Origin of the sequence: Fusicatenibacter sp., assembly GCF_050872605.1 — a bacterium.
Taxonomy (GTDB): domain Bacteria; phylum Bacillota; class Clostridia; order Lachnospirales; family Lachnospiraceae; genus Fusicatenibacter.
Genome location: NZ_JBNMHD010000019.1, coordinates 1 through 54,727 on the forward strand (window position 1 = coordinate 1; position 54,727 = coordinate 54,727).

Consider the following 54,727-nt stretch of genomic DNA (forward strand, 5'->3'; position numbering starts at 1 on the left):
AGCTGTACCGTAGGGCATACGGGAACAGGATAAACATAGCTTGTGGACACTGTGTAAGACATTGCAGTACCGTAAAGTATTCGTCAATGCAGTAGTGGTAGAAACAAGAATCCCCCTGCTTTAGCTGTGGGGAGTGTCAAGGTGTATCATAGGAAGTAAAAGAAAACAGGGGAAAATCACGGAATGGAAATTGCAGAAAATATTACATGGACCGAGGAACTGGAAAGGCTGGATGTGCTTCTTTCGCAGGGGCAGTTCGAGCTGCTGCTTCCGGGTGAGCGGTACGGGGGAGGAGAAAAGGAGATCTGGCTTGTCTATCTGATGAACGATGCGGCAGAGAGCTTTCTCGTTTTTCATGACGCGGAGCTGACGGGAACGTATCAGAAGGAATACGAGGGAGAAATAGATGCCGTACTGGAAAAAGACGGGGAGCAGTACGTTCTGATTGTGCGGCAGGGAGAGACGGTGTGCACGCTGTTTTTCAGCCGCCTTTCACTGGAAGTGCATCTGTTTGATTACGGAAAAACGGGTCATTTCTGGGTGGACGGATACGAGTATCTGCGGCAGATTGAGTTCCGCATCGCGATCCTGCGGGACAAGCGGGAATACCTCGGCGAGGCGTTCTGCACCGAGGAAGAAATGCATCTGGCATCGCTGGCCAATTTCCCGCCGCTCAATTTCTGCTGCTACCCGGCTGTGCCGGACCAGTATCTCGTGCCGTCGTGCCCGTGGTGGGAAGCAATGGAAGAGGCAATCGCAGAAATGAAAGCACTGGCGGCGGAAGCAGGCGACAAAACACTGCTGCGGTATCTTGCACTTTATGAAAAATGGCAGGGAAAACTCCTCGCAAAACAGATCGCAAAACTGCTGCACACAAGCCGTCACGCGAAAGTGGTGGATCTCCTGGAGAAAAAACTGGCCCGCGAAGCACAGAATTATCCGAAACGACGCTTCGCCGGCGAAGAAGGAACCCAGATCCGAAAAATCCAGGAGCAGGCAATGAAACGGAAAAAGACACTGGAAGCCGAAGGAAAACGCGCATCATTGCTGCGCGAGGAGCCATTCTTTTATGCGCGGGATTCAGTGGAATATAAGGCCCATCTGATGATCTGGGGAACGAAAGGGAAAGACCGGGTTGTGGAGGTTGAGACGTTTAAAAATTGAAAATGAATTAAAGAAGATTCATCTGGTGGAAATGGAGTTTTTAAAAACAGTTCATTGCGGCAGACACCGCGAAACATATTTCCGAGATGACCGGCATCCCGGCGCGGCCGGAGCCGCGGCTGGCGCAGAGAATCTATAATCTGCTGGATGAAATTCGGGAAGAATCCGATGAAAAAACGTATATTCCCGTCGCACACAACGGCATTGCGCGTGTCGTGCAGTCGTATTTTCACGATATGACGAATGAAGAATATGCGGCATTTGGTGTGAAAAACTGTGAGATTGCACGATACGATTTTCCAGAGAAATAAAAAAAGATTACAGAAAACGGCGGGGATATATTCAATCCCCGCTCGTTTTTTTATATGGCGTTTATGATATTTTATAATATTTCGATGTATGCTGGCGGTAAAGCAGCAGCAGTCCGCGGATGCAGAGTTCGATGGCCATGGCGATCCACATGCCGCGCAGGCCGAGCGGGGTGATGAGAAGCACCGCGAGACCGAGGCGGATGACCCAGATGCTGCCAAGGTTCAGAAGGCTCGGCACAAACGTATCGCCCGTTCCACGGAGGGCGCCGGAGGCAACGATGGAAGCGCCGAAAAACGGCTCGGCGAGCAGTTCGATGCGGAGCACCTCGGCGGCAAGCGAGCGGACCTGCGGGTCAGGAGTCAGAATGCCGAAGACGAACGGACAGAAGATCATCATCAGACCTCCAGTGATGGCCATCAGGACTGCGCCCATGGCAATGCAGATATTGCCGTAGCGTTTCGCCAGCTTATAATTTCCGGCGCCGTAGCTTCTGCCGACGAGCGTTGTCGCGGCGGAGCCGATGCCGTAGCCCGGCATGTAGCATAATCCTTCAGCGGTAACGGCAAACGAATTGGCCGCTATCGCGATGGAGCCAAGCGGGGCGATCAGCATGGTGGCAGCAACCATGGCACTGTTCATTGCGATTTCCTGCACAGCAACCGGCACACCGATTTTGAATGCAGTTTTCAGAATTTTCACATCGAAAACCGTTTTTTCATTCCGGCGGAGACGCAGCCGCGGATTGCGGACACAGCAGAACCATGCCCCCGTGAGGCTGATGACGGCACAGGCCAGCATCGTTCCCATACCGGCACCCATGACACCGAAAACCGGAATCAAAAGAGCATTGAAAATGATATCGAGTACGCACATGACGGCATTTAAAATGCTGGGCGTCACCATATCGCCGCTGCACTGCAGGAAGGACGACATCAGCGAGTTGAGCTGGGAAAACGGAAGCATGACGGCGAACATCATAAAATAGAGCGTGGCATTCCGCCGGATCTCCTGCGCACCGCCGAGCCACCCCGGCAGCGGGTGACTGATCAGAAGCCCGATCAGGCACAAAACAGCCGACACAACAAGCGCGGACGCGATGCCATGCCGCACAACATCTCTCGCCTTCTTATCATGATTTCCCCCGATCTGATGCGCCACCTGAACAGAAAAACCGGCTGAAACCGCATAAATCGTACCGCTGAGGAGCCATGTCGTCGAAGAAACCAGCCCGATCGCCGCCGAAGCATTCGCCCCAAGCGCGCCGACCATCGCGGAATCAATGTATTGCATCGCAATCGTAGTAATCTGTGTAAGAATCGCAGGCAGACTTAATCGCCCGACCTGCTGAATCTGCGGTTTCAGTTCAGTCCAGTTTATTCTATTCATCATTTTCTCCAGAACATGTATTTTATCGTATGGTTTTTCTTAAGAATGTAAAGATAAGTGCGTATTTTACGCTAACATGCTTTGAAGAAAGTGTCAATCAAAAACGAGGTTTAATTTGACTTTTTTCTATGCGTATCAGGCATAGGGGCGGAGAGGATTCGAATTTAATTTTCCGGCGGAAGGTTGTTCTTCACAGAGGGGTTCGCCTGGGTCGTGTTGGTTGCAGTCAGCAGGGAGTCTGTCGGGGCGACTGGGCTCATGAGGACGCGGCCGGTTCCGCGGTAGACGTTGACGAGGCCTTCGCCGCTGACGGCGGAGCCGACGAGGGTTTTGGTGGAGCGTTCTACGGTGAAATCGAGGTTGGAGGACCAGCAGACAGCGAGGTTTCCATCGATTTTCAGTTCGTCGTTTTCGAGTTCGACTTCGATCAGTTCGTCCTCAGGTACGTTGCTTTCGAGGGCAACGGCGCCTCTGCCGACGAGGCTCAGATTGAAGAAGCCTTCACCGCCGAGGACAGCGGAGGAAATACTCTTGCGGGCGGTCAGTTTGTTTTTGACTCTGCCGTCGCAGGCGAGGAACATGCCGTCCTCAATCGTCATTCCGGAGGAGCCCCATTTCTCGACATCCATAAGAATGATGTATTTGTAGGTCGGTTCAAGCACGAGATATCCGTCGCCGACGTACTCCGGTTTTACGGCAGATTCCTTTGTCATGGCGCCTTTGATGGCCTTTCCGAACAGGTCGCCGATCCCTTTGATTCCGGCGGTTGCCTGTACATGGCCGCCCATCCACTGCATCGCACCGGACTGGATAATCGCGGAGTGCTCCTTGTCCAGTTCAATGACAACCTGGCGGCGGCGCACATTCATTTTGCTCATGTAATACTCCTCCATGGCAGTCATCGGCGAGACGCTGGAATCCTGGAGATATTCCATGACGTGGAAATTTTCGATGGATTTGGTGAATTTCCGGTTTTCGTTTTCGAGATTTAAAATTTTCATAGGCATGTTCCTTTCTTTCAGTAAGAAGAAAAATAGTGATCCGTCTTGTTTCTTTTATTATACAGGAAAGACAGCAAAGAGCACAGAAAAATTTATAGCAATCCCCGAAAATAATGCAAAAAAGGAAATCTGGAAATCATGTTGTCCATTTTTCAGCGGAGTGATAAGATAAAGTTCAGAAGACGCAAGCAGTACGGTCAGAGAAGGAGTTTATTATGAGTACAATTACTGTCAGAGATGCAAAAATAGAGGATGCCGCACGCATTCTGGAGATTTATGCTTACTATGTAGAACACACCGTCATTTCTTTCGAGTGGGACGTGCCGTCTCTGGAAGAATTTGAGAACCGCATGCGTGATATCATGAAAAAATATCCATACCTCGTCATCGAGCGGGATGGAAAAATCGAAGGTTATGCATACGCACATGCCTTTGTCGGCCGCGCCGCATACGACTGGTCGAGCGAGCTGACTATTTATCTCGATCCCAATGCAAGAAAAGGAGGCCTTGGCCGGAGACTGTATGAAGAGCTGGCGGACCGCCTGAAAAAAATGGGCATTCTGAACCTCTACGCCTGCATCGGCTATCCGCAGGTCGAGGATGAATATCTGACGAAAAACAGCGCCGAGTTCCATGCGCATCTCGGATTCGAACTCGTGGGAACCTTCCATAACTGCGGCTATAAATTCGACCGCTGGTACGATATGGTCTGGATGGAAAAAATCATCGGCGAGCCGCACGCGGGACAGCCGGCAGTAAAGCCGTACAGCGAGGTGAAAGAATGAGTACGATAACGACGTATACAAGAAAACACTTCGATCCCGTACATCCTGATCCGGGGCTGCTCTGTGTGGAAGATTTTGCGCATGCGCTGCCGATGATCTGCCGCGGAAACGGCCATGTGACGACGTTTTGGTCAGTGGGAGAGCACTGCATCTGCTGTGCGAAAGAGGCTGCCGCGCGTGGCTATTCCCGGCGGCTGGTGCTGGCGTGCCTTCTGCATGACGCGAGCGAGTGCTACATGTCGGATGTGCCGCGGCCATTAAAACAGGAAATGCCGCGGTACCGCGAGATCGAGGACCATCTGCTTTCGGTGATTTACGAAAAATATCTTGGCAGTGATCTGACGGCGGAGGAGCAGCGGATGATGAAACAGATCGACAATGATCTGCTGTGGTACGATCTGACGAATCTGCTGGAGGAGCCGCAGGAGGGGGATGCGCCGAAACTTCACATCACGCTGGACTACGCGGTGCGGCCGTTTGCTACGGTGGAACAGGAGTATCTGGAGTTATTCAAACAGTATCGGGAGACGGATGATGAGAGAGGATAAAAACGAAAACCGCTGGGACAAGCTGCTGCAGATCCACACAATGGGGCGGGATGACAGCCGGTCGGATCTGTACCGGTATCCGTATGAGCCGACTCCGTACTGCGTGCTGGAGCGGATGGCAAATACAGGGATGATCCGAAAGGGAAATACGCTGCTTGATTACGGATGCGGAAAGGGCCGCGTAGATTTCTTCTTATCGGCGCAGACGCGGTGCCGGTCCATCGGTGTGGAGTATGATGACCGGATTTATGCGAAGGCGGTGGAAAATAAAAAAGCGGCGGCCTCCGGTGCGCGGACGGAATTTGTGCTGGAAAGCGCCGAAAATTTTCCCGTCCCTGCGGAAGTGGACCGGGTGTATTTTTTTAACCCGTTTTCACTCGAAATCCTAAGAAAAGCAATGGCAAGGCTGCTGGAATCGTACTATGAAAATCCGCGGGAGATCCAGTTGTTTTTCTATTACCCGTCGGATGCCTATATCTCGTATCTGATGACCGTGCCGGAACTGGAATTTCTCGATGAGATCGACTGCATGGATCTCTTCCCGGGCGGGGACAGCCGGGAGCGGGTTGTGATTTTTACGATAGCAGAGTAAGGGGGATTTTTAAATGAAATATCAGGTAGTGCGGATCGACGAAGACGTTGATTTCGGCTGCGAGGAACGCAGCGCCGATGAGCCTGTCATGGCAGTTGTTGTGTTACAGGATGAAAACGGTAACGAATCGCGCATCCGCCAGGAGGATCAGATGCTGTATGACCGGAACATCGAGGAGGGCGATACCGTCATTCTGAATGAAAACGGCGAATTGCGAAAAGCACTGTCCGGTGACTGGACGCAGAACTGTGATTCGAAAAAAGTAGATACGACAAAATTCGTCAACATGATGCAGGCCGTCAAAACCGGAAAACAGATTGACTGGATCTGTCCGTTCTGCGGCGGAAAAGTAGAACGACTGGAGCAGGAAGGCGGAAAAACCGTGATCGGATGCACATCGTGCGATATGCGGATTCAAATAGAAAATGAAACGATTTCGGCCTTTAAGGCCGAAAGAGAAAGGAAACACAAATGGTAAAACCAATTATGAGAGACGTTCTCTTCCTCGGACAGAAATCCATTCCGGCGACAGAGGAAGATCTGCAGGTGGGAAGAGATCTGCAGGACACACTGGCAGCAAACCGCGAGGCATGCGTCGGCATGGCGGCAAATATGATCGGCGTGAAAAAACGCATCATCATCGTAAACGCCGGATTCCGCGACATCATCATGTTCAACCCGGTGATCGTCCGCAAAAGCGACCCCTACGAAACAGAAGAAGGCTGCCTCTCCCTGTCAGGCGTGCGGAAAACAAAGCGGTACCAGAACATCGAAATCGAATACTACGACTGGAACTGGAAAAAACAACGCCAGAAATTCACCGGCTGGCCAGCCCAGATCTGCCAGCATGAGATGGATCATCTGGAAGGGATACTTATTTAGATCCTACAGCAGACAGGAGCGTCTGTGGGAATTCAACCAGCTGAAGCCGTCAGAGGGAGACAAGAAAGTCAAATAAATCGGGACAAATTTCGAAAATATAAAATTTTTGTAAAATAATGTCGCAAAAACGATTGACAAGTGGCGAAAAGAAACATATGATAATACCTGTCAATATACATATTCGGCAATAGAGGCGCGAAGGCTAAGAGTAGCTGTCCTGAGACAACGGGGTCTGGGACGGGCAGGGAAAGGAGCATTCGCCGAAACGGGGCAGTTCCCGAAAAACTGTCTGCGTTGGGGTACAGTCGAACAGGCTGTGCACTCTCACCGTACTGGTGGAGGAGCTATTGCTTCATGAACGTAGATTTAATGGAGCAGTGGTGAAGACCGCTGCTCTTTTTATTGTACTGCAGTTGGAACCGTGACAAAAGGTTCCGGGGGTGGAAATCTGTTTGGTTGGAGAACGAAAGACGAAACGGGTGTTACAGGATACGTCTGAAGAAAACTGTTGCCGGAAAAGAAAAAAGGGAGGATTTTGACATGATAGCATTTCTTAACTGGCTGGACGGTGTCCTTTGGGGCGTGCCGCTGATCGCGCTGATGATTCTGACCGGCCTGTACTTCACCGTTCGTTCTGGATTTTTCCAGTTCCGTCACTTTGGCTGGATCATGAAGAGAACCGGCGGAAAACTGTTCCAGAAAGAAGACAAGACAAGCGAAGGAGAGGGTATGCTTTCCTCGTTCGAAGCAATTTCAACTGCCATCGGCGGTACCGTAGGATTTGGAAACATCGCCGGTGTTGCAACCGCAGTCGCAGCAGGCGGCCCGGGAGCCATCATGTGGATGTGGCTTTCTTCCCTGCTCGGCATGATCCTGAAACAGGTTGAGGTTACCCTCGGCTGCTACTACCGTCACACCAACGAAAAAGGTGAGTACTACGGCGGTCCGACTTACTACATGGAGTGCGGACTTGGCGAGGAGCGCCACTGGGGCAAGCTGTGGCTGATCCCGGCGATCATCTTCGGCATTGGTATTTTCTCCACCTTCTTCGTAACCTCTTCCAACCTGACCGCATCTCAGGTCGTAGCCGGTGCGTTCGGTATTGAGAATATCAATCTTGGAAGCTTCAAAGTAGACGGCGTTATTGTGATGGGCGTTCTGCTCTGCATTCTGACCTATGTCGTTACAAGCGGCGGTACGAAAAAAATCGCAAGTCTGTTCAGCAAGCTCGTTCCATTTATGAGCGTTCTCTACATCCTGATGGGAATTGGCATGATCATCATCAACATCAACCGCGTTCCTGGCGTATTTGCAGCCATCGTAACAAACGCATTTACCGGAACAGCAGCGATCGGCGGTTTTGCCGGCTGCGCAGTCAGCGAGATTATCCGTGTGGGTATGGCGCGTTCCGTATACTCCAATGAGGCTGGATGGGGTACTTCTCCAATGATCCATGCTTCCGCAAAAACACCGCATCCGGTAGAGCAGGGTCTGTGGGGATCTTTCGAGGTATTCTTTGATACCATGGTTATCTGTACGATCACCGCACTTTCCGTTATCTTAAGCGGAAACTGGACCGACGGAACGAACGGCGGAACACTTGCTTTAAGTGCATTTGCAAGCGGATTCGGCAAATTTGGAAGCATCCTTCTGGCAGTCATCATGGTCATCTTCACTGTAACGACTTCCGGCGGATGGTTCACCTACTATCTGGCAATTCTGGAGCATCTGTATAAAAAAGAAGGCAAGATGAAAGATATCGTCATGAAAGTATTCTACGCAGTCCGCGCTCTGCCGGGCGTACTGTGGACGATCTATCTGGTAAAGACCAACAACCAGGGCTTTATCTGGACTGTCGTTGATATCACATCTGCGATCCCGACTTTCGTCAACGTAGCAGTGATCCTGATTCTCTCGAACCAGTATTTCAAACTGCTGAAAGACTATAAGGCAAGAAACTTCGGCAAGGGCAAGGTAGACAAGAACGCCTGCCTGTTCTACGAAGAGAAAACAAAATAAAAGATATTCAAAAGCGAATCCAGACACGCATGAGAATGGCGTGTCTGAATTTGTATATTGCGCAAATGGGCAGAAAAGAATAGAATCAAATTTAGATGACAGTAGGAGGATAATGATATGAAAACAATTTACAAAAACGGAGCTGTCTACACCGGAAAACTGCCGCTTGTCGAAGCGTTTGCAGTAGAAGACGGCAAATTTGCTTTCGCCGGAAGCAGCGCAGAGGCAGATGCCCTTGCAGCAGCCGGCGACAAAGTTGTAGACCTCGGCGGAAAATTCGTCTGCAGCGGTTTTAACGACAGCCATATGCACCTTTTAAATTACGGAGGCTCCCTGCTGAAAGCGCAGCTTGCCGCACATACCGAAAGCCTGGAAGATATGCTCGCCTGCCTCGACACCTTCCAGAAAGAGCATCCGCGAAAAGACGGCGCATGGCTGATGGGCCGCGGCTGGAATCAGGATTATTTCACAGACGTGGACCGTATGCCGAACCGCTACGATCTTGACCGCGTATCAACCGAGGTTCCGATCTGCGCGACGAGAGCGTGCGGCCACTGCCTCGTAGTCAACAGCAAAGCGCTGGAACTCCTCGGCGTCACCGCAGATACCCCGCAGCCGGAGGGCGGAGAGATCGGTATGGAAAACGGTGAGCCGGACGGAAGATTCTTCGACAATGCAATGGAACCGGTTTACGACAGCATTCCGGTGCCGAGCAAAGAGGAAATCAAAGATATGATCCGCAGCGCCTGCAAAGCCCTGAACAGCTACGGCGTCACCAGCAGCCAGAGTGATGATTACTGCGTTTACCGCGCCGTTCCGTGGCAGACCGTCAACGAAGCATACAAAGAACTCGAGGAGTCCGGCGAGCTGACCGTCCGCGTTTACGAGCAGAGCAACTTTACCGATCTGGAATCCTTAAAAGGTTTCGTAGAAGCTGGAAATGTGACCGGCGTCGGCACAGACCGCTTTAAAATCGGACCGCTGAAAATGCTCGGCGACGGCGCTCTCGGTGCGAGAACAGCATTCCTCAGCCGCCCATACGCAGACGACCCGTCCACCTGCGGAATCCCGGTATTCACCCAGGAAACCATGGATGAGATGATCGGCTACGCCAATGCACACGGCATGCAGGCTGCAGTTCACACGATCGGTGATGCGTGCCTCGACCGCGTGTTAAGTGCCTATGAAAAAGCCCTTGCTGAAAACCCGAGAGAAGATCACCGCCACGGCATCGTGCACTGCCAGATCACAAGAGCCGATCAGCTTGAAAAAATCGCGAAAATGCATCTTCACGTTTACGCACAGAGCATCTTCCTCGATTACGATAACCATATCGTAGAGGAGCGCGTCGGCAAAGAGCTTGCGAGCACAAGCTACAGCTGGAAGACGCTGATGAACAACGGCGTCTCCGTCAGCAACGGAACCGACTGCCCGGTAGAGCTGCCGGATGCCCTCGCCTGCATGCAGTGCGCTGTCACAAGAACAACGCTGCGTGACCACGTCGGCCCGTACCTGCCGGATCAGAAATTCACTGTACAGGAAGCACTCGACAGTTACACGATCCGCAGCGCCGAGGCAAGTTTCGAGGAGAACGTGAAAGGCCAGATCGCAGAAGGCATGATGGCAGACTTCGTCGTACTGGGTCAGAATCCGTTTGAGGTGGATGAGAGCACCATCAAAGATATTCCGGTGTGCCGGACGTATCTTGCTGGTGAATTGGTGTATGAAGCATAAGAGTATAGCTCAAATGAGTAATAGAGATCAAATGAAAATTCATACGATGAAGGGAAAAACGTGAAATAAGATAACCTGGAAATAGTATGGAATAAAGGCAGAAACAGAGGAGAACCTCCTGCGGTGATGAACGGTCGCAGGAGGTTCTTTTTTGATTCTGATAAGACCATACGGTCGTAAAAGAATCGAACAAATGGTTGCATAAAAAGGCGGGAATGTGCTATGATAAAGGAAATTTTACGAAAGGAAAAACAGACAAATGCTTGGAAGAACACATTTTTTTATTGGAACAGCAGCGGCACTTGCTGTTTTACAGCCGCAGACGGTTCCCGCGCTGGTGACGGGTGCCGGGGCGGCCGCGATCGGCGGTTTGATCAGTGACATTGATGTCGGCACTTCACAGGCGCACCGCGATGCCGATAAGATCATTACGGCAACAGTTGCAGCTGCGGTGCTCACAATTCTTGCGGAGTATAAACTGAATCTTGGAATTTACCGCCGCCTCACAAGCGACAGCAGCGTGCTGCGTCTCCTCGCCGGAACGGCAGCATTTTTGCTGATCTGCGCCTATGGGAAACAGCAGCCGCACCGCTCCTTCATGCATTCATTTGCGGCGCTGGCATTGCTGACGGCGTGCGTGGACATCATCTACCCGGATGCGTCCGCTTATTTTGCCGTTGGCTTTCTGTCCCATCTGGTGCTCGATTTTTTCAACCGGAAACCGGAAAAGCTGTTCTGGCCCTGGAAGAAGGGATTCTGCCTCGGACTCTGCTCAGCACGGGGACTTGTGAACCGCGCACTGCTCGGGTGCGGCATGGTATCTCTTGCTGTAATACTGGTGCTCTCGGCGCCTGCAGGGCGGCTGATGGCTAAAATCATGCGGGCAATTTACGGATGAGACCGGATTGACAAAAAGATAACAAGATAAAGAAAGAAAAAACAGGAATTTTTCGGTGTTAAAATTAATATTTTATACATTTTATAGTAGGATTTTTGATTAAAATGATGTAAAATAGAAAACAGAGATCCGGCGTCCGTAATTGTTTTTGAAATGAACGAACAGGGAACCGCCGGCCCGTTACCGCAGCCGATTGCGGAGCGCAGCGCAACCGACAACAGAGATTAGAGCACAACAGGCAATGCAGGAGTTAGTATGAACGAAGAAATGAAAAACCAAACAGAACAGTTACCGCTTTTAAAAGTACACATGATGGGAAGTTTTTTCCTGGAGTACGGCGACCAGCCGATTTCCTTCCGGAAAACAATGGCAACAAAATCGATGAGACTTCTGCAGATTTTCCTCTATAACAAGGACAATGGAATTTCCAGAGGAAGACTGCTGGAGAGCACATACGGAAGAGAAGATGTGGCGGATGCGGCAAACAGCCTGCGTGTCGGCGTACATCGCCTGAAAAGAAGCCTTGTTGAGGCAGGACTTCCACAGTTCGAGTACATTTACACCCAGAAAGGCGTTTACCACTGGATCAGCCCGATGCCGGTCGAGGTAGATGCGATTGATATCAAAAATAAGATCCTGGAAGCAGGAAAAGAGACAGACGAGAAAGCGCGCATGGATCAGATGATCGAAGCGCTGGAGCTGTACACCGGAGAGTTCCTTGCAGATTTCGGCGAGGAAGAGTGGGTACAGGCGGAGCGCGCGCAGCTGAAAAAAGTATATTCCGATGCACTGAAAGAAGTAAGTGAGTATCTTCTGAAAAACGAGGAGTTCGATGAGCTGCAGAAGCTGACTTCTGTTGCTTCCGAACTGTATCCGTTCGACGAGTGGCAGGCAGTCCAGATGCAGGCGCTGATCGGCCTGGAGAGATACAAAGAGGCCATGAAACTGTACGAGCAGACCTCGAAACATTACTTTGAAGAGCTTGGCGTTACACCGAGCGAGAAACTGGTGGAGCAGTACCGCTATCTGGGAAGCCGCATGGGCAGCAGACACCGCGTGATCGAAGAGGTACAGGCAGATCTTCAGGAGAGCCCGGGAGAAAAGGGCGGAGCATTCTTCTGTTCCCTCGCCGGATTCCGTGACTGCTACCGACTTGTTTACCGTATGTCCGAGCTGAACGGACAGATGCCGTGGCTGATGCTGTGCACCATTACAGACGGAAAAGGTTACCCGGCAAAAGGCGGTCCGCGCCTTGACCGTATGTCCGAAAAGCTGCTTGAGGTCATGAAACGCAGCCTGCGTCATTCCGATTTCTTTGCAAAATACAGCCCGTCCCAGTATGTGATTCTGCTGCAGGGCGGCAGCCAGAGAGGATGCGAACTCGTCTACAAGAGAATCAGCGAGCGATTCTCCGAGGAGAGAAAAGGCTGGGCAAAGAATCTGAAATACAGTGCACTGCCGGCAATTCAGACCGAAAAAGAGCTTGAGTTCTTAGAAGGAGACGATGTTTTATGATTCGCGTACAGCTGCTTGGAAGATTCCGCATGTACGATGAAACACGCTGCCTCAACGAGGAAGCGATTCATTCCCCGATGATCACAAAGCTGCTGGTTTATATGATCTGTAACAAAAACCATATCGTAACACTGGAACAGTTAACCGAAGCACTCTGGACGGATGAGGAGAGTGAAAATCCGTACGGAGCACTGAAAAATATGATGTACCGTCTGCGCGGAACGCTGCGGAAGGTATGGCCGGTCGAGGACTTTATTCTTACCGGACGCGGCTATTACCAGTGGAATCCGGAGATTGCGGTGGAAGTCGATGAAGAAGTTTTCTTCAGTCTGTGCCGCCGCGCGGAGCGCGCAGAGAAACAGGAGGATAAAGACTTTCTGCGGGAGCAGGCGATTCTTGGCTGCAACGGAAGATTCTTAAACGGGGTTGTCAGCCAGTACTGGATGGAAGTCCGGTTAAGAGAGGATCATGCCTGCTATATGAAGGCTGTCATGGAACTGACGAAAAGCCTGGAGCACCGCAGAGCGTATGAAAAACTCGAGGAAATCTGCAGACGCGCCGTCCGCATGGATCCGCAGGAGGAAACGGTTTACTGCCGTCTTGTCCGCGCACTGATGCATCAGGGCAAAACTGCCGAGGCCATGAAATACTGCCAGGAGGCAGAGAGCTATCTCTACAGCCGCATGGGCATCCGCCCGTCCAAAGAGCTGCGCGGCCTTTTTGCGGAGCTGATGAAACAGGGACACATCAGCGGAAGCGATATCGAGACGATCCAGGAAGAGATGGATGCGGATACCGAAGGGGAAGAGAAGAGCGGAGTACTGTTCTGTGAATATGGCGTATTCCAGCAGATTTACCGAATGGAATCCCAGCGGGTCGGAACACTTGGCTTTACCGAGTGGCTCTGTCTTGTGACACTCCATATTCCGGAGGAAACCGCAGAGGATACGGAGCGCATACTGCTGAACGATGGAATGGAAAAGATGGAGACGGTTCTCGGACGGGTGCTGCCGGCCGGAACGGCTGTCACAAAATACAGCCCGGACCAGTATCTGTTTCTGCTTCCGTGCCTCCCGTATGAAGAGGCGAAGATGATGACGAAACAGATTGCCTACCGCTTCTACACCGCAGACCGCAAAGGAAAAGTACAGGTTCTCAGTGATTTAAAAGAGCTTTATCAGGAACCAAGAGAATTAGAAAAAATAAATTAATTTTTAAGTTGACAGCAGACTAAATAAATGGTAACTTTAAGCTGTAATGAAACGAGCTTAAATCCAGAAAAAAGTCTGCTGTCTTAAGTTAAATAAAGTACAACAGACAGGGAGGATAACAAACATGAGTTACAGAGAAGTATATGAAAAATGGTGCAATGATCCATATTTTGATGAGGCATCCAGAGAAGAGCTGAAAGCACTCGAAGGAAATGAGGCAGAAATCGAAGACCGTTTTTACCGTCAGCTTGAGTTCGGTACCGGCGGACTCCGCGGTGTCATCGGAGCGGGTACCAACCGCATGAACATCTACACCGTACGCCAGGCAACCCAGGGCCTTGCCAACTACATCATTTCCCAGAACGGACAGGAAAAAGGCGTAGCCATCGCACACGATTCCAGAAGAATGTCTCCGGAATTCGCACGCGAAGCAGCACTCTGCCTGAATGCAAACGGAATCAAAACGTATCTGTTCGAGTCCCTGCGTCCGACACCGGAGCTTTCTTTTGCTGTCCGTGAATTCGGCTGTATTTCCGGTATCGTCATTACCGCAAGCCACAACCCGAGAGAGTACAACGGATACAAAGTATACTGGGAGGACGGCGCACAGATTACACCGCCGCACGACAAAAACATTCTCGCAGAGGTTGCAAAAGTAACTGAGCTTTCTGCTGTGAAAACGATGGAAGAGGACGATGCGAGAGCAGAGGGTCTGTTCCAGGTCATCGGAACCGATTTTGACGACCGTTACGTTGCAAAATTAAAAGAGCAGAGCATTCATCCGGAAATCATCAAAGATGCGGCAAAAGATATGAAGATCGTCTACACACCGCTTCACGGAACCGGAAATGTGCCGGTACGCCGCGTTCTGCGCGAGCTTGGCTTTAATCAGGTTTACGTTGTAAAAGAGCAGAAAGTGCCGGACGGAAACTTCCCGACGGTGGCTTACCCGAACCCGGAAGACGAGAAAGCATGGACACTGGCGCTGAAACTGGCAAAAGAAGTAGACGCTGACATCATCCTTGCAACTGACCCTGACGCAGATCGTCTCGGCGTTTATGCAAAAGACAGCAAGACCGGCGAGTACGTAAGCTTCACCGGAAATATGTCCGGTATGCTGATCGCAGAGTACATCCTGCGCGAGCGCACCAAGAACGGAACCATGCCGGAGAACCCGGCTCTCGTTGAGACGATCGTTACCACAGATATGGCAAAAGCAATCGCAAAAGCCTACAACGTGGCACTGATCGAAGTTCTGACCGGATTCAAATACATCGGCGAGCAGATCAAGTTCTTTGAGCAGAGCGGTGCACACAACTATGTCTTCGGCCTGGAGGAGAGCTACGGCTGCCTGGCTGGAACATATGCAAGAGACAAAGATGCCTGCGTGGCAGTTATGATGCTGTGCGAGGTTGCTGCATACTACAAACAGCAGGGCAAGACACTGTGGGATGCCATGGTGGATATGTACGAAGAGTACGGCTACTACAAAGAGGGTCTTGCAACGATGACCTTAAAAGGTATCGACGGTGCAAAAGAGATCCAGACCATGATGACCAACTTCCGCGAGAACCCGCCGAAAGAGCTGGGCGGCTTCAAAGTTCTTGCCGTACGCGATTACAAAGCAGACGTACGAGTGGATCTCGTAAGCGGCGGGAAGAGCGCAACCGGACTTCCGTCCTCCAACGTTCTTTACTATGAGCTGGAAAATAACGCATGGTGCTGCGTACGCCCATCCGGTACCGAGCCGAAGATCAAATTTTATTTCGGCGTAAAAGGCACATCCCTCGAAGATGCAGCCAGGAAACTGGAAAAATTAAAAAATGCAATGGTAACTGCTTAAACGCTGTGTGATATAGAAACAAAAAAGGCCTCAGCCCGGCGGGCGGGGGCTTTTTTGGCAGAAAATCGGCGCGGCGGATGGCGGCTGCCTTCAGATAAGGAGAAGAAAATGGCGATTTTATATTATGATGACAAAAAGCTTTTTCAGTTAAATACAGAGAAAACGACGTATGTGATCGGTCTGAGTCCGGAAGGCTACGTCGGACACGTTTACTACGGACCGCTTCTGCACGGAGAGCCGGATCTGTACCCGCTCCGCATGGACGAGCCGCCGTTCACCCCGTCCGTCAACAAGAGAGAAAAATCTTCTTTCCTCGACCGTTTCCCGATGGAGTATCCGACCGGCGGAATCGGTGATTACCGGGAGAGCTGCCTGAACGTGAGAAATGCACAGGGACGCATGGGATGCGAAATCCATTTTGATTCCTATGAGATCTTCAAAGGCAAACGCAAAATGGAAGGTCTTCCGGCTTCTTTCGGAACCGAAGAGGAAGTTGAGACACTGGAAATCACCTGCAAAGATCCGATCCTCGGACTCGTTGTTGTTCTTTCCTACTCTGTTTTTGCAAAAGAGAATGTCATCACCAGAAGCGTCCGCGTGAAGAATGAGGGCAGCGAAAAACTGAAAGTAGAGAAAATCTACAGTGCCTGCCTTGACATGGACAACGAAGACTTCGAGATGATCTCCCTTCACGGATCCTGGGCAAGAGAACGCCACATCCAGCAGGGGGCACTCCGCTACGGAAAACAGCTCGTTTCCTCCGGAAAAGGCGAGTCCAGCCATCAGGAGCACCCGTTCGTGGCTATGGTGACACCGGGAACCGATCAGGAGCGCGGCGAGGTTTATGCGATGCATTTCGTATACTCCGGCAACTTCATCGGCCAGGTCGAGAGATGCCAGTTCGACACCGTCCGCATGGTGATGGGTATCAACCCGGATGAGTTCTGCTGGAACTTAAAAGCCGGCGACGAGTTCCAGGCACCGGAGGTCGTTATGGTTTACTCCGCAGAGGGACTTGGCGAAATGACGCGTTCCTACCATGCATTTTACCGCAGACACCTGATCCGCAGCCCGTATAACCACAAAAAACGCCCGATTCTGATCAACAACTGGGAGGCAACGTACTTTGATTTCGATACCGACAAACTTCTCGATATCGCAAGAGAAGCGAAAAAAGACGGCATCGAGATGCTGGTTATGGATGACGGATGGTTCGGAAAACGAAATAAAGACGATTCTTCCCTCGGTGACTGGGTTATCAACGAAGAGAAGATTAAAGGCGGCCTGAAGAACCTGGTCGACAAAGTCAATGAAATCGGTCTGGAGTTCGGTATCTGGTTTGAGCCGGAGATGATCTCCCCGGATTCCAACCTCTACAAAGAGCACCCGGAATGGGCGATCCAGATTCCGGGAAGAGAAGCGACCGAGAGCCGCTGCCAGTACGTGCTGGATCTCTCCCGCCCGGAAGTACAGGATTACGCATATGAGAGCGTGGCAAAAATCCTGCGCAGTGCAAACATCAAATACGTAAAATGGGATATGAACCGTCAGTTAAGCGACCTCGGCAGCACCTATCTTGATGAGGATTCTCAGCAGGAGCTGTTCCACCGCTATGTGCTCGGCATGTACGCGATGCAGGAGCGTCTGGTGCAGGAGTTCCCGGATCTGCTTCTGGAGAACTGCTCCGGCGGCGGTGCGCGTTTTGACCCGGGAATGCTCTACTACAGCCCGCAGATCTGGTGCTCCGATGACACCGATGCGATCGAGCGTCTGGAAATCCAGGAGGGAACCGCCCTCATTTACCCGCTCTGCGCAATGGGTGCACACGTCAGCGTATGCCCGAACCACACCGTCGGCCGTGTGACTCCATTCACAACGAGAGGCCATGTGGCACTGGCTGGAACATTTGGCTATGAGCTCGATATCACAAAGCTGCCGGAGGAGGAGAGCAAACTGATTCCGGAGCAGACCGCGATGTATCACAAATATCATGAACTGATCCGCGAGGGAGAGTATTATCGTATTCTTTCCTACCGTGAAAACCACAGATCCGACTGCTGGGCAGTAGCTTCTGAGGATAAAAACGAAGTGCTTGTAACCTACGTACAGGTGCTGGCACAGGCAAATATGCCGTCACGCAAGGTACGCCTGCGCGGCTTCGATCCGGCGAAAAAATACCTTCTGGAAGGAACCGATGAGGTTTACAGCGGCGAGATGCTGATGAATGCCGGCTTTAGAATGAAAGATTTCTGGGGCGATTTTGTCAGCAGACTGTATCACTTTATTGCAGTGGACTAAGGAGTAACATATATGGCAAAAGTAAGATTGGCAGATATTGCAAAGGTGGCGGGCGTCAGCGCCGTCACCGTGCATAACGCGATTACAGGACAGAAAGGGGTCAGCGATGAGATGCGCGCCCGGATTCTGGAAATTGCAAAGGAAATGGGATACCGCCAGCCGGGAAGCGGAGCGAGAAATGCGCAGGGAAAAAGCATGCGCTGCATCGGTGTTGTGATTCCGGAGCGGTATCTGGCAGAGTATACGACGTTTTACTGGAAAATGTATCAGGAAATGGCACTGGCAGCGACGGAAAAGAGCTGTATGGTGACTGTGGAAATCCTGAAACAGGAGATGGAAGATGAGATGATCGTGCCGTGCATTGCCAGGGAGCAGACCGTCGATGCGCTGATCCTGATGGGAGACACGAGCCGCGATTACATCCACTATCTGAAGAAAAACGTGGATCTTCCGATCGTATTTCTGGATTTCTACGACAATGAGCTGGCAAAAGATGCCGTGATCGCAGATAACTTTCACGGAATGTATCTGATGACGGAATACCTGTATGAGCATGGTCTGACCAAGCTGGCTTTTGTCGGTTCGATTCACTTTTCGAGCAGTATCATGGACCGTTACTGCGGTTTTTCGAAAGCCGTTCTGGAGCACTGCGATGTGACGCCGAAGGAATGGATTCTGGAGGACCGCGACGAGAGAGGCCAGATCGAGATCCAGCTCCCGGAAGAAATGCCGGAAGCGTTCGTCTGCAACTGCGACCTGACCGCCGGCCTTCTGATGCTCGAACTGGAAAAACGCGGCATCTCCGTGCCGGAGGACGTTTCCGTTGTCGGCTTCGACAATTACCTGTATCCGGGATTCCCGGATCTCAAGATCACTTCGTATGAGATCAATACGAAGGCGATGGTAAAAGTAGCGCTCGAAAAAGCACTGAAGCAGATCCGCGGCGCGGCATCCGGCAAAAATATGGAAATTGTCTCCGGACAGCTGGTGCCGAAGGAGAGCGTAAAGCTTTGATTTTTATAACTGAATTTTAAATTAAGAAACGGGGCATTTTCAAAATGCCCCGTTTTTGTACATATTACATAACAAAGTCACTTAAAAATTGACAGTGTCTAACAGAACTTATTTTTTAAGTAATTTCCGGTTGAAAAATTAACTATATATGTTAAAATTAAGCTAAAGGACTGGGCGTGAGGGTGATAAAACGCAGCGGTTCGGAGAAAAAAGAATTAAAAAACAAGATTCTGTCCACTAACAGAAACTTAAAAAACAAAGTACAACTCATAAACAAACAATATTTTTCATGGAGGTTTCAAAAAATGAGCGAAGTTAAAATTATTGGAGATGCTGTCAAAAATATGCCATGGCAGGAAGGCCCGGCTGAGTTTTCCGGTGCACCGGTATGGAGATACAGCGAGAACCCGATCATCGGAAGAAATCCGGTGAAGGAAGTAGCTAGAATCTTCAACAGCGCCGTTATGCCGTACGGCGACGAGTTCATCGGAGTATTCCGCGGAGAGCAGACAAACGGAATCCCGTACATCTACCTTGGAAGAAGCAAAGATGCGATCCACTGGAATTTCGATGAGAACAAAATCCAGTTCGTTGACGAAGAAGGCAAACCGTTCATGCCGGTTTACGCATATGACCCGCGTCTTGTAAAAGTAGAAGATACCTACTACATCATCTGGTGCCAGGATTTCTACGGCGCAGCCATCGGAATGGCAAAAACGAAAGATTTTGAAACCTTCGTACGTGTGGAGAATCCATTCCTTCCGTTCAACAGAAATGCCGTTCTCTTCCCGAGAAAAATCAACGGCAACTTCGTGATGCTGTCCCGTCCAAGCGACAGCGGCCATACACCGTTCGGCGATATCTTCCTGTCCGAGAGCCCGGACATGCTGTACTGGGGCAAACACCGCCATGTGATGAGTAAGAGCCCGGAGTGGTGGGAGTCCTTAAAGATCGGCGGCGGCGCAGCTCCGATTGAGACCAATGAAGGATGGCTGCTGTTCTACCACGGCGTAAGCGGCACCTGCAACGGCTATGTATACAGCATCGGCGGCGCGATCCTCGACAAAGAGAATCCGTCCATCGTAAAATACCGCTGCCAGAACTTCCTTCTGACACCGGAAGAGTGGTATGAGGAGAGAGGCTTCGTTCCGAACGTAACCTTCCCATGCGCAACCATTCACGATGCAGAGACCGGAAAAATCGCGATCTACTACGGCGCAGCCGATACCTATGTAGGACTGGCATTCACTACCGTAGATCTGATCGTAGATTATATCAAGAAAAACAGTGTCGTACGCGAGTCTGATACTGAGATCGGAAGAAGATAAGAAAGAAGGAAAGAAAAGATGCAGTCTTTGGCAAAGGAAGTAAAGCAGGAGCTTACTGGACGGATTATTCCGTTCTGGGAGGGCTTAAGAGATGAGGAATACGGCGGATTTTACGGCTATCAGGACTTTGATCTGAACGTGCAGAAAACGTATGAGAAGGGCTGCATCTTAAACAGCAGAATTCTCTGGTTTTTCTCGAATGCGTACCTGACCTTAAAGGACGAGAAGCTGCGCGCAGATGCGGAGCATGCGTACCGCTTTATGAAACAGGCGTGCGTGGACCGCGAGTACGGCGGCGTGTTCTGGTCCGTCACATACGACGGAAAGCCGCTCGATACGACAAAGCATACGTACAATCAGGCATTCGCAATTTATGCGCTGTCGACGTATTTTGATGCGACGGGCGACACTGAGGCGCTGGAGCTGGCGAAATCGCTGCAGCAGATCATCGAGACACACTGCACCGACGAGTACGGTTATCTCGAGGCATTCACCCGCGATTTCCAGCCGGAGAGCAATGAAAAGCTCTCGGAGAACGGCGTCATGGCAGAGAAAACCATGAATACGCTGCTGCATGTTTTTGAAGCATATACCGAGCTGTACCGCGTGACAAAGGATCCGTTTACCGGTGACCGTCTCCGTTTTATGATGGATCTCTTCGCGGATAAAGTATACAACAAAGAAAAAGGCCGTCAGGAAGTATTTTTCGACCGTACCTGGAATACGCTGATTGATCTGTATTCTTATGGCCACGACATCGAAACTTCCTGGCTGATCGACCGGGGCACGGAAGTGCTCGGCGATCCGGCTTACCGGGAAAAACTGCTGCCGATCACCGGAGAGATTGCGGAAAATATCTACAACACGGCATACAAAAATCATTCGCTGATGAATGAGTGCGAGCGCGGCGTGGATGATACCACAAGAGTCTGGTGGGTACAGGCGGAGGCTGTCGTTGGATTTTTGAATGCATGGCAGAAGAAACCGGAGGAAACAAAGTATCTTGATGCGGCAAAGGACATCTGGGGCTACATTAAGGAATATGTGATCGACAAACGAGAGGGGTCTGAGTGGTTCTGGTGCGTGAATGCAGACGGAAGCCCGATCCATAAACCGATTGTAGAACCGTGGAAATGCCCGTATCACAATGGACGGATGTGTATGGAAGTAATTGGGAGGTTAAAAGATGCTGAATAAACAGTATTATGTGGAAAAAGCCAAGGTAGACCGCCTTGTGGCAAGAAAGAACACAAAAGCAGATTTTTACAACGGTATTTATGACCGTTATGAGTATCCGGTGCTGACAAGAGAGTTTGCTCCGGTTCACTGGAGATATGATCTGGATGAGGAGACGAATCCGTACTTTATGGAGCGTCTCGGCATCAACGCTGTGATGAACTCCGGCGCGATTTATCTGAATGGAAAGTATTATCTCGTTGTCCGCGTGGAGGGCAATGACAGAAAATCTTTCTTTGCTGTTGCAGAGAGTGATACTGGTATCGACGGCTTCCATTTCTGGGATTACCCGGTTGTGCTGCCGGATACCTGCGCAGAGGAAACCAACGTTTATGACATGCGTCTGACCCAGCACGAGGACGGCTGGATTTACGGTGTGTTCTGCTCGGAGAGCAAGGACAAAAACGATCCGGATCTGTCCGCAGCGGTTGCTGAGGCTGGTATCGTGAGAACGAAAGACCTGAAGACCTGGGAGCGTCTGGACAACCTGAAAACGTTACGTTCCCCGCAGCAGAGAAACGTTGTTCTGCATCCGGAGTTCGTAGACGGAAAATATGCGTTCTACACCCGTCCGATGGATGGTTTCATTGAGACCGGAAGCGGCGGAGGAATCGGCTTCGGACTCTGCGATGATATCACACACGCTGTCATCGACGAGGAGAAGATCATCAGCAAACGTATTTATCATACCCTGACCGAGTCCAAAAACGGTGCCGGAGCAGTGCCGATCCGCGGTAAGAAATGCTGGATCAACATTGCACACGGTGTAAGAAATACAGCAGCAGGCCTTCGCTACGTTCTGTATGTCTTCGGTACCGATCTGAACGATCCGTCCAAAGTCATTGCAGAACCGTCCGGTGTATTCCTGGTTCCGCTTGGAAAAGAGAGAGTCGGAGACGTTTCCAACGTTGTATTTACAAACGGCGCGATTGCGCGTGAGAACGGAGAGGTTTACATCTACTATGCATCCTGCGATACAAGAATGCATGTAGCAACCACCACAATCGACAAACTCGAGGACTATCTGTTCAACACACCGCAGGATCCGCACAGATCCCCGGACTGCGTAAAACAGAGATGCGGGCTGATCTCCAAAAACCTGGAGCTGCTGAAAAACGAGAAATAAAAGCGTCCGCTGCGGCGCATGAAAATTTCAAAATGCCAGGTGTCGTTCGGTACGGTGCAGAGAACTTCCATGGCATCAGACCGCCGGGAATTGCCGGAGTGTGCGATAGAAACGTGTTCGCCGGTGGCCGGAGAAATTTTCCAGATTTCGTAGATGTAGCCGGCTTTCTCCAGCGTATCCAGTTCGATTTCGTTCAGAAACGATTCCCAGTCGAGAACGAGAATCGAAAAGCCCCAGAAGGTCTGGTCACCGTTGGCATCGGTGGTATAAATCGGGTCAAAGAGCAGTGCTCCGATGCCGCCCTGCTGCAGCTTAAACGGTCCTGCAATCGTGTATTCGCCGCTCTCTTTGGCAAGGCGCGCCTCCTGTTTCCGGGCAGGATGCTCGAGCATGTTAAGTCCGAGTGCGGCTTCGTTTCCGCTCATCGGATAAATCTGTGTGATAATGCCGTCCTTTGCAAGCTCATGTGCTTTGATGACATTCTGGTCGTCCTGCATCAGCGAGGAGAGGACGGAAAACTCTTCGTCATCGACGGTATAACCGGCTTCAATCATGTGTTTCATCAGATTGGATTCGGCAAGATAATGGTTTAACTGCGATTTCACGCGGCCGATGGTCGTCTGTGCGGTATAGTCCGCTTTCAGCTTTGCTTCCTTTAACTGATTCTGATACAGAAAAACAGTGCAGAGCTCGACAAGAAAAAAGTAAGAAAAAACAGCAGAAGCGCCTGAAATCGAATCTGTTTTTGCGTTAATTTTGTTTTCATATCGGATTCTCATCTAAATTTGTAATATTTCCGGCTTTTTCAGGTGATTTTTTTGAGTAAAAACGAAGGCCGGAGTTAAAAATATTATATCGGATTTACCCTGGGATTTCAATAAAAGAAGCGTTAAGTTTGAAAGAGAACAGGATGAAATGAATGGGAAATGTAATGCACAGGAAGAAAATTGCCAGAATGGGCAGAGAATGGAATTGCCAGATAGTTGCTCATTATATCAAAATCATTTATAATAGGGACAGACGACACAGAATGAAGGATTGACAATACAATGGACTATGTGATTTTTGACCTGGAATGGAACCAGTGTCCCTATGGAAAAGGAAAAGAGAACCCGAAGCTGCCGTTTGAGATTATTGAGATCGGCGCGGTGAAGATGGATGGTGAGCGGAATGTGGTGGGAACGTTTCACCGGATTGTAAAACCGGTGGTCTACCAGCATCTCCATCACCGGACGCGCGAGGTCGTCGGACTGACAGAAGAGGATCTGCAGAACGGAATCCCATTTGCGCAGGTCGTGCAGGAATTTTTTGCATTCTCCGGCGGTGCGTGCATGTTCGGCACCTGGGGACCGGGAGACCTGACGGAGCTCCAGCGGAACATGAAATTTTATAACCTCCTGTCGCTGATCCGCGGGCCGATTCATTTTTACGATGTACAGAAACTGTTCGCGATCCAGTACGAAACGATGAAGAGCCGCCGGGCGCTCGAGTACGCCGCCGATTTTCTCCATCTCCCAAAAGACGAGCATTTTCATCAGGCGCTCTCGGATGCAAAATATACGGCCGATATTTTTGCACGCATCGATATGGATGTTGTGCTGGCGTACGACTCGATCGACGTATATCAGAACCCGAAATCGAAAAAAGAGGAGATCCACGCCGTCTATAATGGCTACACGAAATTCATCTCCCGCGAATTTGACACAAAAGAAGAAGCCATGCACGACCGCGAGGTCTGCAGCACGCACTGCTGCATCTGCGGGAAAACGGCAAGAAAACGCTTACGCTGGTTTTCGGCCGGCGGGAAAAACTATTACTGCGTGGCATATTGTCCGGAGCACGGATATTTAAAGGGCAAAGCCCGCATGAAGCATTCCGATGAGGGAAAACTCTTCGTCGTAAAAACCATCCGCGTCAGCAGCGAACAGGAGGCGGGGGAAATCCGGCAGAAGAAAGAGAATCTGCGGAAGAAGAGGAATCAGAAGAGGAAAGAAATGTAAGAATTAAAAAACAGGAATATAAAAATGAAAGTATGGAAAATTTCATTTTTATATTCCTGTTTTTTGATTATAAAGCACATTAAACTGAGAAAAACTCGCATTTGCGTGTTGAAAAATACTCAGAATTGCGTATAATAGAAATCAGAGAAGAAAGAGAGGTGGAATCATGTTAATACAATTCAGCTTTAAAAATTTCAAATCTTTTCGGGAAGAAGCGACATTGGATCTGTCTGCTGCGAAAATGACGGAGTTTGCAGAACGGGTTGTTACTGTCGGCAGTGAACGAATATTGCCGACTGCTGCTATTTATGGGGCGAATGCGAGCGGAAAGTCAAATATATACAATGCATTTGAATATATGTCCAGATATGTGGCAGATTCCTTTCAATATGGTGATGAAGAAGAAAAATTTGAGGAGTTCCGGCCTACTCCGTTTCTATTTGATTCGACATCGCCAGAGGCAGAATCGAGTTTCGAAGTTTATTTTACGCTGCCGGGAGATAAGACGGGAAAAAGTTATAATTATGGTTTCTGCGTGGATAAAAATGGTGTAACGGAAGAATGGCTCAATTCAAAGGCAAGAACGGCAAGAAAGTACAGTACCGTGTTTTACCGCGGAAACACAGAAGAAGAGCTGGATTTGTCGGGCTTTCCAAAAAACAGCCGGGATAATATTCAGGTTGCTTTGGAAAAACAGGTTCTTATCGTATCGCTGGGTGCAAAATTAAAAATTGGAAAATGTAAAGCAATTCGTGACTGGTTTCTGGCAAATGAATTTGCGGATTTTGGTGATCCTTATACCAATTTTTTCCTTTCCCGAAGATTACCAAAAGGATTTGCAGAAGATAAGAAAGTGCAGCAGAATGTTGTAGAGTATTTTTCCTCATTTGATGAGCACATCAAAGACTTTAAAGTAGAAAAAGTACCGTATGACGGAGAATCAAAAGAAGAGAAGTATAAAATTAATGCACTGCATCAAAAAATCGATTCAGATGAGATGGCAGAAATTCCATTAGGGGAAGAGTCTGCAGGTACGCTGAAAATGTTTGCATTATATCCGGAATTACAGGAAGTGCTGGAGCGAGGCAGTGTGTTTTTTATTGATGAATTAAATGCCCGTCTTCATCCATTACTGGTAAGAAACTTTTTGCTTACGTTTTTGAATCCTGCGATTAATACAAATCATGCGCAGCTTATCTTCACAACATATGATACATGGCAGCTTTCGAATCAGTTGCTGCGGCGTGATGAGATCTGGTTTGTGGAAAAGGATGACAGAGGGGTTTCAAATCTTTATTCGCTTGCTGATTTTGTTGACGAAGATGGATCGCGTATCCGCAAGGATGAAAGTTATGAGAAGAATTATTTGATTGGAAAGTACGGTGCAATTCCTGTACTTAAGACATTGGAAGTTTTTAAAAATGCGTTAATGCAGGTATCTCAGGAGGCAGGTTTATCATCTCAGAAAAAGGGGAGCTGAGTATGGCGAAAAAGGACAGAACAGGAAACAGAAAGCCACGAGAGCAAAGAAAACAATTTAAGAAGCCGGAATTAGGCTATTATTTAATTGTAACGGATACAGAGGCAACAGAACGATGTTTTTTTACCGGACTGCATCAGAGCCTGCCAGAGGATATAAAAAATAAGCTGGTCATTAAGGTGGTAGAAACGAAGACACGTACAATGATTGATAAATGTATGGAACTTACAGCTTATGATGCCCAATATCGTATTCCGTGGATCGTGTTTGACAGAGATCAAGTGCAGGGATTTGACGAGATTATTGCAGAAGTGATGAGTGTCCCTGTACAACGGTACATGAACTGGTGGGTGAAATAAGAGAAAAAGTAAGTAAATAATAGCAGAGGGGGTGGAATCATGAAAACAATCCATAAAATTTCCGGAATTTTTCTGTGGTGTGTAGTCGGCGTGTTTCTTGGAAAGAGTGTTTATACGTATTATGACTACACAGTACACCCCGGTTTGTATGAGACGTGGTCTGCGCCGTGGTATACAAGGATTCTGCGGGATGGCGTAATTGCGGCGGTTCTGATTGCGGGGACGCTGGCGGTTCGGTGGGGGATTCGAAGAAAAATGAGAGATAAGGGGAAGAGAAAGCGATGATTTTTAAGAGACTGGATGAGACAAACATAGAACAGTATATTGCGTACTTTGAACATGCACTGGCGGAAGAGCCGGAGATGATGCATGTGGAAGCAGCGGATCGGGAAGGGCTGCGGAGGAGAGTGAAAGATCCTTTTTACCAGAACACAACATCCATTTTAGCAATGGAAAAGGATCGGGTTCTTGGGCGGATTGAGTATCATTTTTATGGCTGCATGCAGGACGGTTACCGCATGGCGTATGTGGACTGGGTTTACGTGCTGCCGGAGGCCAGACACAGAGGTGTTGCGCAGGGGCTGTTTCAGGAGATGGAGAAGGACTGCCGGAACCATGGGATTGACCAGTATTATCTGATTCGGGCGACCAATCCGAATGCGGACAAATTTTATCACAGCTTTGGCAATGCAGAACTTGATGAGGAGCCGTTTTTGCGGAAAGAGCTGAAGAAATAATAGAAAATACAAAGAGGACAAAAACAATGGCAAAATTATACTTTCGCTATGGCGCGATGGGCAGTTCGAAATCTGCTAATATTTTGATGGTTCGCTACAATTACGAGGAGCGCGGGCAGTATGCGGTCCTGTTGAAACCGCGGACGGACAGCCGCGACGGGGAGCATGAAATTCAGTCCCGTATCGGATTGAAGGCACCGGCAGAATATGTGGACGAGTTTTTAAGAGAAATTTCGGAGACCTGGAGCACGGACAGCGAGGAATACCGGTATCATGGGAAAAAAGTGGACGCGATCCTGATCGATGAAGCGCAGTTTCTTTCCCCGGAGGAAGTTGATACACTTTCTGATATCGTGGATTTCTACGAAATTCCGGTGCTCTGCTACGGTTTGCGCGCCGATTTCCGGACACGCCTGTTCCCGGGCTCGATGCGGCTGATGGAGATTGCCGATGTCATCGAAGAAGTCCCGACGGTCTGTTGGTGCGGAAAACGTGCACAGTGCAACACAAGATACGCAAACGGAAAAATCGTACGGGAAGGCGCGCAGATTTTCCTTGGATCGAATGAGAGTTATGTGGCACTCTGCAGGAAGCATTATAAAGAAGGAAAGCTGTGGAAAGAGGATGAGTGAGATCAGAATACAGGAAGTGCCATGAAATCGCAGATTATCTTACCCGGCATGGTCTGCGGCAGATTAAAATGATATATGGATAGCCGATGGAGATGTTTTTGGTTAAAAGATTAAAAAAACAAGGAGTCAAAACAAAATGACCGAACGAATCATAGACAACGAACTTCGTCTGATCCCGTATTACAGAAATGATGCGGCCTCTCTTCCCTGGTATCAGGATCTGGACGTGTGCAAGCAGGTGGACAACCGGGAGGAGCCGTATGATGTGGAGCTGCTGCATCGGATGTATGATTATCTTGCCGCGCACGGTGAATGTTATTACATAGAATATCAGGGTGTGCTCGTGGGAGATGTTTCACTGAGAGAAAATGGTGAAATTGCCATCGTCGTCTGCAAAGAATACCAGAATCAGCATATCGGAAGACGGTGTGTTCTGGAGATGCTGAAGCTTGCGAAAGAGAAGGGAATGGAGCAGGTAACAGCAAATATTTATTCCTTTAATAGGCAGAGCCAGCGCATGTTCCAGTCGGTCGGATTTGAGAAAATGGCGGATGAATGGTATGAATATAAATTGTAAATGACTGCAGAGAAAGAGAGAAAAAATGAACATAAAATATTGCTGCAAAACATATTATACTGTCTTCTGTTTATTCTGATGGTAAAGTGTCTGGTAAGAAATGATGGAATGAACTGTGTTTATTTTTACCCAAAGGAATATATAGAAGAAGCCGATAAACGTGGACTGATCGACAAAGATGCGGTCATGAAAAAAGGAAAGCAGGTTATGATTCCATTTTGCATCATTTTGTTCGTGGTGCTGATCGCAATCATTTCTGTCTGGAATAAAGTTACCGATTTCAAGACGGCATATCTCCAATCCTACCTCTTCCTTGTGGTGATGAACTGGTTCGACGGAATTATGCTTGACCGGGTGTGGGTTGGACACAGTAAAATATGGGAGATCAAAGGAATGGAAGGGATTCCGTACATCAAACCATGGAAAACCGTGCTGACAAAACGAGGCCTGGCGACGATTCTGTATCTGATCATTGCACTTGTGACAGCCGGGATCGTGGTGCTGGTTGGGAAAATCTGTTAAGAGACAGCATTGAAAAAAAGAGAAGAATATTATATACTACTCATAAGTATACTACTCATGAGTAGTATTTTTGCGTAAGGGACTTTCGGAATATATAGGAAGTTAAATATCTCTGTTTTACTGGAGCAAATCAGTAAAACAGAGATATTTTTATGCCGCAGGCGTACCAAATTTGATTCGAAAAATTTTTGGCATTGAGAACGAAGGGCGGAGACGGTATAATGGAAGCAGAATTTTAACATCAGTAGACAAGAAGTGAGTTGAAACAACAGAAAAGGTATAAAACATGAGATATCAGATCAGAAATGCAAAAGTACAGTTTGGCGCGGATACGATTTTAAACAGTGTGAATTTCGAAATTCACGACACGGAAAAAATTGCAATTGTCGGCAGGAACGGCTGCGGAAAGACGACGCTTCTGCGGCTGATTGCCGGGGATATTGAGATGAGTAATCTGGACAGCGATGAAACATGCGGGATTACGATGAGCGGAAAACAGAATATTGGTTTCCTGCGCCAGATTAATTTTACGGATGGATCGGTGCCGGTAAAAGAAGAGTTGGAGAAGGCTTTTTCGGAAGTTTTTGCATGTGAAAAACGAAAAAAGGAAATTGAAAAGCTGCTTGCCGAGGCAGAAGATCACAAAAAACTGCTGGGAGAATACGACTATCTGGAGCGGAGAATGGAGAGTCTCCACGGATACAGCTGGAAACAGGATATGGAAACGATGTTTCAGAAATTCGGCTTCGCGCTGGAAGATCTGGAAAAGCCGATCGGGGAATTTTCCGGCGGACAGCAGACGAAAATCGCGCTGATGCAGCTTCTTTTACAGCGCCCCGACATCCTGCTTCTCGACGAGCCGACCAACCACCTCGACATCGCGGCGGTGGAATGGCTGGAAAATTATCTGAAGAGCTATGAAAACGCTGTAGTCATCGTATCGCATGACCGAATGTTTCTGGACCGCGTGATCAATGTGACGTATGAAATCGAATACGGTGACATCAAACGGTATCCGGGAAATTATTCTGCGTTTGTGAAATTAAAAGAAGAAGCGCAGATCAAGCAGGAAAAAGACTATGAGGCACAGCAGAAGGAAATTGAGCGTCTGACGGTGTGGATTGAGAAATGGAAAAACACACCGACAAAAGTTGCGGCGACCCGTTCGAAACGAATGGCGATCGAGCACATGGTAAAAATCGAGAAACCGCGGCGGTTTGATACGAGGACGTTCCACGCCTTATTCCATCCGGCGAGGGAAAGCTATACGGATGTGCTCACGATAAAGAAACTGAAAATAGGATACGACACCGTTCTGAGTGAGGTTTCCGCCGTCATCAAAAAAGCAGAACGGATTGCGATCATCGGAGAAAACGGAAAAGGAAAATCGACGCTTCTGAAAACCGTTGTGGGTGAAATCAATCCGCTGGGCGGAAGTTATCAATTTGGAAACCGCGTGGATTTTGCCTACTTCGATCAGCACAAAGCAGTCAACCAGAAATTCGACCCGGAGCAGACGGTGCTCGACTATTTCTGGAGTCTTTATCCGAACCTGCTTCGCAACGATGTCCGAAGCGCCCTGGGCGCCTTTCTGTTTTCCGGCGAAGATGTCGAAAAGAAAATGGGGCAGCTCTCCGGCGGTGAAAAAGTGCGGCTGGAGCTCTGCCGGATTTTCTATACAAAACCGAATTTCCTGATCCTGGACGAGCCGACGAACCATATGGATCTGGCAGGAAAAGAAGCACTGGAAAAAATGCTGACCAGCTACGAGGGAACCGTTCTGTTCGTATCGCACGACCGTTATTTCATCAACCAGGTGGCAACCGGTATTCTGGAGTTCGGCGAGAGCGACGTACAATTTTACGGAATGAATTATGCAAAGTATCTCGAAGAAATCAAACGGCAGACGCCGGGCAGAGAAACGGGAAATGCGGGAGGAGCTGTACGAAAACCGGCCGACGTTCCGACTCTGGATGATGTGTTTGACAAAAAGAAATATTATAACCCGGGAAAAATTCTGTCCCGCTTAAAACGGCAGCTCGAAAAATACGAGGAGCAGCTTGCGGAGAGTGAGAGCAGAATGTCAGAACTCCAACTGGAAATGATGGACCCGGAACTTTCCGCAAATTACGAACGGCTGATGGAGCTTCAGACGAAAATAGACGAAGAAAATCAGACACAGGAATCCCTACTGGAGCGCATGATGGAAACGGAACTGGAACTCGAAGAGATGGAAGCAAGTGAAAGTGCGTCCGTTATTGATAAAGCGAATTATCCACAATAAACTGGTTAATTAGCAATAGAATTTTCTGCGAAAAATAAATCAAAATTTAAGTGGGAGGAACCTTATGACTGGAAACGAAATGTGGCAGGCATTTTGTCATGCTGCGAAGATAGACGAGAATACAGAACACGAGATCTGGAATTTTTACGATGGAGATGGGTTGGCGGATGAACTGGCAAAGTTAGTGTGCGATGGCGTGAAAACGGCAACTGCGAGTGCCAAAATTGCTTATGAGACGGAAAACGAAGCATTGCCGGGCGTCGGGGATTATAGCGTGATACTTTTTGACAATGATGAAGCAGCCTGTGTGATTCGAAACACAAAAGTATCTGTTGTGCCTTTCGATCAGGTCAGTGCGGAGCATGCCTATAAAGAGGGAGAGGATGACCGAAGCCTGCAGACGTGGAGAGAAGTACATCGACGTGCGTTTACTCCTGACTACGAGGCGGCAAGACTCGAATTTGACGAAAAGGGAGACTGCGTGCTGGAAGAATTCGAAGTAGTATATCGCTAGAATAGGAACGAAGCAGAAGGAATCAAAGCATACTTATCCGGAAATCAACGATTGCAGAGGATGGCACCTTATGCAATGACACCATAAAGAAAGTACGAAAACAGAAGTAAGCGGGGCTGAAATTTTTCGGATAAAAAAATCAAATTTTGTTGACAACCCCGAATTCATTTGATAGTATTTATCAAGTAATGTAATATTCCATGAGGGAGTAGTTAGCACGAATGTGTGATTTGTCAACATTCTGATTATAAGGAAAGAGTATAATCTGGCAAATCTTAAATAATGAGACTCATGTATATCGATGAATCACCGGTGTATCGCATATCGGATGTTCCTTGATATACATGAGTCTTTTTTTGCGGATAATGAGTAAAACCTGCTTCTGCTAACGATACTATTCTGGAATAGATGCTTGGAAAACAAAGGAGGAAAACATGGAAAATTTCATCAACAACGCCCCGTTTGCTCTTGTGCTTGTCTGTCTCGTCATCGGTTTTGTCCTGCTGATCAAAGGTGCGGACTTTTTCGTAGAAGGAAGCTCAAGCGCAGCAAAGAGACTGCACGTTCCGTCGATCATCATCGGACTTACCATTGTCGCTATGGGAACATCCCTTCCGGAGACCGCGGTCAGCGTATCGGCTTCACTCACAGGCAACAACGAGCTCGCAGTCAGTAATGTCATCGGTTCCAATATCTTTAACCTGATGGTTGTCATCGGTGTCTGTGCCGTACTGACTACCGTAGAAGTTGCAAAGGAAACCATCAAAAGAGACATCCCGCTGTCCCTGATCTGCGCCGGACTTCTGATGCTTTTGGGAATCATCGGAATTGGAGACAAATCAGGGATGATGCTTGGTCACCTGGACGGTGTGATCTTAATTGGTTTTTTTGCAGGCTATATTGTCTACATGGTTCGCATTGCGTTAAAGGCAAACAGGGAAGGAAAAAAAGTCGAAATTGAAGGCGGTTCCGATGAGGATATCAAGCTGCTTTCCGTTCCGAAGAGTATCCTGTTCATCGTTGGTGGAGCAGTCGCCATTGCAGTCGGCGGAGATGTGACCGTAGATGCCGCAGCAAGAATCGCGGGCGATCTTGGAATGAGCCAGACCCTGATCGGACTGACCATTGTTTCCATCGGAACATCGCTTCCGGAACTCGTAACTTCTATCGTTGCTGCCAGAAAGAATGAAGTTGATATGGCACTTGGCAATGCGATCGGTTCTAATATCTTCAACATTCTTATGGTACTTGGTATTGCATCCGCAATCAGCCCGATGGCCATCATTACGGAAAATATAATTGATTTGTGTGTATTGATCGTATTCACGGTATGTGTATGGATTTTTGCAGGAACTAAAAAGAAAATCGGAAGAGTCGAAGGTTTCTGTATGGTCGCATTTTATGCCGCATATGCCATTTATATTGTTGTGAGATAAGGGGGAATAGAAAATGGTGTTATTTCTAAAGGTGTTTCTTACCGAGTTCATCGCAGAGATGGGCGATAAGACGCAGCTCATGCTGATTGCGCTTACTTCGAAGTACAAGCTGAAAGACATTATCCTGGGAACCGCAGCCGCGATTCTGGTACTGAATGGAATGGCTGTTCTTGCAGGCGGACTTGTCAGCGAATTTATTCCGGCCTGGCTGATTAAGACAATTGCAGCGCTTGCATTCCTTTATTTTGCCGCATCAACTCTTGCCGGTGATGATGACGAAGAAGAGGAAGGAAACGGGAAATCAAAGATTCAGTTCGCTCCGCTTGCCGTGTTCTGTACGTTCTTCGTAGCAGAGCTCGGAGACAAAACACAGCTTACCGCAATTACCTTTGGTGCAAATGAAGGGATGGGATCCGCATTCGTTGTATGGATCGGATGTTCCCTCGGACTTTTCGCAGCGGATATTCTCGGCATGCTGGTCGGCTACCTCTTAAAGAGCAAGACACCGGATGGGCTGTTGAATACACTGGCGTTTGTGATCTTCTCGATCTTCGGTGTATACACACTCTATCAGGGGCTGAAACTGATCAGCGCAAGCGTCTGTCCACTGCCGGTATGGCCGGTACTGATCGCTGCAACAGTTGCATTTGCTGCTTTATGCGTCTGTCTTTTTATGAAAAGAGAAAAGAAAAAAACGAAATAAAAACTGCGCGCCGCATACTCATGATTTTGATGAGAAATGCGGCGCGTATTTTTTATGTGGCAAAATGAAAGTTTACCATTGAAGCATTTATGGGTATAATGTTTTCAAATGATTATTTACGAGTATGGAGGAGAACAGCATGTCTGATTTTGGCATGAACGAGATGCAGGAAATGCAGAAAGCGTTGCAGGAAAAATACAAACAAAAATGGGAACCCATCTGCCCGGCAACAGGACAGAATAAATTGCTTTGGATGGTTGGGGAAGTCGGCGAAGTGATCGATATCGTGAAAAAGAACGGAGCGGCAGATGCGGTGGGAAAAGAAGAACTGAGAAAGCATCTGGTAGAGGAAATGGCGGATGTTCTGATGTATTACAACGATGTCATGCTCTGCTATGGGATTACGGCGGAGGAATTAAAGGCGGCGTATACGGAGAAATTTGAGAAGAATATGAAACGGTGGTAGGGCATTGAATGCTGTTAAAACATAAAATTATGTTATGAATGACATAAATAGAGGAAAATATGTTATATGTGACATAAGGGGAGGATAATGTATGAAATTAAAAATAGCTTTTTTACAGTTGCAGCCTGCTGGGAGTATCGAAGATAACATGGAAAAAGGAGTAAAAGCGTGTCGGGAAGCGAAAGAGAAGGGTGCGGATATCGCATTGTTTCCTGAAATGTGGAGCACAGGATATGTTTTTCCGCATGAGAAAGAATGGCTGGAGCAGAACGCTGTTTCTTTGGACAGTGCGTATGTAAAGCAATTTTCGGCACTTGCCGCGGAACTGAATCTGGCGATCGCGGTAACGCTGCTGGAAAAGCATGAGCCGAAACCGCGAAATACCGTCTGCATGTTCGACCGCCATGGAGAACGAATGTATCGCTATTCGAAAGTACATATCTGCAATTTTGGCGAGGACGACGATGAGGGCGTTCTGGATGCCGGAGATGACTTCTGCGTTGCGGAGCTGGATACCGCCAAAGGCAGAATAAACGTCGGTTCGATGATCTGCTATGACAGAGAGTTTCCGGAATCCGCCCGAGTGCTGATGCTGAAAGGCGCCGAACTCCTCCTCGTCCCCAATGCCTGCCCGATGGAAATCAACAGACTCTCCCAATTGCGCGGCCGGGCATACGAGAATCAGATCGCGATTGCAATCTGCAATTATCCTGCATCGCACCGCGGCTGCAATGGACATTCCACACTGTTTGATGGCGTAATCTATCACACAGAAACAGGCGCTCCCCGTGATATGCTCGTGTGTGAAACCGGAGAGGAAGAAGGCATATTTCTGGCAGAACTGGACGTGGACCTGCTGCGGGAATACAGAAACCGGGAAAAATGCGGACTGAAAAACAGAAGACCGGAATTGTATGGGATTCTCACAGGAGGACGAAAGTGAAAAACCGGAAGCTGCGCGGGAAAATCCTGTCCTTGTGATAGTCAGAGGGATCAAGTATAATGAGTCATATAAAATGTTGACGGGAGGGATTTGCATGGGAAGTTATCTGAATCCGGGAAATGAAGCATTTGCGGTTGCATTAAATTCTGAGATTTATGTTGATAAAACAGGACTGCTGACTTATACGAATAAAGTCATGAACACTCTGCAGGGATATATCTGCAACAGCCGCCCGCGGCGGTTTGGAAAATCAATTACGGCAAACATGCTCACCGCGTATTACAGCAAGGGCTGCAGTTCGAAAGAAATGTTTTCCGGGCTGGAAATCAGCAGGGCAAAGGATTTTGAAAAACATCTGAATCAGTATGACGTGCTCCACTGGGATATCCAATGGTGTATGGAACCGGCAGGCGGACCGGAGCGGATTGTTTCTTATATCTCAGAAAAAACGATTTCGGAGCTAAAAGAATATTATCCCCATATACTTCCAGAAGAAATCCGGTCACTGCCGGAGGCACTGTCGCGGATCAACGCGGCATCCAGGACAAAATTTATTGTGATTATAGACGAATGGGATGTTCTGATTCGTGACGAGGCGGCGGATCTCAAAACACAGGAAGAATATATCAATTTTCTGCGGGCGATGTTCAAAGGGACGGAGCCGACAAAATATATTCAACTGGCATATCTGACAGGTATTTTGCCTGTAAAAAAAGAAAAGACACAGTCGGCGCTGAACAATTTCAAAGATTATTCGATGCTGCATGCCGGGCCGATTGCACCATATGTAGGTTTTACAGAAACAGAAGTTCAAAAACTATGTGAAGTATATGGTCAGAAGTTTGAAGAAGTCAAACGATGGTACGACGGTTATCAGATTGGAAAATATCATGTATACAATCCAAATGCCGTTGTGAACCTGATGCTCGAAGGCGAATTCCAGAGCTACTGGTCCGGAACCGCATCCTATGAGGCGATTGTTCCGCTGATCAATATGGATTTTGATGGCCTGAAAAGTGCCGTAATCGAAATGCTTTCAGGAGATCATGTTCCGGTTGATGTTACCTCTTTTCAGAACGATACCGTCAGCTTCGCTAATAAAGACGATGTGCTGACGTATCTGATTCACCTTGGCTATCTGGCCTATGACCGGACATTTAAGACTGCTTTCATTCCGAACGAGGAAATCCGTCAGGAATTAATTCTGGCGACGAAGAGGAAAAAGTGGAATGAGCTGATTGCGTTTCAAAAAGAATCAGAGCAGCTTTTGAAAGATACAATTCAGATGAATGGAAACGCAGTAGCAAAAGAAATTGAAAAAATTCACAGGGAATATACTTCTGTGATTCAGTATAACAATGAAAACTCACTCAGCAGTGTTCTGTCCATTGCCTATTTGAGTTCCATGCAATACTATTTCAAACCAATCCGCGAATTTCCCGCGGGTCGTGGATTTGCAGACTTTGTGTTTATTCCAAAGTCGGAGTTTCAGAATTATTACCCGGCGCTTGTTGTGGAACTGAAATGGGACAAAAGCGTCAGAGCAGCATTAGATCAGATTAGAGACAGAAAATATCCGGAGTCGGTTGCCTGCTATGCGGGGGAGCTTTTACTGGTGGGAATTAACTACAATGAAAAAACAAAAGAACATGAATGCCGGATTGAAAAGTATGAAAAATAAGGAAGCATGTTCGTAAAAATAAAAACGAAAGATCAATATGCTAATATACGATTTGAGGTTTGCGAATTTGGCGCAAATGGCAATGAATGGATTGCCGATTACCACGGATTAAGAGCAATCACACATATTTCAATTTCAGTTTACAGAGATAAAAGAGTATACGTATCCTGACAGGGACAGCATACTTTATCTGTTGGATTTGTAAATACAGATATAAAAGTATTTGTATATGACGGAAGAGGTGAAGAAATGCTTGAATTGTATAAGCCGGATGTGAATGACTTGTGGTTTAGGAAAAGAATGATGAGCGATGAGCAGACGATGTCTTACAACCATGCCAGCGGAGGAACCATCGCATTTCCTGAAGAATGCTGGACAGACTGGTATGACAGATGGATCACAAACTCCAATGGCCAACGTTTTTATAGATATATCAAGGAGAATAACTCTTATATTGGAGAAACCGCATATTATTTTGATGCAGAAAGACAGATTTACATCGCGGATGTTGTTGTTTATGCTCCGTATCGTGGAAAGGGATATGGTCGTGAGGGACTTTTGCTTTTATGCGAAGCGGCAAAAGAGAATGGTGTAAAAGAACTCTATGACGATATTGCGGTTGATAATTCATCCGTTTTGTTATTCCTGAAATGTGGTTTTGCGGAAGTGCTGCGGACCAGCGAGTATATTTTGGTTAAAAAAGAATTATTCTGAGAATAGTATAAAAATATGAGGATAAAGGGACAGTAAAATGGAATATAAAGAAAACATAATTTTGAAAAATGGACAGGACTGCGTAATACGAAATTTTGCTTTCCTATCCGGAAGAACATTGTTTTGATACAAAGAGTGAGAGTGAATTTCTTCAAGCAAGAGCCGAAAGCAATCGTGAAGTAATGCTGTTGGCTGTTGTAAATGACAAGATCGTTGCAACAGCGGGAATTTCTGCAGTTGGCAATAAGTATAAAGTCAGACATCGTGCCGAATTTGACATTGATGTTGTGAAGGAATACTGGGGACTTGGTATTGGCAAAGCGATGATGAAGGCCTGCGTGCAGTGTGCGAAAAATGCGGGATATCAGCAATTAGAACTGGAGGTTGTTGCAGATAACCAAAGAGCTTTCCATATGTATAAAAGCATTGGATTTGTGGAGTTTGGACGTAATCCGTTGGGATTCATTTCAAAGTATTCTGGTCCGCAGGAGCTTGTATATATGAAAATGGTATTGTGAAAATCCAGAGTATGCTGCATGTTACGTGAGCGAACTTTTGGTGGATAAACTTATGGAGGAAACAGAATGATTATTGATTCTTATGATATCAACAGCGAACCGATTGTAAAAATGGAGAATTTCTATGGAGAGAAGCGGCATCTGGTAAAAAAATGTATAGTCGTTTTTTCAAAAGTAATATATGAATACATATTCGAAAATTTTCCATGCCGGCAGATTGCAGAAGTAGGTGCATGCAATGGGAATATACCGGTCTGGACCTTATCATATGAGAAAGAAACGATTGCTTTCTACCTGACTCCAATTGGCTCGGCTCTTGCCGCAGGGACGATTGCCGAAGTCAACCATTTGACAGGCGCATCCATCTTCATCATGTTCGGTTCCTGCGGCAGTCTGGACAAAGAAGCAACCGATGGAAAGTTTATTCTCCCGACGGAGGCATACCGGGGAGAAGGACTGTCCTATTATTTTGCAGAACCGCAGGACTACATAAAAATAAAAAACACAGACAAACTGGCTGAATTTTTTGCGGAGAGAAATCTGCCTTACGTTCAGGGAAGGGTATGGACGACAGACAGTATGATTCGGGAAACGGTAAATCTTGTAAAAAAACGAAAAGAAGAAGGCTGCATCGCCGTGGAAATGGAACTCGCAGGCGTTCAGGCGATCTGTGATTTTTATGGATTTGAACTTTATGATTTTCTTGTTTCAGGAGATGTGCTGATCGAAGGAAACTATGAAACGGATGGATTATCTGCCGCCAACCACGATCTGGACAAGCTGTTTCTGGCGCTGCAGATAGCGAAAAGTGTATAAAATAAAATTACAATTTGGGGAGGAATAGGATGGATAGACCAATCACAACTCTGTTTATGCTGATGTCCGTAGATGGAAAGATAAGTCCCGGTGCATCAGATGATTTAGATGTAGATCAGGATTTCCCGAAGATAGACGGGTTGAAAGAAGGGCTGCACCAGTATTATGAGATCGAGCAGACAACTGATCTCTGGTCTTTTAATACAGGACGCGTGCAGGAAAAGATGGGGGTCAATAAAAAGCCTTTTCCTGATAAGAGTCCCGTTTCCTTTGTTTTACTGGATAACAGCCATTTAACGGAGCATGGTGTAACATATTTCTGCAGGAAATCCAAAGAATTTGTGCTGATTACATCGAATAAGAACCATCCTGCCTGTCACGTGAAGGAAAGGAATCTCCATATTATTTTTCAGGAAAAACTGTCGCTGAAAGATGCTTTTCGGGAATTAAAAGAATCGTATGGATGCGAGAGATTAACAATCCAAAGCGGCGGAACGGTGAACGGATTGTTCCTTCGGGAAAAGCTGTTTGATTATATTGATATCGTTGTAGCTCCGGTGTTGATTGGCGGGAAAGAGACTGTTTCTTTAATAGACGGAAGTTCCATTCTTGCAGAAAATGAACTCTCTCGGCTGGGAGTATTGAAGCTCATAGACTGCACCGTTTTAAAGGACTCATATATCAGAATCAGATATCAGGTGATGAGCTGAAAATTACTATTTCGAGGATGGATAATGGACGATTGCTTACAGATGAATAAATTAATTGTTTTAAGAGGAAATTCCGGCAGCGGAAAAACAACCATTGCGAAGGAACTGCAGCAGATGTTCGGAAATAACACGATGCTGATCTCGCAGGATGTCATCCGAAGGGACATACTTAAAGTCAAAGACGGAGAGAATACAAAAGCACTGCCGCTGTTGGAAGAGCTTCTGCGGTATGGAAGAAAACACAGCGAGATTGTCATTCTGGAAGGGATTCTGAATGTAGAATGGTATCGTGCGTTATTTGAACTGGCAGTAGATTTATATGGCAAAAATATATACGCCTATTACTTCGACATCCCCTTTGAGGAGACCGTGAAGCGTCACAAAACAAAGCCGAACTGCAATGATTTCAGCGCAGAAGACATGCGGAGATGGTGGAACGAAAAAGATTACGCACCTGTTCTGCAGGAAACCAGAATAACGGCAGATCAGGATAAAGAAAGTATTGTTCATGAGATCTATCATACCGTGGTATCCGATGGAAAATAACAATGGCAGAGTTATAATCGAAAGGGAGCAGAGTGTCATATGATTCGAAATTTTAAAAACAGTGATTTGTCTTCCATTATGCAAATATGGCTTACGTCTAATACAGAGGTACATAATTTCGTCCCGGAAAAATACTGGACGGATCATGTTGAAATGGTGAAGGAAATGCTTCCGCAGGCTGAAATCTATGTATCTGAAAATGAAAATATACAACAAATAGATGGATTCATAGGGGTGAATGAGGATTACATAGAAGGAATTTTTGTGAAGAAAAGTATGCGGTCAAAAGGGATAGGAAAACAGTTATTGGATTACGTGAAGAAAATAAAATCGCAGATCAGCTTGAGCGTATATCAGAAAAATAAAAAAGCAATTTCCTTTTACCAAAGAGAGCATTTCACGATTGAGGGAGAAGGTATGGATGATGATACCGGAGAAAAAGATTTTTTTATGATCTGGCGCAGGAAAAGGAACACACCTGTTTTAGAAACCGAACGCCTGATTTTAAGAAAATTTACAGAAGAGGATATGAACGCACTTTTTCTGATTTTAAAAGATGAAGAAGCGAATCAATTCCTGCCCTGGTATCCTGTGAAAAATCTGGAGGAAACGAAGAGTTTTTTTGAAGAAAGATATGCTTCCAGATATGCACAGCCGCAGGCCTATGCGTATGCCATCTGCCGGAAGGAAGATAACGTTCCGATCGGATATATGAACGTCGCGACAGAGGAATCCCATGATTTCGGCTATGGAATCCGCAGAGAATACTGGCACCAAGGGATTGCCACAGAGGCCGGCAAAGCCGTAGTGGAGCAGGTGAAAAAAGATGGATTGCCTTATATTACGGCAACGCATGATCAAAATAACCCAAGAAGCGGAAAGGTCATGCAGAAACTGGGCATGAAATACTGCTATTCCTATGAAGAACAATGGCAGCCTAAAGATTTCCTGGTTATCTTCCGAATGTATCAGCTTAATTTTACGGCGGATGATGATTTTGTGTATAAAAAATATTGGAACGAATCAGAGAATCACTTTATAGAAAAAATGTGATAGAATGAAAAAAACAGGAAAGGAAGCGAGCTCATGAAATCAGTAATTTCCATTGGAAATCAGGATTTTGTATCCATCAGAAAGAATCACTGTTTTTATATTGATAAGACGGATTTTATCAGGGAATGGTGGGACAATCAGGACAGCGTTACCCTGATCACCCGTCCAAGAAGATTCGGCAAGACCCTGAATATGAGTATGGTCGAATATTTCTTTTCTGTAAATCATTCCGAATGCAGTCAATATTTTGAAAACCTTGCCATTTGGAAAGAGGAAAGATTTCGCAGACTGCAGGGAACGTATCCAGTGATTTCACTCAGCTTTGCCGATATTAAGGCAACCACGTATGAATCTGCAAGAAGAGCAGTTATTCGTAAGTTGGTGAAATTATACAGCACTTTTGAGTTTGTCAAATCCAGCAAAGTATTGAATGAAAAAGACCGTGCCTATTTTGATTCCGTTGAGGAAAATATGTCGGATGATGCAGCAGCTGTAGCCATTAATTATCTGTCGGATTATCTGAGCCGCTATTACGGAAAAAAAGTGATTATTCTTCTGGATGAGTATGATACCCCTTTGCAGGAATCGTATATTCATGGGTATTGGGAAAATCTTACCGCGTTTATCAGAAGCCTGTTCAATTCCACCTTCAAAACGAATCCCTATATGGAACGGGGGCTTCTGACAGGAATTACAAGAGTCAGTAAAGAATCCATTTTTTCGGATCTGAATAACCTTGAAGTTGTAACAACAACGTCAGAAAAATACAGCGGTTCGTTTGGATTTACGGAAGAGGAAGTCTTTCATGCGCTAGAGGAAAATGGGGTGTCCGATGAAAAAGAAACCGTCCGTTACTGGTATGATGGATTTTCCTTTGGAAAACGGAAGGATATTTACAATCCGTGGTCCATCACAAAATATCTGGATACGGGAGAATATGGAACGTACTGGGCAGACACCAGCGGAAATATGCTGATTTCTAATCTGATCCGCCGGAGTCCTGCAAAAATCAAGACAGAAATGGAAGATTTATTAAACGGCGGAGTGATCTGCACAGAACTGGATGAGCAGGTAGTTTTTGAACAGCTTGGAAGAAAACGGGGAGTCATCTGGAGCCTGATGCTTGCAAGCGGCTATCTGAAAGTGGATCAGTATGAAATGGACAACAGAACAGGAAAGCGTCAGTATGATCTGAAAGTGACAAATCATGAGACGATGCTGATGTTCGAAAAGATGATAGAGGACTGGTTTACAGAAGAAGAGTCTGCGTATGGCAATTTTAAAGATGCTCTGCTTGCAGGGGATCTGGATTATATGAACCAGTTTATGAATCAGGTAGCACTTCAGACATTCAGCAGTTTCGACACGGGCGGAAAACCATCAGAGGAACTCGAACCAGAAAGATTTTATCATGGATTTGTTCTTGGCCTGATTGTCGATCTGGCCGGAAAATACAGAATCACATCCAACAGAGAAAGTGGATTTGGACGGTATGATGTAGTAATGGAACCACTGAAAGAAAATCTGGATGCGATCGTAATGGAATTCAAGGTTCAGAATACATCAAAAGAAAAGTCGCTGGAACAGACGGTGGAACATGCACTTCATCAGATTCGGGAAAAACAATACGACACAGAACTGCTTGCCAGAGGAATTGCAAAGGAACGGATCCGGCATTATGGATTTGCGTTTCGGGGGAAGGAAGTGTTGATTGGTAGTTGAAGAGAAAGGGCAGTTATGAGTGTCGAGGTAGAAATAAAATTAAAAATTGAGGATAAAACACAGATTCTGACTTCTTTGAAGCAGCTTGGTTTTGAAAAGAAAAAGCTGGTTATGGAAACAGACACCTACTACACAGCCGAACATCACGATTTTGCCAGACTAGATGAAGCGCTTCGTGTTCGGAGTATTGAGAATCTGGATACGGGAGAAAAGACGGCGGCGATTACTTACAAAGGGGCAAAAATGGATACCGTTTCCATGACACGAAAAGAGCTGGAAACGGAAGTCAAAGATGCGACAGTCTGCAGAGAAATCCTGGAAAACATTGGATTCCAGCCAGTTCCGAAAGTGGAAAAACAGAGACAGTATATGCAGAACGGAAACATAACCGCATGCGTAGATACCGTAACCGGCCTCGGCGAATATCTGGAGCTGGAAATCCTGGCAGAAAAAGAAGAAGAGCGGGAAGCTGCGCTGAAAGAGCTGGAAGAGATTCTTCAGAAATTAGGGTATTCCATCAAAGATACGATAAGAAAATCGTATTTGTCGATGCTGCTGGCGAAGAGCAGTGCGATGTGATAAAAATTTGAAAGCTGGAGGAATGAGTGGGGAATGGAAAAAGAAAAATTAAATGAACTGTTCGAAAAATGGTGTAAGAAGCTGAGAATTGTTCCTGCATGGGATGTAAAGCTGGAATTTGTTGATGATCCTGAATGGAGAAAAACCGGAGATTTCAAAATAGACTGTGATGACAGAAAAGCGATACTGCTGCTGAATACAGGTAATCCCAAACAGGAGAATCTCGAAGAAGTTATCGTACATGAACTGATGCATCTCAAGATGTATCCTCTTGACCAGGTGACAGAGTCCCTTATTATGAATACCTTCGAAGAAGGCAGCGCTGCAAGTAATTTTGCTTATCAGCAATTTTTCTGCGCACTGGAACAGACGGTGGAAGAAATGGCAAAATGTTTTCTGCTTGAATTTGGAGAAAATAAGAATTTGTCATATGGCAGATGCAGTGGGATGAAATCTTTTGATGAATTATACGAGGGATTGAAAAATATAGATTGAAAAATCCGGGTTAAGGAGGGAGATATGTCTATTACGATCCGAAACTATCAAGTATCTGACTGGAATGCGATCCAGAAGATTCATGATGAAAGCAGAAAAATTGAGTTGAAACTTGCGGGATTGGAAGATGCATTTTTGCCGCTTTGTATTGCGGCAGAAAGAGAAAATCTTTTTGATTATCCAGGACTTTTTGTTGCGGAAGAGGATGGTCAGGTTGTTGGCTTTGTAGCCTGTTCGGAGGAAGAACTGGCCTGGCTGTATATTGATCCTGCCCATATGAGAAGAGGAATAGGAAAGAGACTGACAGCTTATGCAATGCAGATGTTTCCTGAAATCCATTCTATTGAAGCTTTGGTGGGAAATGAGCCGGCGAGAGCACTTTATGAATCCATGGGATTTGAAGTGACCGGCATAGAAAGCGGGAAAATGCCGGGGAATGAAGAGTTTGCTGTAAAAGTATATTTGCTCGAACGCAGATGAGGGAGGAAAAACGATGTTAGAGACCGAACGATTAATTTTAAGAAAATGGACCGACGCGGATGCCGAGAGTCTGTTTCATTATGCAAAAGATCCTGCAGTCGGACCGGCGGCGGGATGGCAGCCACATCAGTCAGTGGAGGAAAGCCGGAATGTGATCCGGAATCTTTTGAACGGGGCAGAGTGCTATGCGATCTGCGAAAAAGGAAGCGATGAAGCAATCGGTTCCATCGAGCTGCGGTTAAACGGACATACCGATATGACCGACCGCGACGATGAATGCGAGCTTGGCTACTGGCTGGGCAAACCATTCTGGGGCCGCGGCTATATGCCGGAAGCAGCAAAAGAAATCCTGCGTCATGGCTTCGAGGATCTTGGCATGAATGTCATCTGGTGCGGTTATTACGACGGCAACCAGAAGTCAAAAAGAGTACAGGAAAAACTCGGATTTACCTATCACCACACTTGCCAGAAAGTCCCAGTGCCGCAGATGCACGAAGTCCGGGTCGGCCATACGAACCAGATGACGAAAGAGCAGTGGGAAAAGGTGCGTTAGAAATTTGAGGAGGAATCCTTATGAAGAAAAAACGATGCACAATCATAGCAGTAATCATCCTTCTGGCGGCAGCGCTGTTGGCGGTATGGTATTTTCTTCCGACGACATTTTTAAAAGGAGTCGCCTCATCCGACGTAACACTGATTTCCGTTTTCGACGGCAATACCGGCGAAAGCTTTGAAATTTGTGACGCAGATGAGATTCGCTGTATCGTAGAAAATATCCAGAACACCAAAATGAAAAAAGACAAACTTTCTCTGAACTATACTGGCTACAGCTTCCGCATGAAATTCTGCAGCGAAACAGGAAAAGAACTCGCCAGCTTTATCCTGAACAGCGAAAGCACCATTCGCAAAGACCCATTTTTCTACCGCTGTGACGGCGGCCTGTGCTATGATTATCTGAAAGAACTGGAGGAGAAAAGCTGAGAAGATCTTTCTAGCATATGTTTAGAAAAAATGTTACACTATAAAAAATAGAAAGGGGATGCAGCACATGCCGGAGATATCATTATTTTATGGGATTCGGGTAACAATGTATTATAAAGACCATATGCCTCCTCATTTTCATGCAGAATATAATGGGAATAAAGCATTGGTCGACATTAATCATATACAGGTAATAAAAGGATCATTGCCAAATAAGCAATTACGTCTGATTTTGGCATGGTGCACCATTCACCAGGATGAGTTAATGCAAAACTGGGAGCTGGCAAAGGATATGAAGCCTTTAAACAGAATTAATCCACTGATATAAGACGTGAGGTGAAAGTCTATGAATGAATATTTTCCTACGGTTGTACAGGTGATTCCATTAGATAATTTTCATGTACAGGTCTTTTTTGATGACGGAAAAATCGTTGATTATGATGCAACGGATGATTTGAAAGCAGAGATTTTTGCACCGTTAAGAGAAATTGAGAAATTCAAAGATGCATGTACCGTTATGAATGGAACACTCGCCTGGGATATTTCCGGAGAATGGGATGAAACAAACTGTATAGATATTGATCCATTTACATTGTATGAGATGGAAGCAGTGAATGATAGGATTGCGTAAGAGGAGAAAATCATGAAAAACGCATACAAACTGATCGCCGTAGACATGGACGGAACGCTGCTGCAGTCGGATAAGACAGTTCATGAGGACACCGTCAGAGATATCCAGGCGGCGGTCGATGGCGGGATTCCGGTTGTGTACTGTACCGGCCGGGCGGTGGTGGAGTTGGAGCCGTATTTTGCGGTTCTGCCGATGATGCGCTATGCGGTCTGCTACAGCGGCGCACTGGTGTATGACAGCGCGGAGAGAAAGGCCATTTACCGGGCGGAGATTGCGCGGGAATACATAGAAAAGATTGTGCGAACGGCAGCAGAATACAAGGCAATGCCGCATATCCTGACGGAAAACGATTCGATCGTTTCATCCAGTGATATCCAGCATATGGACCAGTTCCGCATGGGGGTTTATCAGCCGCTGTTTTTAAAAGTGGCGACGCAGGTCGAGAGCATGGAAGAGGAAGCCAAGCGGTACGATTCCATTCCGAAAATCAACATCTATTTCCGCTCCGAAGAGGACCGGAGCCGGGCGTATGAGGAATTAAAAGCCCTGCCGCTGACCTTCGCATTTGCCGAGAAAACGTCACTGGAAATGACCGCGGAACATGTGACAAAAGCAACCGGCCTTGCGCAGCTTGCAAAGCGTTTGGGCGTAACCCTCGGCGAGACAGTCGGTATCGGTGATGCAGACAATGACCGCGCTGTGCTTGGCAGTGTAGGTTTCCCAGTTGCGATGGGAAATGCAAACGATGAGATCAAAGCAATTTGTAAATATATTACCGCCGATAATGACCATAATGGCGTTGGAGCAGCAATCCAGTATCTCATGGGTGAAGAAAAATAGTTTACGAAGCAGCCGGCCGCCCCGAAACAATCATTTCCGGGCAGTCGGCTATTTTGCGTTTTTGTAGAAGAATACTCAGCCTCAGGAAACAAATTTGGATTCAAGTTGCTTTTTCCATTTCTCCCGTTATAATGAGAGTTAGGAATGTATAACTGAAATCTGGATTTGAAAAAACGAGGGCGAATAATATGAAAAAACAGTTTTTTGAAACAGAAACAGATGGCTTCTACGCAACCTATTATGAAAATCCAAACGGTGCCGACCATGCCGTCATCGGCCTGTTCGGGGATGATCCGAATGACTACATGGCGAAATGCGGTGCAAAATGGCTGCACAGAAATGGCGTGAACGCGCTCTGTGTATCTCCCGGAAAGAAAAATTACAGTCATGTCAACTATCCGCTGGAGCGTATCGAGTCCGCGATCCGTTGGCTGAAAGCGCATGGAAATAAAAAAATCGGTATCATGGGAATGAGCACAACGGCAATGGTTGCGCTTGCCGCCGCATCGTATCTGCCGGAGCTCACACTGACCGTCAGCTTTACCGGCAGCGATTTCGTATGGCAGGGTTTTAAACAGGGCAAGCGGGACGGCTGCCGCGAATGGCCGGTTCCGAATGCATCGACGATTTCCTGGAAAGGCGAGCCGCTTCCTTACATGCCGTTCGTGTACGAGCATCCGACCTACTGGCACAAAGTTGAGGAAGAAACAAAAGGCTCCGGAGATATCGAGCGGTCAACATGTCTGTTTATCGACTCCGAAAAAGTAAGATCGCACACCGAGGAAGAAATGATCAAAGTCGAAAACATTCAGGGAAAACTGCTGCTGATCGGCGCAGACGATGATTCTTTCTGGGAGGCCGGAAAATACGTCCGCCGCATGGACAAGCGTCTGCAGGAGCGCCCGCACACCTGCGAATACGAGGCCCTCGCCTACGAGCACGGAACCCATTTCGTCCTGCCGGAAGGCATGCTCCGCATCGCACTCCCGATCGGCCTGAAATTTGTGATGCGCTTTGTATTCAAAGCCGCAAAAGATTATCCAAAGGAATGCGAGGCAACGCGAAAAGACATCGACCGAAGAGTTACGGCAGCGCTGAAAGAATGGACAGCAAAATAAAGACAAAAGTTACAGAATGAATAGGTGGGTTTTATGCAGGATTAGCAAAAATCTGATGGGAAAGGGAATGGTATTTTGAACAACGGCTTCGAACTGAAAGCCGTGGAGGAAGCCATGCCGCCGGAAACAATGATGGACATCCCGGGGATGAAGGATGAGCTGCGCCGGCCGATGATGCTGTTGGTGAAAGCAGTAAAAAAATAAAGAGAAAAGAACATGGGAGGATTTTACAATGAAAGATTTTAGACAGGAAGACTACAAGGTATTTGAAATGTTCGACAAACAGTGGGCGCTTGTCACCGCCGGCGGAATGGATCATTTCAACAGCTGTACGATCGGCTGGGGAAGCCTCGGAAATATCTGGGCAGCCGACCGGAAAACCATTTCAACCGTAACGGTTTATGTGCACCCGGCGCGCTACACAAGTGAGTTCCTGAAAGAAAGCGACACCTTCACCGTGAGCTTTTACCCGGATCAGTACCGCAAAGCGCTGGGCTACATGGGCGGTCACTCCGGCCGTGACGGAGACAAAGCTGCCGCCGCAGGCCTCACCCCGGCTGCCATCGGCGACGGCGTAACATACGAGGAGGCAAACCTGACCTTCCTCTGCAAAAAACTGTATCAGCACCAGTTCGCCAAAGAAGATCTCGCACTGGAAATCCAGGAATACTACGCTTCCATGCCAAAAGTCTACCCGGATTTCAAAGGAGGCTGGCAACCGCATATCGTGTTTGTGGGACAGATTCTTGGCGTGGAAGACAAACGATAAAAGGCGGTGAACCATGGGATTTCAACTTGGGGCAATCGCAGTTTTGCTCGTATTTTACGGATGCTATCTGGGAAAAATGATGGCACAGAGACGCCAGGGAATCCAGACGGATCAGATGGGAAAAGGAAAAGCAGGGAAAACAAAAGCGATTGAGCTTACCATGAAAACCGCTACGTTTCTGGTGCTGATCGTGGAAGTCATCAGCATCTGGCGCAGTGCCTCATCCATGCCGCCTGCTATGCGGGTGATCGGATTTGTACTTGCGGTCTGCGGCGATGTGGTTTTCATCGTCTCCGTTCTGACCATGCGCGACAGTTGGCGCGCGGGCGTTTCCGAAACAGACAAAACAGAACTCGTTACCGATGGAATTTACCAGATCAGCCGTAATCCTGCGTTTCTTGGATTCGATCTGGTCTACCTGGGAATCCTGCTGATGTTCTTTAACGGGATTTTATGCGCAGCATCCATCTTTCCGATGGTGATGTTTCACATCCAGATCGTGAACGTCGAAGAGCCGTTTCTTGCGAAAGCATTTGGAAAGCCATATGAGGAATACAAGAGAACCGTAAACCGTTACCTTGGAAGAAAATAAAGAAAATACAAGACCATTTTTTCCTGCAACAATCATAACAGGAGAAAACGGTCTTATCTTTTAATGAAGTAAAAACAGCCGAAAAGCCTGCTCCACCGTATTTGTCATATTTTCAGCAGCATTTTTCACATCCATAGCCTCCTTAAGTGAAACGACGCTTCGCAGAATCGGGAAAAAGGCATCAATTCCGGCAGCGTTACATGCGGATGCGTCTTTTGTGACACAGCCGGAGAATGCGATGACCGGTTTGCCGTATTCTTTCGCCAGCTTTGCAGCCCCGATCGGTGCTTTTCCCATCACGGTCTGCCCGTCGAGCCGTCCCTCGCCGGTGATGACAAGATCGGCATCGCGCACATCATCCCGAAGTCTGATTTCGTCCAGCACAATCTGAATCCCCGGCTCGAGAACTGCCGGCAGAAATGTCTGAAAAGCAAATCCCAGACCGCCCGCGGCCCCCGTTCCAGGCGCAGCTGGATCAGCTTTTGGAAACTGTTTCTGACAGAGGGAGGCATAAGAGGCAAGCGCCGAATCCATCCGCGCAATCATGTCTGCATCCGCCCCTTTCTGCGGCCCGAAAACTGCGCTGCACCCGTTGAAACCGCAGAGCGGATTCGTCACATCACAGGCAATGCGGAAGGTACATTCCGACAGTTCCGGCAGAACGTGGGCTGTTGTAATCGCGGCGAGAGATTCCAGCCCAATCGCACCAAACGGAACCTGTTTTCCATCCGCGGCGAGCATTCCAAACCCAAGTGCCTGCAGCATTCCAATTCCGCCGTCATTCGTTGCGCTTCCGCCAATTCCTACAATAAAATGGCGGCAGCCCCGCAGCACTGCATCCCGGATGACTTCACCCACACCGTACGTCGTCGTATACAGCGGATTCCGCTCCGCGCCCGACACCAGCGTAATGCCCGCAGCCCCGGACATTTCAATGACAGCCGTGTGTGTCTGCTCGATCACACCATGCTGGCACAAAACCGTCTTACCAGCCGGGCCCGTCACAGGAACTGATACAAACCGTCCGCCCAGCCCTTCCGTCAAAGCCTGAACCGTCCCTTCCCCGCCGTCCGCCAGTGTCCGGACAACTGTCTCCGCTTCAGGTTTCACACGATGAATCCCTTCTGCAGCCGCCTTTCCAGCCTGCAAAGAAGAGAGGCTTCCTTTAAAAGAATCAATTGCAATCACAACTTTCATTATTTTTCTCCTGATTTCAAATATTTCTCAATCCGACACTCATGTACCTTCGTCTTCTTATCATAATTAACACCAACCAGCAGAATATCCCCTTTGACTTATACCCCGATTTTACCATTCCCCCATCCAAATAGCAACGCACACCCCCGAAAATCCTGTAAAATCGCGGAAAAGAACCGATAAAATATGCTTTCCGCTCTTGACAACGCTCACAGCCCCTAGTTATAATAAGGCATGAAAAACGATGACGAAGACAGTAGTCTGCGCGTGAACGGTCTGTGGAAAGCGAGCCGGGGATGGTGGGAGTCCGGTACAAGTAGCGGCAGGTGAACATCACTTCCAAGTTGCAGTTCTGAATCTGTGTACCCGGTGCATAAAATATAGAAAGCCGGAGAGCAGTGTTAAGAAGTTGCCGGCCGTTCCCCGTTACAGGAAATGCATATGATAGTATGTAACAGGTGGTTACGATAAGTACAGCTTTCGTCCTATTACAGGGCGGGAGCTTTTTCTTATTTTACGCGAGTAACGAGTCAGAGCCTGTGTCTGCACGCGACCCTGGCGACTGCCGCGATAACGAGCAAATCAAACGAGAAACTTAAGTTTCAGGAGGTACAAGCATGTACAAGAAAGTTTCAACCGACATGAACTTTGTCGAGAGAGAAAAACAGGTTGAGAAGTTCTGGGAAGACAATCAGATCTTCGAAAAAAGTATGAAAGTGCGTGAAGGAAATCCGTCCTACGTGTTCTATGACGGACCGCCGACCGCAAACGGAAAACCGCACATCGGCCACGTAGAGACCCGTGTTATCAAGGATATGATCCCGAGATACCGTACCATGAAGGGTTATCAGGTACCGAGAAAAGCAGGCTGGGATACCCACGGACTGCCGGTAGAGCTGGAAGTTGAGAAAAAACTCGGTCTGGACGGAAAAGACCAGATCGAAAAATACGGCGTAGAGCCATTCATCGAGCAGTGTAAAGAGAGCGTATGGAAATACGAGGGAATGTGGGAAGACTTCTCCCATACCGTTGGCTTCTGGGCTGATATGAAAAACCCATACGTTACGTATCATAACGATTACATCGAGTCCGAGTGGTGGGCATTAAAAGAGATCTGGAAGAAAGGTCTTCTGTACGAAGGACACAAAATTGTTCCTTACTGCCCGCGCTGCGGTACCCCGCTTTCTTCCCACGAAGTAGCGCAGGGATACAAAGATGTCAAAGAACGTTCAGCCGTTGTCCGCTTTAAAGTAAAAGGCGAGGACGCTTACATCCTGGCATGGACCACCACACCGTGGACCCTTCCGTCCAACGTTGCACTCTGCGTCAACCCGGATGAGGATTATGTAAAAGTAACAAGCAAAGGATATACCTATTATATGGCAGCTGCTCTGGTAGACACCGTTCTCGGTGAGGGCGCTGAAATCCTGGAGCATTATCAGGGTAAAGATCTCGAGTTCAAAGAGTACGAGCCGCTGTTCCCGTACGCTGAGAAGAGAATCGGAAACAAAAAAGCATACTATGTAGTCTGCGATACCTACGTAACACTGACCGATGGTACCGGTGTTGTTCATATCGCCCCTGCATTTGGTGAGGACGACTCCAAAGTCGGCCACAGATACGATCTTCCTTTCGTACAGCTCGTAAACGAAAAAGGTGAAATGACCGAGGAAACTCCTTGGGCGGGCACCTTCTGCAAGAAAGCAGATATGGCGGTTCTGCAGGCACTCGAGGACAAGGATCTTCTGTTTGATGCACCGCTGTTTGAGCACAGCTACCCGCACTGCTGGAGATGCGATACTCCGCTGATCTACTATGCACGTGAGACCTGGTTCATCCGCATGACTGCAGTAAAAGAGGATCTGATCCGCAACAACAACACCATCAACTGGATTCCGGAGAGCATCGGAAAAGGACGCTTCGGCGACTGGCTGGAAAATGTTCAGGACTGGGGACTTTCCAGAAACCGTTACTGGGGAACTCCGCTTCCGGTATGGCAGTGTGAATGTGGCCATCAGGACTGCATCGGCAGTATCGAAGAGCTGAAAGAAAAAGCCGACAACTGCCCGGATGACATCGAGCTTCACCGCCCATACATCGACGCAGTGACCATCAAGTGCCCGAAATGCGGTAAAGAGATGCACCGTGTACCGGAGGTTATCGACTGCTGGTTCGATTCCGGCTCCATGCCGTTCGCACAGCATCACTATCCATTCGAGAACAAAGAAACCTTCGAGAAACAGTTCCCGGCACAGTTTATTTCCGAGGCTGTAGACCAGACACGTGGATGGTTCTACTCCCTGCTTGCAATTTCCACTCTGCTGTTCAACAAAGCACCGTACGAGAACGTTATCGTTCTTGGTCTGGTACAGGATGAGAACGGACAGAAGATGAGTAAATCCAAAGGAAATGCGGTAGATCCGTTTGACGCACTGCAGACCTACGGTGCCGATGCGATCCGCTGGTACTTCTACACCAGCAGTGCTCCGTGGCTGCCGAGCCGTTTCGCAGGCAAGACGGTCGTGGAAGGACAGAGAAAGTTCATGGGAACCCTGTGGAACACCTACGCGTTCTTTGTCCTGTATGCAAACATCGACAACTTCGATGCAACAAAATACAGTCTGGAATATGACAAACTGGCTGTTATGGATAAATGGCTGCTGTCCCGTCTGGAATCCACTGTAAAAGCAGTAGACGACAACCTGGCAAATTACCGTATCCCGGAAGCGGCAAAAGCACTGCAGTCCTTCGTGGATGATATGAGTAACTGGTATGTACGCCGCTCCCGTGAGCGTTTCTGGGCAAAAGGCATGGAGCAGGATAAGATCAATGCTTACATGACTCTGTACACCGCACTGGTGACCGTTGCAAAAGCAGCAGCTCCGATGATTCCGTTCATGACAGAGGATATTTATCAGAACCTCGTAAAGAGCATCGATGCAAGTGCACCGGAAAGTATCCATCTGTGCGACTTCCCGGAGGTACATGAGAACTGGATCGATCCGAAGATGGAAGAGGATATGGCAGACCTGCTGGAGATCGTCGTTATGGGACGTGCCGCAAGAAATACTGCCAATATCAAAAACCGTCAGCCGATCGGAACCATGTACGTGAAGAGCGAGTTCCAGCTTTCCGAATTCTACAAAGAGATCATCGAGGACGAGCTGAATGTCAAAGAAGTTGTATTTAAAGATGACATCGCAGATTTCATCAGCTACAGCTTCAAACCGCAGATGCGTACCGTAGGACCAAAATACGGAAAACTCCTGAACAAGATCAAAACAACCCTGTCTGAGCTGGATGGAAACAAGGCTATGGCAGAGCTCAAGAGCACCGGCGAACTTAAACTTGACATCGATGGACAGGAAATTGTATTATTAGAGGAGGATTTGTTAATTGACATGGCACAGATGGAAGGCTATGTATCCGAATCCGACCATACAATCACCGTTGTTCTGGATACCAATCTGACTCCGGAACTGATCGAGGAAGGTTTTGTTCGTGAGCTGGTAAGTAAAATCCAGACCATGCGTAAAGAGGCCGGCTTTGAGGTTATGGACAAGATCAGAGTATATGCAAAAGACAACGACAAGATTGTAAGCATCATGAAAAACCATGGTGATGAAATTAAATCTGAAGTTCTGGCAGAAGAAATCGTGACTGGAGAGACAAAGGGCTATGAGAAGGAGTGGAATATCAACTCCGAAAAGGTTACCATGGCAGTAGAGCGTATCTAAGAA

At 47.6% G+C, this 54,727-nt stretch carries 56 protein-coding genes, 1 pseudogene and 1 riboswitch; of the genes and pseudogenes, 53 read left to right on the forward strand and 4 right to left on the reverse strand.

Going from position 1 to position 54,727, the window contains the following annotated elements; genetic code table 11:
* The first annotated feature begins 183 nt into the window (after nucleotides 1-183).
* Entirely contained in the window at nucleotides 184-1,164 is a 981-nt protein-coding gene (locus ACY2VT_RS07325) for a DUF3878 family protein (RefSeq protein ID WP_461879434.1), read from the forward strand.
* 56 nt (nucleotides 1,165-1,220) lie between these two features.
* A pseudogene (locus ACY2VT_RS07330) lies at nucleotides 1,221-1,475 on the forward strand (histidine phosphatase family protein); the annotation flags it as partial.
* 61 nt (nucleotides 1,476-1,536) lie between these two features.
* Here ACY2VT_RS07330 and ACY2VT_RS07335 read toward each other — a convergent pair.
* Nucleotides 1,537-2,865, reverse strand: a complete 1,329-nt coding sequence (locus ACY2VT_RS07335; protein ID WP_461879435.1) for an MATE family efflux transporter — start codon at nucleotides 2,863-2,865, stop codon at nucleotides 1,537-1,539.
* A 161-nt stretch (nucleotides 2,866-3,026) separates the two neighbouring features.
* Nucleotides 3,027-3,863, reverse strand: coding sequence for an AIM24 family protein (locus ACY2VT_RS07340; protein WP_461879436.1), 837 nt, complete (start codon nucleotides 3,861-3,863; stop codon nucleotides 3,027-3,029).
* 215 nt (nucleotides 3,864-4,078) lie between these two features.
* Here ACY2VT_RS07340 and ACY2VT_RS07345 point away from each other — a divergent pair, with 215 nt between their 5' ends.
* The 16 genes from ACY2VT_RS07345 (at nucleotide 4,079) to ACY2VT_RS07420 (ending at nucleotide 22,892) form a co-directional block, all read left to right on the forward strand.
* Nucleotides 4,079-4,648, forward strand: a complete 570-nt coding sequence (locus ACY2VT_RS07345; protein ID WP_461879437.1) for a GNAT family N-acetyltransferase — start codon at nucleotides 4,079-4,081, stop codon at nucleotides 4,646-4,648.
* A complete protein-coding gene (locus ACY2VT_RS07350; RefSeq protein ID WP_461879438.1) occupies nucleotides 4,645-5,196 on the forward strand; it encodes a hypothetical protein in 552 nt (183 codons plus the stop codon). The genes ACY2VT_RS07345 and ACY2VT_RS07350 overlap by 4 nt, the downstream gene beginning before the upstream one ends.
* Nucleotides 5,183-5,788 carry a class I SAM-dependent methyltransferase gene (locus ACY2VT_RS07355; RefSeq protein WP_118700222.1) on the forward strand — a complete coding sequence of 202 codons (606 nt, stop codon included), beginning with the start codon at nucleotides 5,183-5,185 and terminating at the stop codon, nucleotides 5,786-5,788. Before ACY2VT_RS07350 ends, ACY2VT_RS07355 begins: the two co-directional genes overlap by 14 nt.
* 13 nt (nucleotides 5,789-5,801) lie before the next feature.
* Nucleotides 5,802-6,266 carry a hypothetical protein gene (locus tag ACY2VT_RS07360; protein ID WP_461879439.1) on the forward strand — a complete coding sequence of 155 codons (465 nt, stop codon included), beginning with the start codon at nucleotides 5,802-5,804 and terminating at the stop codon, nucleotides 6,264-6,266.
* Nucleotides 6,260-6,670: a peptide deformylase gene (locus ACY2VT_RS07365; RefSeq protein WP_461874965.1), complete on the forward strand. Its 411-nt coding sequence runs from the start codon at nucleotides 6,260-6,262 to the stop codon at nucleotides 6,668-6,670. Before ACY2VT_RS07360 ends, ACY2VT_RS07365 begins: the two co-directional genes overlap by 7 nt.
* A gap of 180 nt (nucleotides 6,671-6,850) precedes the next feature.
* Nucleotides 6,851-7,025, forward strand: a riboswitch (Lysine riboswitch).
* Nucleotides 7,026-7,210: 185 nt separating this feature from the next.
* Nucleotides 7,211-8,689, forward strand: coding sequence for an alanine/glycine:cation symporter family protein (locus ACY2VT_RS07370; protein ID WP_461879440.1), 1,479 nt, complete (start codon nucleotides 7,211-7,213; stop codon nucleotides 8,687-8,689).
* Nucleotides 8,690-8,806: 117 nt separating this feature from the next.
* The gene (locus ACY2VT_RS07375; protein ID WP_461879441.1) at nucleotides 8,807-10,423 is read left to right on the forward strand and encodes an amidohydrolase; all 1,617 of its coding nucleotides are present in this window, start codon (nucleotides 8,807-8,809) and stop codon (nucleotides 10,421-10,423) included.
* 259 nt (nucleotides 10,424-10,682) lie between these two features.
* Nucleotides 10,683-11,321 carry a metal-dependent hydrolase gene (locus ACY2VT_RS07380; RefSeq protein WP_461879442.1) on the forward strand — a complete coding sequence of 213 codons (639 nt, stop codon included), beginning with the start codon at nucleotides 10,683-10,685 and terminating at the stop codon, nucleotides 11,319-11,321.
* A 255-nt stretch (nucleotides 11,322-11,576) separates the two neighbouring features.
* Nucleotides 11,577-12,836, forward strand: coding sequence for an AfsR/SARP family transcriptional regulator (locus ACY2VT_RS07385; RefSeq protein ID WP_461879443.1), 1,260 nt, complete (start codon nucleotides 11,577-11,579; stop codon nucleotides 12,834-12,836).
* Nucleotides 12,833-14,047, forward strand: a complete 1,215-nt coding sequence (locus tag ACY2VT_RS07390; RefSeq protein WP_461879444.1) for an AfsR/SARP family transcriptional regulator — start codon at nucleotides 12,833-12,835, stop codon at nucleotides 14,045-14,047. Before ACY2VT_RS07385 ends, ACY2VT_RS07390 begins: the two co-directional genes overlap by 4 nt.
* Before the next feature lie 124 nt (nucleotides 14,048-14,171).
* Nucleotides 14,172-15,890, forward strand: a complete 1,719-nt coding sequence (locus tag ACY2VT_RS07395; protein WP_461879445.1) for a phospho-sugar mutase — start codon at nucleotides 14,172-14,174, stop codon at nucleotides 15,888-15,890.
* A gap of 108 nt (nucleotides 15,891-15,998) precedes the next feature.
* On the forward strand, nucleotides 15,999-18,188 hold the full coding sequence (locus ACY2VT_RS07400) for an alpha-galactosidase (RefSeq protein ID WP_461879446.1): 2,190 nt from the start codon (nucleotides 15,999-16,001) through the stop codon (nucleotides 18,186-18,188).
* Between the two features lie 12 nt (nucleotides 18,189-18,200).
* Nucleotides 18,201-19,202 (forward strand): substrate-binding domain-containing protein, encoded by a 1,002-nt coding sequence (locus tag ACY2VT_RS07405; protein WP_461874957.1) that lies wholly within the window; start codon nucleotides 18,201-18,203, stop codon nucleotides 19,200-19,202.
* A 305-nt stretch (nucleotides 19,203-19,507) separates the two neighbouring features.
* Entirely contained in the window at nucleotides 19,508-20,530 is a 1,023-nt protein-coding gene (locus ACY2VT_RS07410) for a glycoside hydrolase family 130 protein (RefSeq protein WP_117510535.1), read from the forward strand.
* Between the two features lie 18 nt (nucleotides 20,531-20,548).
* Complete coding sequence (locus ACY2VT_RS07415) at nucleotides 20,549-21,727, forward strand: AGE family epimerase/isomerase (protein WP_461879447.1); 1,179 nt, start codon at nucleotides 20,549-20,551, stop codon at nucleotides 21,725-21,727.
* The gene (locus ACY2VT_RS07420; protein WP_461874955.1) at nucleotides 21,717-22,892 is read left to right on the forward strand and encodes a glycoside hydrolase family 130 protein; all 1,176 of its coding nucleotides are present in this window, start codon (nucleotides 21,717-21,719) and stop codon (nucleotides 22,890-22,892) included. Before ACY2VT_RS07415 ends, ACY2VT_RS07420 begins: the two co-directional genes overlap by 11 nt.
* Here the strand turns inward: ACY2VT_RS07420 and ACY2VT_RS07425 are convergent.
* The gene (locus ACY2VT_RS07425; RefSeq protein ID WP_461879448.1) at nucleotides 22,787-23,671 is read right to left on the reverse strand and encodes a CHASE domain-containing protein; all 885 of its coding nucleotides are present in this window, start codon (nucleotides 23,669-23,671) and stop codon (nucleotides 22,787-22,789) included. The genes ACY2VT_RS07420 and ACY2VT_RS07425 overlap by 106 nt on opposite strands.
* A 270-nt stretch (nucleotides 23,672-23,941) precedes the next feature.
* Here ACY2VT_RS07425 and ACY2VT_RS07430 point away from each other — a divergent pair, with 270 nt between their 5' ends.
* From ACY2VT_RS07430 to ACY2VT_RS07595, 34 genes are all read left to right on the forward strand, one after another.
* Nucleotides 23,942-24,892 (forward strand): 3'-5' exonuclease, encoded by a 951-nt coding sequence (locus ACY2VT_RS07430; protein ID WP_461879449.1) that lies wholly within the window; start codon nucleotides 23,942-23,944, stop codon nucleotides 24,890-24,892.
* 166 nt (nucleotides 24,893-25,058) lie between these two features.
* Nucleotides 25,059-26,372 carry an AAA family ATPase gene (locus tag ACY2VT_RS07435; RefSeq protein WP_461879450.1) on the forward strand — a complete coding sequence of 438 codons (1,314 nt, stop codon included), beginning with the start codon at nucleotides 25,059-25,061 and terminating at the stop codon, nucleotides 26,370-26,372.
* A gap of 2 nt (nucleotides 26,373-26,374) precedes the next feature.
* Nucleotides 26,375-26,731: an RloB domain-containing protein gene (locus ACY2VT_RS07440; RefSeq protein ID WP_461879451.1), complete on the forward strand. Its 357-nt coding sequence runs from the start codon at nucleotides 26,375-26,377 to the stop codon at nucleotides 26,729-26,731.
* 39 nt (nucleotides 26,732-26,770) lie between these two features.
* On the forward strand, nucleotides 26,771-27,016 hold the full coding sequence (locus ACY2VT_RS07445) for a hypothetical protein (protein ID WP_461879452.1): 246 nt from the start codon (nucleotides 26,771-26,773) through the stop codon (nucleotides 27,014-27,016).
* Nucleotides 27,013-27,468 carry a GNAT family N-acetyltransferase gene (locus ACY2VT_RS07450; protein ID WP_461874949.1) on the forward strand — a complete coding sequence of 152 codons (456 nt, stop codon included), beginning with the start codon at nucleotides 27,013-27,015 and terminating at the stop codon, nucleotides 27,466-27,468. Before ACY2VT_RS07445 ends, ACY2VT_RS07450 begins: the two co-directional genes overlap by 4 nt.
* 26 nt (nucleotides 27,469-27,494) lie before the next feature.
* Entirely contained in the window at nucleotides 27,495-28,100 is a 606-nt protein-coding gene (locus ACY2VT_RS07455) for a thymidine kinase (RefSeq protein WP_461879453.1), read from the forward strand.
* Nucleotides 28,101-28,236: 136 nt separating this feature from the next.
* Nucleotides 28,237-28,677, forward strand: a complete 441-nt coding sequence (locus ACY2VT_RS07460; RefSeq protein ID WP_461879454.1) for a GNAT family N-acetyltransferase — start codon at nucleotides 28,237-28,239, stop codon at nucleotides 28,675-28,677.
* A gap of 78 nt (nucleotides 28,678-28,755) precedes the next feature.
* Nucleotides 28,756-29,199: a hypothetical protein gene (locus tag ACY2VT_RS07465; RefSeq protein WP_461879455.1), complete on the forward strand. Its 444-nt coding sequence runs from the start codon at nucleotides 28,756-28,758 to the stop codon at nucleotides 29,197-29,199.
* Nucleotides 29,200-29,485: 286 nt separating this feature from the next.
* The gene (locus tag ACY2VT_RS07470; protein ID WP_461879456.1) at nucleotides 29,486-31,483 is read left to right on the forward strand and encodes an ABC-F family ATP-binding cassette domain-containing protein; all 1,998 of its coding nucleotides are present in this window, start codon (nucleotides 29,486-29,488) and stop codon (nucleotides 31,481-31,483) included.
* Between the two features lie 64 nt (nucleotides 31,484-31,547).
* Nucleotides 31,548-31,997 (forward strand): ASCH domain-containing protein, encoded by a 450-nt coding sequence (locus ACY2VT_RS07475; RefSeq protein WP_461879457.1) that lies wholly within the window; start codon nucleotides 31,548-31,550, stop codon nucleotides 31,995-31,997.
* Between the two features lie 434 nt (nucleotides 31,998-32,431).
* Entirely contained in the window at nucleotides 32,432-33,433 is a 1,002-nt protein-coding gene (locus ACY2VT_RS07480) for a calcium/sodium antiporter (RefSeq protein WP_461874274.1), read from the forward strand.
* A gap of 13 nt (nucleotides 33,434-33,446) precedes the next feature.
* Nucleotides 33,447-34,136, forward strand: a complete 690-nt coding sequence (locus tag ACY2VT_RS07485) for a TMEM165/GDT1 family protein (RefSeq protein ID WP_461879458.1) — start codon at nucleotides 33,447-33,449, stop codon at nucleotides 34,134-34,136.
* 139 nt (nucleotides 34,137-34,275) lie between these two features.
* Complete coding sequence (locus ACY2VT_RS07490; RefSeq protein WP_461874276.1) at nucleotides 34,276-34,602, forward strand: MazG nucleotide pyrophosphohydrolase domain-containing protein; 327 nt, start codon at nucleotides 34,276-34,278, stop codon at nucleotides 34,600-34,602.
* 91 nt (nucleotides 34,603-34,693) lie between these two features.
* The gene (locus tag ACY2VT_RS07495) at nucleotides 34,694-35,545 is read left to right on the forward strand and encodes a carbon-nitrogen hydrolase family protein (protein WP_461879459.1); all 852 of its coding nucleotides are present in this window, start codon (nucleotides 34,694-34,696) and stop codon (nucleotides 35,543-35,545) included.
* 94 nt (nucleotides 35,546-35,639) lie between these two features.
* The gene (locus tag ACY2VT_RS07500; protein ID WP_461879460.1) at nucleotides 35,640-37,226 is read left to right on the forward strand and encodes an AAA family ATPase; all 1,587 of its coding nucleotides are present in this window, start codon (nucleotides 35,640-35,642) and stop codon (nucleotides 37,224-37,226) included.
* A gap of 249 nt (nucleotides 37,227-37,475) precedes the next feature.
* Nucleotides 37,476-37,940 (forward strand): GNAT family N-acetyltransferase, encoded by a 465-nt coding sequence (locus ACY2VT_RS07505; protein WP_461874279.1) that lies wholly within the window; start codon nucleotides 37,476-37,478, stop codon nucleotides 37,938-37,940.
* Between the two features lie 95 nt (nucleotides 37,941-38,035).
* Nucleotides 38,036-38,458, forward strand: a complete 423-nt coding sequence (locus ACY2VT_RS07510) for a GNAT family N-acetyltransferase (protein WP_461874281.1) — start codon at nucleotides 38,036-38,038, stop codon at nucleotides 38,456-38,458.
* Nucleotides 38,459-38,524: 66 nt separating this feature from the next.
* The gene (locus ACY2VT_RS07515) at nucleotides 38,525-39,274 is read left to right on the forward strand and encodes a nucleoside phosphorylase (protein WP_461879461.1); all 750 of its coding nucleotides are present in this window, start codon (nucleotides 38,525-38,527) and stop codon (nucleotides 39,272-39,274) included.
* Nucleotides 39,275-39,303: 29 nt separating this feature from the next.
* The gene (locus tag ACY2VT_RS07520; RefSeq protein WP_461874283.1) at nucleotides 39,304-39,984 is read left to right on the forward strand and encodes a dihydrofolate reductase family protein; all 681 of its coding nucleotides are present in this window, start codon (nucleotides 39,304-39,306) and stop codon (nucleotides 39,982-39,984) included.
* 42 nt (nucleotides 39,985-40,026) lie between these two features.
* Nucleotides 40,027-40,530, forward strand: coding sequence for a kinase (locus ACY2VT_RS07525; protein WP_461874284.1), 504 nt, complete (start codon nucleotides 40,027-40,029; stop codon nucleotides 40,528-40,530).
* Nucleotides 40,531-40,608: 78 nt separating this feature from the next.
* Nucleotides 40,609-41,583, forward strand: coding sequence for a GNAT family N-acetyltransferase (locus tag ACY2VT_RS07530; protein WP_461879464.1), 975 nt, complete (start codon nucleotides 40,609-40,611; stop codon nucleotides 41,581-41,583).
* A 33-nt stretch (nucleotides 41,584-41,616) separates the two neighbouring features.
* Entirely contained in the window at nucleotides 41,617-43,305 is a 1,689-nt protein-coding gene (locus tag ACY2VT_RS07535) for an AAA family ATPase (RefSeq protein ID WP_461879462.1), read from the forward strand.
* A 15-nt stretch (nucleotides 43,306-43,320) separates the two neighbouring features.
* Nucleotides 43,321-43,884, forward strand: coding sequence for a class IV adenylate cyclase (cyaB, locus tag ACY2VT_RS07540; protein WP_461874287.1), 564 nt, complete (start codon nucleotides 43,321-43,323; stop codon nucleotides 43,882-43,884).
* Between the two features lie 33 nt (nucleotides 43,885-43,917).
* Nucleotides 43,918-44,379 carry a hypothetical protein gene (locus ACY2VT_RS07545; protein WP_461874288.1) on the forward strand — a complete coding sequence of 154 codons (462 nt, stop codon included), beginning with the start codon at nucleotides 43,918-43,920 and terminating at the stop codon, nucleotides 44,377-44,379.
* Between the two features lie 24 nt (nucleotides 44,380-44,403).
* Nucleotides 44,404-44,859 (forward strand): GNAT family N-acetyltransferase, encoded by a 456-nt coding sequence (locus tag ACY2VT_RS07550; RefSeq protein ID WP_461874289.1) that lies wholly within the window; start codon nucleotides 44,404-44,406, stop codon nucleotides 44,857-44,859.
* A gap of 13 nt (nucleotides 44,860-44,872) precedes the next feature.
* Nucleotides 44,873-45,412 (forward strand): GNAT family N-acetyltransferase, encoded by a 540-nt coding sequence (locus tag ACY2VT_RS07555; RefSeq protein ID WP_461874291.1) that lies wholly within the window; start codon nucleotides 44,873-44,875, stop codon nucleotides 45,410-45,412.
* Nucleotides 45,413-45,432: 20 nt separating this feature from the next.
* Nucleotides 45,433-45,840: a hypothetical protein gene (locus tag ACY2VT_RS07560; RefSeq protein WP_461874292.1), complete on the forward strand. Its 408-nt coding sequence runs from the start codon at nucleotides 45,433-45,435 to the stop codon at nucleotides 45,838-45,840.
* A gap of 67 nt (nucleotides 45,841-45,907) precedes the next feature.
* On the forward strand, nucleotides 45,908-46,168 hold the full coding sequence (locus ACY2VT_RS07565) for a DUF4160 domain-containing protein (RefSeq protein ID WP_461874293.1): 261 nt from the start codon (nucleotides 45,908-45,910) through the stop codon (nucleotides 46,166-46,168).
* 18 nt (nucleotides 46,169-46,186) lie between these two features.
* Entirely contained in the window at nucleotides 46,187-46,471 is a 285-nt protein-coding gene (locus ACY2VT_RS07570; protein ID WP_461874294.1) for a DUF2442 domain-containing protein, read from the forward strand.
* A gap of 12 nt (nucleotides 46,472-46,483) precedes the next feature.
* Complete coding sequence (locus ACY2VT_RS07575) at nucleotides 46,484-47,311, forward strand: Cof-type HAD-IIB family hydrolase (RefSeq protein ID WP_461874295.1); 828 nt, start codon at nucleotides 46,484-46,486, stop codon at nucleotides 47,309-47,311.
* A gap of 188 nt (nucleotides 47,312-47,499) precedes the next feature.
* Entirely contained in the window at nucleotides 47,500-48,429 is a 930-nt protein-coding gene (locus ACY2VT_RS07580; RefSeq protein ID WP_461874296.1) for an acyl-CoA thioester hydrolase/BAAT C-terminal domain-containing protein, read from the forward strand.
* Between the two features lie 75 nt (nucleotides 48,430-48,504).
* Complete coding sequence (locus tag ACY2VT_RS07585; RefSeq protein WP_461874297.1) at nucleotides 48,505-48,633, forward strand: methyltransferase; 129 nt, start codon at nucleotides 48,505-48,507, stop codon at nucleotides 48,631-48,633.
* A gap of 28 nt (nucleotides 48,634-48,661) precedes the next feature.
* The gene (locus ACY2VT_RS07590; RefSeq protein WP_461874298.1) at nucleotides 48,662-49,198 is read left to right on the forward strand and encodes a flavin reductase; all 537 of its coding nucleotides are present in this window, start codon (nucleotides 48,662-48,664) and stop codon (nucleotides 49,196-49,198) included.
* A gap of 13 nt (nucleotides 49,199-49,211) precedes the next feature.
* Nucleotides 49,212-49,790: a methyltransferase family protein gene (locus tag ACY2VT_RS07595; protein ID WP_461874299.1), complete on the forward strand. Its 579-nt coding sequence runs from the start codon at nucleotides 49,212-49,214 to the stop codon at nucleotides 49,788-49,790.
* A gap of 60 nt (nucleotides 49,791-49,850) precedes the next feature.
* Here the strand turns inward: ACY2VT_RS07595 and ACY2VT_RS07600 are convergent, their stop codons facing one another.
* Nucleotides 49,851-50,987 (reverse strand): glycerate kinase family protein, encoded by a 1,137-nt coding sequence (locus tag ACY2VT_RS07600; RefSeq protein WP_461879463.1) that lies wholly within the window; start codon nucleotides 50,985-50,987, stop codon nucleotides 49,851-49,853.
* 617 nt (nucleotides 50,988-51,604) lie between these two features.
* Between ACY2VT_RS07600 and ileS the strand changes: the two genes are divergently transcribed.
* Entirely contained in the window at nucleotides 51,605-54,724 is a 3,120-nt protein-coding gene (gene ileS, locus ACY2VT_RS07605; RefSeq protein ID WP_055222021.1) for an isoleucine--tRNA ligase, read from the forward strand.
* The last annotated feature ends 3 nt before the right edge of the window (nucleotides 54,725-54,727 follow it).

Bases quoted from the DNA above. Each gene is read 5' to 3' on its own strand.
- ACY2VT_RS07325 (WP_461879434.1), top strand. From the start codon at position 184: ATGGAAATTGCAGAAAATATTACATGGACCGAGGAACTGGAAAGGCTG.
- ACY2VT_RS07335 (WP_461879435.1), bottom strand. From the start codon at position 2,865: ATGATGAATAGAATAAACTGGACTGAACTGAAACCGCAGATTCAGCAG.
- ACY2VT_RS07340 (WP_461879436.1), bottom strand. From the start codon at position 3,863: ATGAAAATTTTAAATCTCGAAAACGAAAACCGGAAATTCACCAAATCC.
- ACY2VT_RS07345 (WP_461879437.1), top strand. From the start codon at position 4,079: ATGAGTACAATTACTGTCAGAGATGCAAAAATAGAGGATGCCGCACGC.
- ACY2VT_RS07350 (WP_461879438.1), top strand. From the start codon at position 4,645: ATGAGTACGATAACGACGTATACAAGAAAACACTTCGATCCCGTACAT.
- ACY2VT_RS07355 (WP_118700222.1), top strand. From the start codon at position 5,183: ATGAGAGAGGATAAAAACGAAAACCGCTGGGACAAGCTGCTGCAGATC.
- ACY2VT_RS07360 (WP_461879439.1), top strand. From the start codon at position 5,802: ATGAAATATCAGGTAGTGCGGATCGACGAAGACGTTGATTTCGGCTGC.
- ACY2VT_RS07365 (WP_461874965.1), top strand. From the start codon at position 6,260: ATGGTAAAACCAATTATGAGAGACGTTCTCTTCCTCGGACAGAAATCC.
- ACY2VT_RS07370 (WP_461879440.1), top strand. From the start codon at position 7,211: ATGATAGCATTTCTTAACTGGCTGGACGGTGTCCTTTGGGGCGTGCCG.
- ACY2VT_RS07375 (WP_461879441.1), top strand. From the start codon at position 8,807: ATGAAAACAATTTACAAAAACGGAGCTGTCTACACCGGAAAACTGCCG.
- ACY2VT_RS07380 (WP_461879442.1), top strand. From the start codon at position 10,683: ATGCTTGGAAGAACACATTTTTTTATTGGAACAGCAGCGGCACTTGCT.
- ACY2VT_RS07385 (WP_461879443.1), top strand. From the start codon at position 11,577: ATGAACGAAGAAATGAAAAACCAAACAGAACAGTTACCGCTTTTAAAA.
- ACY2VT_RS07390 (WP_461879444.1), top strand. From the start codon at position 12,833: ATGATTCGCGTACAGCTGCTTGGAAGATTCCGCATGTACGATGAAACA.
- ACY2VT_RS07395 (WP_461879445.1), top strand. From the start codon at position 14,172: ATGAGTTACAGAGAAGTATATGAAAAATGGTGCAATGATCCATATTTT.
- ACY2VT_RS07400 (WP_461879446.1), top strand. From the start codon at position 15,999: ATGGCGATTTTATATTATGATGACAAAAAGCTTTTTCAGTTAAATACA.
- ACY2VT_RS07405 (WP_461874957.1), top strand. From the start codon at position 18,201: ATGGCAAAAGTAAGATTGGCAGATATTGCAAAGGTGGCGGGCGTCAGC.
- ACY2VT_RS07410 (WP_117510535.1), top strand. From the start codon at position 19,508: ATGAGCGAAGTTAAAATTATTGGAGATGCTGTCAAAAATATGCCATGG.
- ACY2VT_RS07415 (WP_461879447.1), top strand. From the start codon at position 20,549: ATGCAGTCTTTGGCAAAGGAAGTAAAGCAGGAGCTTACTGGACGGATT.
- ACY2VT_RS07420 (WP_461874955.1), top strand. From the start codon at position 21,717: ATGCTGAATAAACAGTATTATGTGGAAAAAGCCAAGGTAGACCGCCTT.
- ACY2VT_RS07425 (WP_461879448.1), bottom strand. From the start codon at position 23,671: ATGAGAATCCGATATGAAAACAAAATTAACGCAAAAACAGATTCGATT.
- ACY2VT_RS07430 (WP_461879449.1), top strand. From the start codon at position 23,942: ATGGACTATGTGATTTTTGACCTGGAATGGAACCAGTGTCCCTATGGA.
- ACY2VT_RS07435 (WP_461879450.1), top strand. From the start codon at position 25,059: ATGTTAATACAATTCAGCTTTAAAAATTTCAAATCTTTTCGGGAAGAA.
- ACY2VT_RS07440 (WP_461879451.1), top strand. From the start codon at position 26,375: ATGGCGAAAAAGGACAGAACAGGAAACAGAAAGCCACGAGAGCAAAGA.
- ACY2VT_RS07445 (WP_461879452.1), top strand. From the start codon at position 26,771: ATGAAAACAATCCATAAAATTTCCGGAATTTTTCTGTGGTGTGTAGTC.
- ACY2VT_RS07450 (WP_461874949.1), top strand. From the start codon at position 27,013: ATGATTTTTAAGAGACTGGATGAGACAAACATAGAACAGTATATTGCG.
- ACY2VT_RS07455 (WP_461879453.1), top strand. From the start codon at position 27,495: ATGGCAAAATTATACTTTCGCTATGGCGCGATGGGCAGTTCGAAATCT.
- ACY2VT_RS07460 (WP_461879454.1), top strand. From the start codon at position 28,237: ATGACCGAACGAATCATAGACAACGAACTTCGTCTGATCCCGTATTAC.
- ACY2VT_RS07465 (WP_461879455.1), top strand. From the start codon at position 28,756: ATGGTAAAGTGTCTGGTAAGAAATGATGGAATGAACTGTGTTTATTTT.
- ACY2VT_RS07470 (WP_461879456.1), top strand. From the start codon at position 29,486: ATGAGATATCAGATCAGAAATGCAAAAGTACAGTTTGGCGCGGATACG.
- ACY2VT_RS07475 (WP_461879457.1), top strand. From the start codon at position 31,548: ATGACTGGAAACGAAATGTGGCAGGCATTTTGTCATGCTGCGAAGATA.
- ACY2VT_RS07480 (WP_461874274.1), top strand. From the start codon at position 32,432: ATGGAAAATTTCATCAACAACGCCCCGTTTGCTCTTGTGCTTGTCTGT.
- ACY2VT_RS07485 (WP_461879458.1), top strand. From the start codon at position 33,447: ATGGTGTTATTTCTAAAGGTGTTTCTTACCGAGTTCATCGCAGAGATG.
- ACY2VT_RS07490 (WP_461874276.1), top strand. From the start codon at position 34,276: ATGTCTGATTTTGGCATGAACGAGATGCAGGAAATGCAGAAAGCGTTG.
- ACY2VT_RS07495 (WP_461879459.1), top strand. From the start codon at position 34,694: ATGAAATTAAAAATAGCTTTTTTACAGTTGCAGCCTGCTGGGAGTATC.
- ACY2VT_RS07500 (WP_461879460.1), top strand. From the start codon at position 35,640: ATGGGAAGTTATCTGAATCCGGGAAATGAAGCATTTGCGGTTGCATTA.
- ACY2VT_RS07505 (WP_461874279.1), top strand. From the start codon at position 37,476: ATGCTTGAATTGTATAAGCCGGATGTGAATGACTTGTGGTTTAGGAAA.
- ACY2VT_RS07515 (WP_461879461.1), top strand. From the start codon at position 38,525: ATGATTATTGATTCTTATGATATCAACAGCGAACCGATTGTAAAAATG.
- ACY2VT_RS07520 (WP_461874283.1), top strand. From the start codon at position 39,304: ATGGATAGACCAATCACAACTCTGTTTATGCTGATGTCCGTAGATGGA.
- ACY2VT_RS07525 (WP_461874284.1), top strand. From the start codon at position 40,027: ATGAATAAATTAATTGTTTTAAGAGGAAATTCCGGCAGCGGAAAAACA.
- ACY2VT_RS07530 (WP_461879464.1), top strand. From the start codon at position 40,609: ATGCAAATATGGCTTACGTCTAATACAGAGGTACATAATTTCGTCCCG.
- ACY2VT_RS07535 (WP_461879462.1), top strand. From the start codon at position 41,617: ATGAAATCAGTAATTTCCATTGGAAATCAGGATTTTGTATCCATCAGA.
- cyaB (WP_461874287.1), top strand. From the start codon at position 43,321: ATGAGTGTCGAGGTAGAAATAAAATTAAAAATTGAGGATAAAACACAG.
- ACY2VT_RS07545 (WP_461874288.1), top strand. From the start codon at position 43,918: ATGGAAAAAGAAAAATTAAATGAACTGTTCGAAAAATGGTGTAAGAAG.
- ACY2VT_RS07550 (WP_461874289.1), top strand. From the start codon at position 44,404: ATGTCTATTACGATCCGAAACTATCAAGTATCTGACTGGAATGCGATC.
- ACY2VT_RS07555 (WP_461874291.1), top strand. From the start codon at position 44,873: ATGTTAGAGACCGAACGATTAATTTTAAGAAAATGGACCGACGCGGAT.
- ACY2VT_RS07560 (WP_461874292.1), top strand. From the start codon at position 45,433: ATGAAGAAAAAACGATGCACAATCATAGCAGTAATCATCCTTCTGGCG.
- ACY2VT_RS07565 (WP_461874293.1), top strand. From the start codon at position 45,908: ATGCCGGAGATATCATTATTTTATGGGATTCGGGTAACAATGTATTAT.
- ACY2VT_RS07570 (WP_461874294.1), top strand. From the start codon at position 46,187: ATGAATGAATATTTTCCTACGGTTGTACAGGTGATTCCATTAGATAAT.
- ACY2VT_RS07575 (WP_461874295.1), top strand. From the start codon at position 46,484: ATGAAAAACGCATACAAACTGATCGCCGTAGACATGGACGGAACGCTG.
- ACY2VT_RS07580 (WP_461874296.1), top strand. From the start codon at position 47,500: ATGAAAAAACAGTTTTTTGAAACAGAAACAGATGGCTTCTACGCAACC.
- ACY2VT_RS07590 (WP_461874298.1), top strand. From the start codon at position 48,662: ATGAAAGATTTTAGACAGGAAGACTACAAGGTATTTGAAATGTTCGAC.
- ACY2VT_RS07595 (WP_461874299.1), top strand. From the start codon at position 49,212: ATGGGATTTCAACTTGGGGCAATCGCAGTTTTGCTCGTATTTTACGGA.
- ACY2VT_RS07600 (WP_461879463.1), bottom strand. From the start codon at position 50,987: ATGAAAGTTGTGATTGCAATTGATTCTTTTAAAGGAAGCCTCTCTTCT.
- ileS (WP_055222021.1), top strand. From the start codon at position 51,605: ATGTACAAGAAAGTTTCAACCGACATGAACTTTGTCGAGAGAGAAAAA.